The 40,814-nt window shown below is 30.6% G+C and carries 41 protein-coding genes; all 41 read right to left on the bottom strand.

The window, feature by feature from the left end; all coding sequences use genetic code 11:
- Positions 1-121: 121 nt before the first annotated feature.
- The gene (locus FEM21_RS14495) at positions 122-463 is read right to left on the bottom strand and encodes a GIY-YIG nuclease family protein (protein WP_035661859.1); all 342 of its coding nucleotides are present in this window, start codon (positions 461-463) and stop codon (positions 122-124) included.
- 103 nt (positions 464-566) lie between these two features.
- Positions 567-2,000, bottom strand: a complete 1,434-nt coding sequence (locus FEM21_RS14490; protein WP_035661857.1) for an MBOAT family O-acyltransferase — start codon at positions 1,998-2,000, stop codon at positions 567-569.
- A gap of 124 nt (positions 2,001-2,124) precedes the next feature.
- Positions 2,125-3,522 (bottom strand): glycosyltransferase family protein, encoded by a 1,398-nt coding sequence (locus FEM21_RS14485; protein ID WP_035661856.1) that lies wholly within the window; start codon positions 3,520-3,522, stop codon positions 2,125-2,127.
- Between the two features lie 378 nt (positions 3,523-3,900).
- Entirely contained in the window at positions 3,901-4,776 is an 876-nt protein-coding gene (locus tag FEM21_RS14480; protein WP_035661854.1) for an N-acetylneuraminate synthase family protein, read from the bottom strand.
- Positions 4,763-5,929 (bottom strand): acylneuraminate cytidylyltransferase, encoded by a 1,167-nt coding sequence (locus FEM21_RS14475; RefSeq protein WP_035661851.1) that lies wholly within the window; start codon positions 5,927-5,929, stop codon positions 4,763-4,765. The genes FEM21_RS14480 and FEM21_RS14475 overlap by 14 nt, the downstream gene beginning before the upstream one ends.
- A gap of 188 nt (positions 5,930-6,117) precedes the next feature.
- Positions 6,118-6,999, bottom strand: coding sequence for a glycosyltransferase family 2 protein (locus FEM21_RS14470; protein ID WP_035661849.1), 882 nt, complete (start codon positions 6,997-6,999; stop codon positions 6,118-6,120).
- Between the two features lie 19 nt (positions 7,000-7,018).
- Positions 7,019-7,849 carry an FkbM family methyltransferase gene (locus tag FEM21_RS14465; protein WP_035661846.1) on the bottom strand — a complete coding sequence of 277 codons (831 nt, stop codon included), beginning with the start codon at positions 7,847-7,849 and terminating at the stop codon, positions 7,019-7,021.
- A gap of 26 nt (positions 7,850-7,875) precedes the next feature.
- Positions 7,876-9,021 (bottom strand): glycosyltransferase, encoded by a 1,146-nt coding sequence (locus FEM21_RS14460; protein WP_035661844.1) that lies wholly within the window; start codon positions 9,019-9,021, stop codon positions 7,876-7,878.
- Positions 9,022-9,096: 75 nt separating this feature from the next.
- Complete coding sequence (locus tag FEM21_RS14455) at positions 9,097-10,281, bottom strand: glycosyltransferase family 4 protein (RefSeq protein ID WP_035661841.1); 1,185 nt, start codon at positions 10,279-10,281, stop codon at positions 9,097-9,099.
- A 23-nt stretch (positions 10,282-10,304) separates the two neighbouring features.
- Positions 10,305-11,087: a glycosyltransferase family 32 protein gene (locus tag FEM21_RS14450; protein WP_035661840.1), complete on the bottom strand. Its 783-nt coding sequence runs from the start codon at positions 11,085-11,087 to the stop codon at positions 10,305-10,307.
- On the bottom strand, positions 11,088-11,822 hold the full coding sequence (locus FEM21_RS14445) for an FkbM family methyltransferase (protein ID WP_051627622.1): 735 nt from the start codon (positions 11,820-11,822) through the stop codon (positions 11,088-11,090). It abuts the gene before it with no gap.
- A gap of 75 nt (positions 11,823-11,897) precedes the next feature.
- Positions 11,898-13,133, bottom strand: a complete 1,236-nt coding sequence (locus FEM21_RS14440) for a glycosyltransferase family protein (RefSeq protein ID WP_152547422.1) — start codon at positions 13,131-13,133, stop codon at positions 11,898-11,900.
- Between the two features lie 9 nt (positions 13,134-13,142).
- On the bottom strand, positions 13,143-14,252 hold the full coding sequence (wecB, locus tag FEM21_RS14435; RefSeq protein WP_035661836.1) for a non-hydrolyzing UDP-N-acetylglucosamine 2-epimerase: 1,110 nt from the start codon (positions 14,250-14,252) through the stop codon (positions 13,143-13,145).
- A gap of 155 nt (positions 14,253-14,407) precedes the next feature.
- Positions 14,408-15,343 (bottom strand): glycosyltransferase family 2 protein, encoded by a 936-nt coding sequence (locus FEM21_RS14430; RefSeq protein WP_035661834.1) that lies wholly within the window; start codon positions 15,341-15,343, stop codon positions 14,408-14,410.
- The gene (locus tag FEM21_RS14425; protein WP_035661832.1) at positions 15,340-16,191 is read right to left on the bottom strand and encodes a glycosyltransferase family 2 protein; all 852 of its coding nucleotides are present in this window, start codon (positions 16,189-16,191) and stop codon (positions 15,340-15,342) included. The genes FEM21_RS14430 and FEM21_RS14425 overlap by 4 nt, the downstream gene beginning before the upstream one ends.
- Entirely contained in the window at positions 16,173-17,129 is a 957-nt protein-coding gene (locus FEM21_RS16345) for a glycosyltransferase family 2 protein (RefSeq protein ID WP_051627621.1), read from the bottom strand. The genes FEM21_RS14425 and FEM21_RS16345 overlap by 19 nt, the downstream gene beginning before the upstream one ends.
- Positions 17,116-18,042 (bottom strand): glycosyltransferase family 2 protein, encoded by a 927-nt coding sequence (locus FEM21_RS14415; protein ID WP_035661830.1) that lies wholly within the window; start codon positions 18,040-18,042, stop codon positions 17,116-17,118. The genes FEM21_RS16345 and FEM21_RS14415 overlap by 14 nt, the downstream gene beginning before the upstream one ends.
- Before the next feature lie 5 nt (positions 18,043-18,047).
- Positions 18,048-18,923: a GT-D fold domain-containing glycosyltransferase gene (locus FEM21_RS14410; protein ID WP_035661828.1), complete on the bottom strand. Its 876-nt coding sequence runs from the start codon at positions 18,921-18,923 to the stop codon at positions 18,048-18,050.
- On the bottom strand, positions 18,914-20,212 hold the full coding sequence (locus FEM21_RS14405; protein ID WP_051627620.1) for an ABC transporter ATP-binding protein: 1,299 nt from the start codon (positions 20,210-20,212) through the stop codon (positions 18,914-18,916). Before FEM21_RS14405 ends, FEM21_RS14410 begins: the two co-directional genes overlap by 10 nt.
- A gap of 229 nt (positions 20,213-20,441) precedes the next feature.
- Complete coding sequence (locus tag FEM21_RS16745) at positions 20,442-20,660, bottom strand: four helix bundle protein (protein WP_236353665.1); 219 nt, start codon at positions 20,658-20,660, stop codon at positions 20,442-20,444.
- Between the two features lie 79 nt (positions 20,661-20,739).
- Positions 20,740-21,609, bottom strand: coding sequence for an ABC transporter permease (locus FEM21_RS14395; RefSeq protein WP_035661826.1), 870 nt, complete (start codon positions 21,607-21,609; stop codon positions 20,740-20,742).
- A 279-nt stretch (positions 21,610-21,888) separates the two neighbouring features.
- Positions 21,889-23,817 carry a polysaccharide biosynthesis protein gene (locus FEM21_RS14390; protein WP_051627619.1) on the bottom strand — a complete coding sequence of 643 codons (1,929 nt, stop codon included), beginning with the start codon at positions 23,815-23,817 and terminating at the stop codon, positions 21,889-21,891.
- A 197-nt stretch (positions 23,818-24,014) separates the two neighbouring features.
- Positions 24,015-25,157, bottom strand: a complete 1,143-nt coding sequence (locus FEM21_RS14385) for a DegT/DnrJ/EryC1/StrS family aminotransferase (protein ID WP_152547421.1) — start codon at positions 25,155-25,157, stop codon at positions 24,015-24,017.
- An 18-nt stretch (positions 25,158-25,175) separates the two neighbouring features.
- Positions 25,176-26,129, bottom strand: coding sequence for an MraY family glycosyltransferase (locus tag FEM21_RS14380; RefSeq protein WP_035661822.1), 954 nt, complete (start codon positions 26,127-26,129; stop codon positions 25,176-25,178).
- Between the two features lie 34 nt (positions 26,130-26,163).
- Positions 26,164-27,036 (bottom strand): glucose-1-phosphate thymidylyltransferase RfbA, encoded by an 873-nt coding sequence (gene rfbA / locus FEM21_RS14375; protein WP_035661819.1) that lies wholly within the window; start codon positions 27,034-27,036, stop codon positions 26,164-26,166.
- Between the two features lie 20 nt (positions 27,037-27,056).
- On the bottom strand, positions 27,057-27,455 hold the full coding sequence (locus FEM21_RS14370; protein ID WP_035661818.1) for a GxxExxY protein: 399 nt from the start codon (positions 27,453-27,455) through the stop codon (positions 27,057-27,059).
- Positions 27,456-27,509: 54 nt separating this feature from the next.
- On the bottom strand, positions 27,510-28,556 hold the full coding sequence (rfbB, locus tag FEM21_RS14365) for a dTDP-glucose 4,6-dehydratase (protein ID WP_035661815.1): 1,047 nt from the start codon (positions 28,554-28,556) through the stop codon (positions 27,510-27,512).
- A 24-nt stretch (positions 28,557-28,580) separates the two neighbouring features.
- On the bottom strand, positions 28,581-29,444 hold the full coding sequence (rfbD, locus tag FEM21_RS14360; RefSeq protein ID WP_035661813.1) for a dTDP-4-dehydrorhamnose reductase: 864 nt from the start codon (positions 29,442-29,444) through the stop codon (positions 28,581-28,583).
- Positions 29,445-29,762: 318 nt separating this feature from the next.
- Positions 29,763-30,311, bottom strand: coding sequence for a dTDP-4-dehydrorhamnose 3,5-epimerase (rfbC, locus tag FEM21_RS14355; RefSeq protein WP_035661810.1), 549 nt, complete (start codon positions 30,309-30,311; stop codon positions 29,763-29,765).
- Positions 30,312-30,319: 8 nt separating this feature from the next.
- On the bottom strand, positions 30,320-31,210 hold the full coding sequence (locus tag FEM21_RS14350) for an NAD-dependent epimerase/dehydratase family protein (RefSeq protein WP_035661807.1): 891 nt from the start codon (positions 31,208-31,210) through the stop codon (positions 30,320-30,322).
- On the bottom strand, positions 31,211-32,026 hold the full coding sequence (locus FEM21_RS14345) for a glycosyltransferase (RefSeq protein WP_035661804.1): 816 nt from the start codon (positions 32,024-32,026) through the stop codon (positions 31,211-31,213).
- Between the two features lie 16 nt (positions 32,027-32,042).
- A complete protein-coding gene (locus FEM21_RS14340) occupies positions 32,043-32,876 on the bottom strand; it encodes a 2OG-Fe(II) oxygenase (protein WP_236353663.1) in 834 nt (277 codons plus the stop codon).
- Positions 32,861-33,451 (bottom strand): DapH/DapD/GlmU-related protein, encoded by a 591-nt coding sequence (locus tag FEM21_RS14335; RefSeq protein WP_035661801.1) that lies wholly within the window; start codon positions 33,449-33,451, stop codon positions 32,861-32,863. The genes FEM21_RS14340 and FEM21_RS14335 overlap by 16 nt, the downstream gene beginning before the upstream one ends.
- A gap of 8 nt (positions 33,452-33,459) precedes the next feature.
- On the bottom strand, positions 33,460-34,254 hold the full coding sequence (locus FEM21_RS14330) for a glycosyltransferase family 2 protein (protein WP_035661798.1): 795 nt from the start codon (positions 34,252-34,254) through the stop codon (positions 33,460-33,462).
- Between the two features lie 10 nt (positions 34,255-34,264).
- Positions 34,265-35,461, bottom strand: coding sequence for a hypothetical protein (locus FEM21_RS14325; RefSeq protein WP_035661795.1), 1,197 nt, complete (start codon positions 35,459-35,461; stop codon positions 34,265-34,267).
- 37 nt (positions 35,462-35,498) lie between these two features.
- Positions 35,499-36,398: a glycosyltransferase family 2 protein gene (locus FEM21_RS14320; RefSeq protein ID WP_051627618.1), complete on the bottom strand. Its 900-nt coding sequence runs from the start codon at positions 36,396-36,398 to the stop codon at positions 35,499-35,501.
- Entirely contained in the window at positions 36,391-37,335 is a 945-nt protein-coding gene (locus tag FEM21_RS14315) for an NAD-dependent epimerase/dehydratase family protein (RefSeq protein WP_160171319.1), read from the bottom strand. Before FEM21_RS14315 ends, FEM21_RS14320 begins: the two co-directional genes overlap by 8 nt.
- Positions 37,335-37,778, bottom strand: coding sequence for a dTDP-4-dehydrorhamnose 3,5-epimerase (locus FEM21_RS14310; protein WP_035661789.1), 444 nt, complete (start codon positions 37,776-37,778; stop codon positions 37,335-37,337). Before FEM21_RS14310 ends, FEM21_RS14315 begins: the two co-directional genes overlap by 1 nt.
- Positions 37,766-38,890, bottom strand: a complete 1,125-nt coding sequence (gene rfbG / locus FEM21_RS14305; RefSeq protein WP_201448298.1) for a CDP-glucose 4,6-dehydratase — start codon at positions 38,888-38,890, stop codon at positions 37,766-37,768. The genes FEM21_RS14310 and rfbG overlap by 13 nt, the downstream gene beginning before the upstream one ends.
- The gene (gene rfbF / locus FEM21_RS14300; RefSeq protein ID WP_035661785.1) at positions 38,866-39,663 is read right to left on the bottom strand and encodes a glucose-1-phosphate cytidylyltransferase; all 798 of its coding nucleotides are present in this window, start codon (positions 39,661-39,663) and stop codon (positions 38,866-38,868) included. The genes rfbG and rfbF overlap by 25 nt, the downstream gene beginning before the upstream one ends.
- 224 nt (positions 39,664-39,887) lie before the next feature.
- The coding region (locus FEM21_RS14295; protein WP_035661782.1) for a glycosyltransferase family 4 protein at positions 39,888-40,814 on the bottom strand (927 nt) is incomplete at its 5' end.

Raw genomic sequence — 40,814 nt, 5'->3', positions numbered from 1 at the left:
TGTGTTATTTCTTTGTTGTATTCTTTGAACTGTTTTAATAATTATTGTCTTTGTTTTTTTTTTTTTTCAAGCCAAAGGCGGCAATACAAGTCCTAGTCCGTTTTCGTGGGTTCGAAATTGTTTATAGAGGAGGAATCACATCCCTACTTTTAAAACTATCATTCAAAAATTCAAATTCTGGATTAAATGAACGAATTAAAGTTATCTTTTTAGTTCTGTTCCATCCTTTTAATTCTTTTTCCCTGGCAATCGCCAACTGAACCCATGTAAACTTCTCATAATAAACTAAAAACTCTAAGCCATATTTAGCCGCAAATGTTTTATTATTTTCTACAATATTCTCATGATGCTGTTGCAATCTTATTCGCAAATTATTTGTCATACCAATATAAAAAGTCGAACGATATCGATTTGTTATGATATACACATAATAAGAATGATAACCTTCTTTATATTCAAACATAACTTTCCTTGTATTTTTTGAATTAGTGCTGCATTTCTTTATGTGATCTCTCCTTCGTCGAGATGACAAAAATGCGTATTTATTATACTTTTATGAAAAGATACTAAAACTGAAAATAAATAAATTCTTTATAATCTGAAAAAGTTCCGAAAGCCATGATAGCCGCAATAGCTAAAGCTAATTTCAACCCATTTCTTTTTCCGGAAAGTGGTTCTACTTTACTGCGTGAGTTCCATTCGATTAAAACAAACAAAGCTATCATCACTAGTAACTCATAATTATAGCGTTCGTTATCTAAATATTGAGAAGCAAACTTACCATTGGTAAAAATACCCTTTAAATAAGCAACTGCATCAGTAACAGTTTTAGCTCTAAAAAATACCCAAGCTACACAGGTTAATAAAAAAGTACAAAGAATACTCCATATTACTTTTACTGAGTCAAAATTCCACTTTAATTGAATGGTATCCATGTTATTTCGGTTGCTTTTCGACAAAAGCAATGGCAAAAAGTAAACAGCATTGAGAAATCCCCAAACTATATAGGTCCAATTAGCACCATGCCAAAAACCACTGACTACAAAAATGATGAAGGTATTACGGATTTTCATCCACAATCCGCCTTTGCTTCCTCCTAACGGAATGTACAAATAATCACGAAACCATGACGATAGCGAAATGTGCCAGCGACGCCAAAATTCGGCTATATCTCTTGAAAAATACGGGTAATTAAAATTGCGTAATAATTCTAATCCGAACAATTTTGACATTCCTAACGCCATATCGGAGTAGCCTGAAAAATCGCCATAAATTTGGAATGCAAAATAAATAGCTCCTAAAATAAGGGATGCAGCATTCATGGAAGGATAATGATCAAAAATGGCATTGGCATAAGTGGCACAAGTATCGGCAATCACTACTTTTTTAACTAATCCCCAAATCATTTGGCAAATTCCGTCTTTGGCCTGATTGTAATCAAAAGTTCGTTTGACTTTTAGTTCGGGTAACAAATGGGTTGCTCGTTCTATTGGTCCAGCCACGAGAAGCGGAAAATAGCTTACAAATAAAGAATAATCTACAAAGTTATATTCGGCTTTGATTCGTTTGTAATAAATATCAATGACATAAGATAAGCCATGAAAAGTGTAAAATGAAATCCCAACAGGCAATACCACCTCTAATAAAAGCGGACTTGCTTTAAAACCGACTCCTGTTACTAATTCAGCAAACGAACTGGCAAAGAAATTGTAATATTTAAAAACACCCAGAAAACCTAAATTAACTCCAATACTCAGCCAAAACCAAAATTTACGATCGCTTTCTTTTTCACTCTTTTCTATTCGAATACCTGTGTAATAATCTAAAAAAGTAGAGAAAACCAATAAAAACAGAAAACGCCAATCCCAACAGGAATAGAAATAATAACTCGCAACAATTAAAAGTGCATTTTGCGAGCTTTTGGTTTTATTAAAAACAAACCAATACAGAAAAAAAACAATTGGTAGAAAAACAGCAAAAGCCAGGGAGTTGAAAAACATCTGTAAGTTAGAAGTTATGAGTTAGAAGTTATAAGTGTTTCACCTTCTCTTATTATTTAAATGAGCTAAACACAAATAAACTTTTGAAGCAGCAAAGCTAGAACAAAATTTTCAAATTCTGATTTCATTTTACAATACTATCAACCGCATCCCATATTTTTTCAGAAGCTTTTGTAGGTGTTTTGCCCGCTACAATCTTATACCATTTTTTTCCTTCGGAAACATTGGAAAGCTTACCATCCAAAACTGCCTTAATTTGATTCGCTAACTGCTTTTTATCAGTACAAAAAATCGCTGCTTCCGGACTTGGCATACTTCTAAAATGAACGTATTTGTAATTTTGTCCTATATCCCGAATTCCTTTCTTTAATTGTGGCTGTTCGTAATTGTAATAAATACATGGCTTATTATGAGCAACAAAATCAAATACTGTAGAAGAACATACATTGGTTACCAATTCGGAATGCACACAAACATTATGTAACAATTGTAAGTCGGCTTTGGTTGGAAAAACTTCGTTCCATTGTTTACCCATCGCTTGCCATAAGGGATCAATCACTGCGATAATATCCTGATTTGCTTCAATTACTTTATTGTAACGTGATGTCGTATCCACAGGACATTTTCTATAAATAATTCCCAGATTGTAACCATCAACGTTTAATTTACGAACAGCATTTGCTAAATCTTCTAAATAATATTGATCTAACGGAGAAGTGGTTTCGTCATCACCCGAAAAGCAGATGTATTTTTTATTCAAATCTAAATTATATTGAGCGAAAAAATCTTCTCTAGTCTGCAATAAAGATTCATCGTAATGAGGTTCAAACTGAGGTGTTCCGGTAACTATTAATTGATTTTCTTTTATAAAAGGATAATATTGTAGCATTTCCTTTTTCATTAAATCACTCCAAACACAATAATAATCGGTTTCTACTAATTGCATTGCTTTGGGCACATTATCCCAGGAATATACAAAAGTCAATGTAGGAATTCCTAAATCTTTAGCCGCTAATAAAGCACTTATAGATTGTGAAGCACGCTGAGTGGTACAAAAAACCAAGTCTGGTTTGATTTCCTGTAATTGCTTCTTGCAATATTCGTATTTTGTAGTTGAGCGTTCTAATTGATTAATACGTTTTCGAATGCGAAGAACACCTTTTTCAGAAGAGTTCAAACCAATTTGTATCCTGATGAAAACAGTCATCAGTGTATTCTTGAATCCGTTATAATTAAAAGGAAATTTATAAGTAGCATATACTTTATCATTGAATTTCTTTTGCGAAACATTCAATTCGATGTGCTTTCTAATCCGACAATAAAAAGGAGTTAACGGATGGATCTTTTGCGTTTCAATTTTCACCTCATCGTATCCTAATTCTTCTTTTAAAGGAAATACCGTATTGTTCCAATAAATAATTTGATTTCCTCTTTGTTCACCAATTTCCTTAAACTTGGTAAAAGCAAAATTGCGAAGTCCTACACCATCAGGGAAAAAAACAAGTATTTTTTTGTTTGTCATTTACTTTAAAAGTATTTTTTTTAAACTGTGGCAAAAATAGGAGTATTGTAATATACATAATAGTTATTAATTAAAAATATGAGTAAATACATTCATTAAAAAAAGCAGACTTACCTATTTTCTTTTTTGCTTGATCAAAAAAGAAACAAAAAAATCAAGTCTGTACTTCCTCGTCGGTCAAATTAGTTTTCGAATACTAAAAGAAAATAACTCGTTACACTCAAACAAATTTTCTTTTTACGTATTCTTCAAACATTTGACACTCGACTGCAGAAGTTAAGGACAATTGAATATAAAAATCAGATTTTATATTTAAATTCAAAATAAATATCATTTTATACTCTCTTTTAAAATAAATCACTCTTCGATCTAAATAATTTATCCCTTTTGATTCTTTAACTTTTCTCTTTGGACTTGCTCGATAGGTAGAATATCAGTTGATTTGAATGCTAATGCTGAATACACGGCATTCAAATCACGACTTAATTTACGCAATCCCATAGGTTCTAATGAAGCGGCGTGATCAGTTCCTTTCCATGTTCTGTCCAGAGTATAGTGTCTTTCAATAATATTAGCTCCTAAAGTATAAGCCGCTATATCTACTGCAATACCTAAATGATGACCTGAAAAACCAATATGCTTTACTTTGTCTCCATATTGGGATTGCAACAAATTGATATCTAACAAACAAACATCTTCAAAAGGAACCGGATATCCCGAAGTACAGTTGTACAACACTAAATCCTGATTACGCCCTTTCTCAATAAAAAAGTTTACCAGATCTTCTGTTTCCTTTTTAGTAGTCATTCCTGTCGAAATATGAATTTCGCCTTGGTAATTTTCACACAACCAGGACAACATGGTATAATTATTATTACAAGCAGATGGAATTTTGATAAAATCCGGATTTAACGAGGTTATTTCTTTCGCCGAAGTGGTATCCCAGACCGAGGTTGAATATACTATCCCAATTGATTCACAATAACTTTTTAATTCAGCGTGTTGCTCAACGTTAAATTCTAAATATTCGCGATGGGCACCGTATGTTTCACCATAAGCATTCGAACTATTAGGATGTGGAGCGTTGTATTGAGCTTCGGTCAATAATTCTTTATTATTTCTTTTTTGAAATTTAACGGCATCAGCATTGCAAAATATTTTGGCAATTTTAATGAGCTCTTTAGCAATTTCCATTTCTCCCTTATGATTGCAACCTATTTCGGCAATTACATAAGGTTTTTTATAGTTGTTCATAACGCTCGTTGTATGCAATTATTTTTTCACATGTTTCTCTAATAGCTCCATCGGCAGATGCTTTTGTCAGCAAATAATCAGCATGGTGCTTTACTATTTCAGTAGTATTTGCCGGTGTAAAAGACCAGCCTACACTGCAAATATTAGCCAAGTCATTTACATCATCTCCAATATATGCCAAAGCAGCAAAATTGGTATTTCTGGTTTTTACGAAATGCTGTAAAAAAGCATATTTATCTTTTACTCCTAAAAATGTATTTTCAATTTGGAGTTTTTTCATTCGTTGGGCTACCAAGGGGGAATTTTCCGAGGTCAATACCACTACTTCTACTTGATGCTGACGCAAAATTTCTAATCCCATTCCATCACGCATATCAAAAGCCTTGGCTAATTCACCATCAGCCGAATAAAACACTTGACCATTGGTAAATACGCCATCAACATCCAAAACGAGATAATCAATGCGTTGGTGTTTTTTACTTTTTTTAAGACGTGCTGCCAGTAATTGTTCTACGATTTTCCAATCGGTCATTGAATCGATTTCGACTAAAGTCGTCTCAGCCATTTGAACTAAACCTATATTGGCACTCAATCGGCTTTTAGAATTAATAAAAGCCTCTTTAGTAGTCGCATACACTGCTCCGTTTTCAATCAATAAACCTTCGAAATCTTGTCTTCGAGGTCTGTTGAACATATCGTAATTTTGCGGTGTCCCATCTGTATTCCAGGTAAAACGATGCGTATTAACGACTGTAAGTGCCGAATCGTATTTTTCATTTTCTATTTTGTCTAAAACCGCATTGATATCAGCTGCCGTTGTCATAGGAGAAGTAGCCTGCAACAGACATAGAATATCAAAATCATATTCTATCTGCTCTGCAAATTCCAGCATTGCACTTTCGGTCGAAGCTGTATCTCCGGCATTTTCATCCGAACGCAATAGTGCTTTTACTTTAGTAGTCCAATGGTATTCCTTAGTAATAAAATCAATAATTTCGACATCATCGGTAAAAACATAAACGGCATCCAATTCAGAAAAAACAGCTTCCGCCAGCACCCATGAAAAGAGTGGACGCCCCAGTAATTTCTTTTTATTCTTAGCGGGTATTCCTTTGGAATCTTTACGTAATGGGATTATGGCTATTTTTTTCATTTATTTTTTCATTTAATAATAAAGCTAAATTATATTAGAGCTTGTTTAAATTTATAAAAAAAGAAATTTTCTTTTCCCCATTCTCTAAAGGGTGGAAAATTTCTTGAAAATTCATCAAAATTACATCTGCAGTTGTGAGATTGGGGAATTAATTTTGATGAATTTTAAGCAGATTCTTATATTAAAAATTAATATTTAGGACTAGGTAATTGTCGAATTCTTTTTAAAATTTTTGAATCAATTGGGTTTCGATACTTAAAAACCCTTGGCAAATTAATAATAATTGTAAAAATGGATGAAAAAAAAGTAACAAAATAATTCCAATCCTTAAAAGCATACTTTTTAAAATTATGCCATAGTAATCGACTAATTTTATATAATGGAAATGGATAATACACCAAATAATAAAAGGCTGAATTTTTTAATTGTTTTTCAAACCTAAAATAATTTCTGCCTATTTTAAAACGTTCTTCTTTATTTACTCTGTGATTGACCGAGATCCTGTTGGTATAAAGAATGTCGTATCCCTGAGCTAAAACCTCAATTGATACACAGGATTCTTCACCATAAATATCTATCCAAACCGGAAAACCATTAGTTGCTTCATAAACCTCTTTACGGATCGCAAAACCGCAACCTACAAATTCACTACATAAATATTCATTCAATCTTTCTTCCCCTTGAGCAAGAACTTCTTCATCCGAATTAAAAACCCCTTTTATTTCCTGAAAGGCTAATACGCCAACATTAGGATATTGCTTAAAAATTTGTTGCGAAAGGCTTATAAAATCAGTACTTAACGGATGTGCATCATCATCAAGGCCTATAAAAATTTCGCCTTTTGCCTGCTGATACAAAAAATTTCGTGCCGGAGAAGCTAAAATACTTTCATTAGACACATACCACTTTACCCAGGGAAACTGACTTTGTATTTTTTCAGTTAGCTGACAACCATCAATAAAAATTAAGACTTCGTGATTTTCTATATCGAAAAAGGTTTGCAATTGTTTAAGTGTAAACTGCAATTCTTCAGGTCTATTTTTAGTAACGATAAGGAATGATATTTGCATTATACTTTTGTCTTGAAGATTAAACCTTATAAAAACTTAAAAGTATATCCTGAAAAACACCTATCTTACTAAATGATGATTTTATATTATATTCATAAGTTGCCTCTTCAAAAAGCTTTATGAAATCTGACAAGGATGATTTTTGATTATTAATCCTATGATGATACTCAATAATATAATTTTTAGCATTCTCTATTTTATCAGTTAATACCAAATCACTTAAAACCTTATTTTCAGAACCTTCAATATCCATTTTCACTAAATCTACCTTAGTATTTAAATAGTTCGATAATTTATCAGACCCTATCTTAAATACGTCATGACCTCCTCTTTCAGCAATTGTAGAAGCTAACAAAATAGCTTCATTATTACCTACAAAAAAATCTATTTGTCCCTTTTCATCAGACAAAGCCAAATTATACAATTCGACATTTTGCAAATTATTTTGCTCCACATTTTTTTTCAATAAATAAAAAGCTTTAGGATTAGGTTCAAAAGCAATAATTGAACAGTTGGGGTAAATAAACTTAAAAAAAAGAATAGACATTCCAATATTAGCCCCACAATCTATTATGATAGGTCTAGTATTATCTGCTTGAAAAAAATAATCCCTGGAAATAAAAATTTCTTTAAACAAAAAACTCAGGGTAGTATAACTGTTAGCTGAAACTTTAAATTGAAAAATATTTTGAACAATTTCTGTTCTTTTTTTATAAAACAAAGACTTAAAATACAATTCATTAAGTATCTTAAAGACGGTTAATTTTTCTTTAAAATTATATTTAGCTGTTTTTGTAATTTGCCAGTTCTTCAAAACGGTTTTATAAACATTGTATAAACTCTTAATCATGAAGGTATTTTTCTTTATATTAATAATCAATTGTCTTGTAGCACGCTCAAATAGCTTTGAAGAACCTTCTTTTTAACTATATCGTAATCTAAATTTGGGATAATATTCAAAGAATTGTGTACTATTCCTTTTTTAATAAGTTCGCTATCATTAAGAGCTCTTAATATTATCTGGCTAATTCCTTCTACATCTTCTGTATCTTCAATTAAAAATCCGTTAAAACCATCCTTTATTAACTCCTGGGTAACTCCACCCGGATTAGACTGAATTGGAAAAACCTTCATACACATTGCTTCCAGCATAGTATTAGGCATACCATCAGAAACACTATTTCCTATTAATAAAAATGATTTTGCCATCAGATTAAAAACCTCATCTTGTGTAACCCTACATAAAACACTAAAATTCATCCATTTAGACAATTCTGAATTTTCGCAAAAACTGACAACTTTATTATCTGCTCCAAAGACTACAATAGTATAAAGATTTAGCTTATCTTTTATTCCTTCTAATGCTTTCAAAACATTTATTGCTCTTCCCCATTTCCCTTGAAAACCTTTGATAAGAATTGTGCTTCTAATTTCTTTTGCCTTTATCTTTGCTTCCATTTCACTCAAATGATAACCTCCTCCACCAGGCAAAACACCTAAAAAATCATTTTCAAAACCATGCTGCTGAGCAATTTTGTAATCCCTTATACAATCTGTAAATAAATAATCAACTCTTTTTAATACATTTTGTATATCAATCAAATATTTAGAATGATTTTGCAAATCGTATAAATCACTCCCCCATGAAGAATATATCCATTTAATATTCTGATTTTTATTCATTACCTGTAAAATAGGAGTACAGGAAATATATAAAGCAAAACTATGAACAACTTCTGGTTGAATTTCTAACAAATGCCTCTCAAAAATCTTTTTGATATCCCGCTCATTAAAACGCTGAATAAAATCATACAGTCTAGGAAAATTAATTTTTATAAAAGTTCTACCAGGATAATTCCATCTGAATTTCCAACCTACTATTTGATTTACCCAATGAATTCTTTTTACCTTTTTACCTCCATCGGTAACATCAAACCAATAGATTTCATGACCTGAATCCTGTAATTGCTCTGCCCATCTAAAAAAATGCAAACAAGGCATAGAAACCATTAAAATTTTCATAACTATATCAGGTTAATCATTCATAATAACTAAAAACCAACACATTAAATTTAAATCACAAACCTTTTGTCAATATTATTTCTTAAATAAGGCTTGCTTATAGCTATCATTAAATTTTTCTATCTGGAAATTGGTGTGTGCATATTGATAGGCATTTTGTGACAGAACAACCATTTGTTCTTTATCTGATATTAATTTCCCGACTGAATCCACAAAATCAGACACTATAATATCTTCATCACCATCGTTAATTAACACCCCATTCTTATTATTTATGATATGTTCACATAGACCTCCTACATCAGTTGCAATAGGAATCACTCCTTGAGCCATACTCTCCATAATTACCATTGGAAACCCCTCATACTTTGAAGGCAAAAGAACAAAATGAAGTTCATTGTATAGTTCTTTTAAAACTTTATCGTCAGTAATTTCTCCTAAGAACTCAACTCCAGATGCTACAATTTTATTCAAATTAGTTTTCATTCCTGTACCTGCCATGATGAAGCAAACTTTAGGAAACTTCTTTTTAATTTGACTTGCAATTTCTAAAAACAAATATGCTCTTTTCTCTGTTGACCATCTACCAATAAAACCTATTTTGAAATTAGTTTCGCTTTTTTTTTGAAAAAAAGAATCTTTGATTTCAACTCCATTTTGTATGATTTTAATTTTACTGTTGTATATTGAATCAATCTGGTGTCTTCCATAAAATTTCAAAATAGCTCGCTTTGCAACTTCATTAATAACAATCCTATTATCTATAATTGAAGCTGTTGAAACTACATCAATTTCTCTATCGTCATTTTCTTCAAAAGCATGAAACAAATCATTTTTTATAATTATATCTTTTAGCTTCGATACTATTTGATAATAATATGAGGTATTGCAGCCAAAAACAGATTTAACAGACACACTAGTATTTATTGTTTTTACTATTATCTCTTGTAATTTCTCATTGATCCAATTATCTTTTTTATTTAGAATAGAATTCAATTCTATAATATTTGCATATTGACTAAACTCTTTAAAAAAATTATTTGTTGCAGAACCATGAGTAAAAATGACCGTACATTTTGTTTCCTGAAGTGCTTTTAATATGGCAATATGTACACGCTCAGCTCCTCCAGTATGATAATATGGTAAAAAGAAAACAATATCTGCTTTCTTTATTTTTTGAGCTTCAAAATAGAGGAATCGCAATAAATAATATCTTGAGAGAAAAAAAAATATTATTTTTTTTAAATACTTTTTATACATTTTTTTTATTTACAAATTTATCTTTATCTCCTTTTAAACGAATAGATAAAATGACGTGAAATTTTTTTCATGTAAAAAAAACTCATTTTATTATCCAAAAAAATTGATTTACATAATTTTAAAAAAGCTTTTAAATATTGTTTATTTTTAAGATAATCGAACTCATCATATTCAACCCAAGACGCATTCCATAAATGAACTGCAAAAGTTAAGTGCTCAATATAATTTTTATAATTTTTTATATCATATTTTTTTTTATTGGGAAATGGATAAAAGTAAGAAACAGGATAAATCATTACATCAATATCCTTGAAATCCTCTAATAACCTACCCTCTAAAAACTCTTTATATGTCTGAGTTACAATTATTGGCATTGTTATTTTATTAAAATCAGTCTTATTGTTTATTAAAATATTTTCATATTTAAATAAACATCTTTTTATAAATTCATTATGTTTCACTGCCCCTATAATTCCTGCACTAATGAAATTATCATCTTCCTTTCCAAAAAAACAATTATTTAAAAGTAAATCATCAAATTTTTTTATGACCATCATATCAGTATCTAGATAAATCCCTCCATTTTCATATAACACTTTTAATCTGACAAAATCAGCTACAAAAGCCCATTTCTTTAATCTTAAAGCTTCTAGCACAAAAGGATTATTTAAATCTACATTTCTTTCGTTCCATTCTAAAATTTCATAACCAGTCAAATACTTTTTCCATGAACTTATACAAGCCTTAATTAACTTTGGCTTTTGTTTGTTACCAAACCAACAATAATGTATAGTTTTTGGAATCATTTATATTAATTTAATATTTTTTAAATTAATACCAATTGTGTCTCCAAATTCATTAAATAAGTAATATCCTTGTTTTTTCAACAAAAAACACACTCTGTTTTGGTCTTCTTTATTTAAATTAACATATTCATATTTTATAATTTTAGGTTTAATAAAACTAAAATCTATCATTTTTATAACTTCATAATCAAAACCCTCTGTATCAATCTGCAAATAGTCCAAAGATGTATTACTATAAAAATTTATTTTAATAATATTCATTAGAGTATCTGACTTTACTTTCTCTTGAATAATATCATTACTATCTATTCCTGTTTTTTTATGATGTTTCGAATCTAATGACGCTATACCTTTAACCCAATCTGGGTATTTTTGAATCACATGAGGATTAATTCTGTTTATAATAACCTCTGTATAAAATGGATGAACAGCTTGATTAATTTTAATTATTTTTTCATAATCTTTATAATTATATTCTAGTTCTTTAAAATATTCAATTACTGGTTCAATTACTACACCGCTAGAATCTCTTTTTATTACAAAATCATATAAAAAATCAAAGCTGATTCCATCATTAGCTCCAACTTGAATAAAATTAAATTTTTTTTTCTCTTTAAAATTTTTTTCTAAAATTCTCTTACTGGAAAACTTTACTTTACTTAAAAAGAAAAATCTTCCATACTTATTTATAACTTTAACAAAAATGATAAACAACCAATTCTTAAAATAAATCATATTTTAATTTTACAAAACTTACATTGAATTTAATTCTAATTCCAAAAAAAATAAAGACTATCATTCTTAGAAAGATTAAAACTTTAATTCCGTTATAACTTTTTTTAAATGCTCAGAAGAAAGATAATATTTTAAATCTGGTCTATCCATTATTTGATTTTTATTTTTTAGCCAGTTATCATATAAATCAGTTATAAGTAACTGTATTTTTTCAAAATCAGTTACTTCACTCCAGTAAGGATATTCTTCGCCTAACAAGCTTTTAGATTCACTATAGTATGGACCTAATAAGAGAATCGGCTTTTGAGACTGAATACAATGCGGAAATTTCCCTGGTAAAAAGGGACTTATTGGGCCTATTGCTTCCAAAATAACATTGACTGCTGCAGCTTGTTGCATTGCATTTACTTGTTGAAAAGACATGTAATCATCGCTTAAGTAAATCTGTGAAACATTCATTTGTTTTTCTTTAATAAATGCATCAAAAGAAGATGGCTTTCCGATAAACAGCAATTTTGCGTGATTTTTAGCTTCCGGATTTTTATTTAAGAAAAGTTCGAAAGCGTTTACCAGCGCTATAGGATTACGGGCATCCATCATACTTCCTGCATGTAAAATATTGAAATTATCGGGATTTAAAAAAACGGGCAATGAAATAGCAGCATTATTCCCATCTTTTTCAAAAATTTGATGTGGAATAACAATTTCCTTTCCTACTTGATTATAATAATAGCCTCGCATCCATTCCGCCAATAACTGACTTGGATAGACCACATATTTTGATTTCTCCGTAATTTCCCAAAAAAAATCTCTTTTATATTGATGTCCCGGTTCTACCCAATCATAAGGTCTGGGATAACTATGCATGGGATACGGATCGTGTACATAAGCCAACCATTTAGAATGCCATTGCGGTATCCCTAAAAGAGCCTTATGAGGTCTAAAACTAGATGCATAACTTAATGTAAGTATCCAATCTGGCTCAAAATCATCCCTATTTTCCAAAGCTTTTTTTATACTGTTCACATCATTAAAAAAAGTAAATGAAAAACCAAAAAGAGATTCTACTTGTTTATTAATATTAATTTTAAACAATTTAGACAGTTCTCTTTGTACACGACTCAAAAAATACATAAAAGAAAATTTAATTTCCTTTATAGATTTACAGTTAATCTCTTCTAAAAAAATTTCTTTTCTGGAATAATGATACACTAATACTTCAAAACCCGATTTCTTCAGATTTTGGATTAATGCTATATTGGCTTTAGAACCACTACTATTTTCAATGTCGATTGAATCAACAACTACCAATATCTTCATTTATATTTTACTTAGTAAAAAATCAACAATCTTTTGCGAAGCATTTCCTTCTCCATAAGGATTTTCAATATCCTTAAAGCCTGAAAATGTATCTAAAAGCTCTACAATACTTTTTTCAATCTTTTCTTGTTCAGCACCAATTATTTGAGAAAACCCCGCTTCTACTCCTTCCGGTCTTTCCGAAACTGTGCGGGTTACCAAAACAGGTTTACCTAACGAAGGAGCTTCTTCTTGAATGCCTCCTGAATCAGTAACAATCAAAAAAGATTGCTGCATCAACCAGACAAAGGCAGGATAAGATACTGGAGCAATCAGATAAATATTTTCCTGATCGGCTAATTTTTGATATACAACATCTTGCACGTTCGGATTCAGATGTACAGGATAGACAATACTTACATCATCCCGATTTGCAATTGACAATAAGGCGTTACATATATTTTTAAAGCCTTCACCATAATTCTCTCTGCGATGTCCTGTAACCAAGACTATTTTTTTATCCGCAGGAATGGTCTTTTTTAATATTTCAATTTCATGAAGCGAATACTCTTCTTTTGAAATTTTAGTCAAAGTCCACTGTAAAGTATCGATAACAGTATTTCCTGTTTGTATGATATTTTGAGAATGAATCCCCTCATTCAATAAATTTTGAGTAGCTACGGCTGTTGGACTAAAATGGATATCGGCTAACTTAGATGTCAATTGCCTGTTAATTTCTTCCGGAAAAGGAGTTTGCTTATTGAAACTACGTAATCCTGCTTCGATATGCCCTATTCTAATTCCTAAATGAAAAGCTGCCAGAGCAACCATAGATGAGGTCGTGGTATCGCCATGTACTAAAACCAAATCGGGTTTTACTTCTTTAAGTACTATATCAATATTAGACAAAATAAGAGCACTGAGGCTATTTAAGGTTTGATTTGGTTGCATTAAATCCAGATCATAATCGGGAACGATTTCAAAAAAATCCAATACCTGATCTAACATTTCCCTGTGTTGGGCTGTTACACATAGCTTTACCTCAACATTAACTTGTTTTTTTAATTGATGGTAAACAGGAGCCATTTTAATCGCTTCAGGACGCGTACCAAAACACAACAGTATTTTCATTAAGAATGCATTATTTTAACCCATTGGGCATCACTATTTTTTTTATAAACTGTCATATTGAGCTTGTCGAAATATATATCTTATAAGGTCTTCGATAGGCTCAGACTGACATCTGGAATATAATAGGCTTTAAGTTTTAATTTAAATCCACATTTTTAGTGCACCCAAAGTTTTTTAATTATTTTCCACTTACCGTAAGTAAATAACCGTAAAGGTAAACTAAAATAAAAAAATTGCCATTCTAGTTTTTTAAACTCTGACAATTGTGCGTTAATTAATAGTTGTTGAAACAATTTATACTCTTTAAAATTTAAAGAAAGCTGTATAAAATAATGCAAAAGCTTTTTTGTAAGCAATTCATGTTCTGCTAAATTATTAAAGACTAATAGAATTGCCTCAGCATAAGAAGCTCTTCTAATTGAATTATTTTTATAAAACTCAGCTGTATTGGATTTGGCATGTTTTCTATTGTAATATAAAATAGTATCAATTACAACTCCATTAAAGCCTTCAGTAACTATTTTACTATAACACTCCCATTCTTCGGCATATTGTAAATTTTCATTGAAACGTATTTTTTTAAAACACTTTTTTTTCCACAAAACAGTACAAGAGGCTAAACCGATCTCTTGTGTAATTATTTTAGCAATATCTTTTTGAGTCAACAATTGCACTTTATTTACTATTGCTTCTTTTAAAACAGGTTTAGCTATAGTATATGATTTTTTTTGATAATGACAAAAATCAACATCATTTTCATCAAAAATTTCAAAAGCTATTTTTAGATTATCCGGATGCACATAGTCATCATCATCAAAAAAAATAACACAATCACCTTTAGCTAAATCCAGTCCATAATTACGACATCCTGACAATCCTTTTTTATATTCTCCTGAACGTTGGTAAAACAGAAAACGATTATCCTTTTGTAGTAAGTCTGCAATTACTTCTTGGGTATTATCATTGCCACCATCATCAATAATCAAACATTCCCAACCCTCAAAAGTTTGATTTTGGATTGATTGTAGAGTTTCTACAATAAAATGTGCTCTATTGTAGGTTGCCATGATAATAGAGACTTTTGGTGTCATTTTATTTTCAAAATTAATTTAAGAAATCTTAATGGCTGTAGAATCGTGTTACCCAAACGGAAATCTATTGAATTAATTCTTTTTAATTCTTGCTTTCGATTCTTATCTGCAATAAATAACAAATTCTCTACAAGTCTTTCAAAATTTTCAACATACAAATCTTTGTGCTTAAAATAAATATATTTTTTTATTTCTAAATCAAAATTATTTTGAGCAATTATCCTCATGGATAATTTATGTTGTCTATAAAAAAACAAAGGCTCTTCTACAATTTTAGATTTCCAACCTTGTTTACTAATTCTTAAAAAAAACTCCCAATCTTCATACCCCTTATTCATATTTTCATCATAGCCTTCTACTTGACTCCAGCACTTTCTTCTAAACAAACATGAAGCTAATGCAGCTGAATTAAAAAGATAATCATGTAAATCTTTTCCATTGGGTTTAAATAAACCATAAATTTTACAATTATCAAACCTATATCCCCAGCAACTTACAATTCCAGTTTCACTATGCTGGTCAAATATTTCCACTCCTTTTTTAATAAATGTTTTTTCAAATTTATCATCGGCATCGAGTGTTAAAATGTATTCTCCTTTAGCATTTTTAATTCCATAATTTCTAGCTCTACTTAGGCCTCCATTTTCTTTTTTAAAATACTTAAATCTTTTATCTCTTAACAACCATTCTCGAGCAACCATTTCTGTATTGTCTGGACTTCCATCGTCGATAACAATACATTCCCAATTAGTATAAGTCTGTTCAAAAATTGATTGTAAAGCCTCAGATAAATACTGTGCATGATTATAACACGGAACAACAACAGATACTAATAATGAGGATTCCATAATTTGCCTACTATAGTTATAATTTTTTTTCTTATTCTAAAAAACATTTTTTTTTCTTCTAATTGTTTTTTAAAAAAATCTCTATGTTCTTCTATCAAAATGGGGAAACTGTTTTGAACGTTAATGTATAATCCTTTTTTCATATCTTCTACATAACTAATTTCATCACATTTAAATCTTATTCTTAAAGAGATATCAATTAATCTCCAGCTATAGATTGCATCACCTACTTTTTGATAATCATTAAAACTACTTACATTTTCTGAACTCGTCCATCTATAATAAACATTTGCTTTTTTAGCAAAGTATATTTTATCTGTATTACATAACAATCGTATTAAAAATTCCGAATCATCATTCAAACTTAAATACTCATTCCACAAACCTGACTTATCAATAATACTTTTCTTTATTAGATAAGAATGTATTGGAAAATATCCTTTTGAAGATGATAATGCCTTTAAAAAATCTGGTATATTATTAAAATCATTATAAGAATCTAATGATTCAAAATTTACGGAATCATTAGGAATCTTAGTAAATCTTGACCACTTACAGGTACAAATAATATTTTCATTAAAATCCGTAATCATCAAAATTTGTTGTTCTAACTTATTTTTAGAGATCAAATCATCTGAATCCAAAAATTGTATAAAATCTCCTTTTGAGTTCTCTATTCCAATATTTCTACAAGTACTTGCCCCTTTGTTTCTTTCCTGTGACCTAATAATAAGTTTAAATCTCACATCTTTTTCTACAAAAGAATTAATTACTTTCACAGAATCATCTATAGAACAATCATCAACTATAATACACTCCCAATTGGTATATGTTTGTTCTAAAATAGATTCTAGAGTTTGCTTAATATAATTATCCCGATTGAAAACAGGTACTATAATAGATACTAATATATTTTTTTTCTTTTCAAGTATACTCATTTATTTGTAAATAATTAGCTTTACTTTCTCTATTTAATTTAACACTACGCGAAATTTTATAAATATTTATTCTTTTAAATTTTTCAATGTAAATTTTCGATTTCATCCAATCAAAAGAGAGAAAACTCAGAATAGTTTTTTTAAGCAGATAAATTTTAAATTTTGATAACTGTTTATAGTCATCTGTATTAACATTTGCATATTTCACATATATAGTATTAATAAACTGCCTGAAATATTTCTCACTTCCTATCTTTCCTGATTGATAATTATCATTATTACTATCATGACATACTATAGAATTAGGAATTATTCCTATTTTAAAATCATGAAACAAAACCCTTTGGCAATAATTATCATCTTCTCCATATAGAAAAAAAACAGGATCAAACCCCCCAACTTTATAAAAAATTTTGCTAGGAATAAACCATGCAGCAGCATTTATAAATTTTGTAGAATATATTTCATTAAGAGATTTAGAAACTATTAAATCAGAAATCAAACTGGATGAACCTGCATAGGTAAAAGCTAAAAAACTCCTATCAACTTTACTACCATCTCCGTTTAGATGTATCGGCGATATAATAGCATAATCTTGATTGTTTTTATATGCAAAAACTAATTTTTCAATACAATTAGCTTCCACATACACATCTTGATTTAATAAAAAGACAGCATCAGCTCCATTTTGCACAGCATAATTTATTCCAATATTATTAGCAACCCCAAAACCATGATTTCTTGTTTGAGATAAAACCTTTACTGAGGAAAAATTAGTATTAATGTGTGTTACTGTTGCATCTAAAGAATTATTATCAACCACGATTACTTCACATTGATTGACAATACTATTAAGGCATTTATCAATCCACTTCATTCCATTATAAGTAACTATTATAGCAAATACTTTCATCCTTCTTAATCAAGTTCATTCAAAATATCTTTTAAATTTTCAGTACCACCTGCCAAATCAATCCATAATCGAGTATTGTCGCCATTAAAGGCGTCTAAAAGACTCCCAAAATCAAAAAGATATACATTATATCCTTTTTTCAAAATTCTTTTTTGTAAAATTCTCCCAGGGCATCCCATTGCAACCACAATAACTCTAAACATTTCTTTATCAATATTCAAAATATTTAATAAATCTTTTTCAATTCTATCTATTTCTAAATAAGAATCTGTTTCAGGTGTCTTTACATGAATCTTCCCAAATAATTTATTAACCAATTCTAATTTAATATTTTTATTACCTACAAAAACTGGATTTGTACTTTTTAAAAACCTCAAAAAATCAATGCAGAATTCTTTATTAAATGTTGCTAAATAATGTAAACTTACAGGAGAATTAATATTCTTGATATCTATAAACCTATAGGTCGCAGCGAGAAATTTCAGCGCATCACTATCAGACACTAAATGCATATTTTGAGCCATTCCATTTTCAAAACCGAATAAATTAGAATGTAGTGGATAACCTTTATGTAAAGTTCCTTCCTTAAGTTTCATGGCTTCATTCATTTCAGTTGCCATTTTTTTGCTAGCTTTTTGAAGCATTTCATCTTTACCTAGCATTAAAAAAATATCTCCATCACCAAAACGCATATAAGCACCTTTTTGTTTATTTTTTATAGAAGTCTGTATATCCGTTAATGTTTCAACTGATGTTTTTATGCTTATTTTTTGGATAAGAAATTGTTTTTTATTCTCGGAAAGCTTTGGCCACAATTCTTTAGTTTTATATATCCCAAAATAATTTAAAATTTTTTTTATTGTCTGTTTGATTACTCCCATTCTGATTTTAAAAAAGCTTTAGGTGACCAAATTGATGTATATTCAAATCCTGTTTTATTTATATCATGACTTATAATATTAAAATTAATAGCTGCTGTCCAATCATCAAAATTATTTTCCCCTGGAATATGCAAAACTAAACGTATTGAATAATCCCCTGGTAATAATCCCGAAGAATCTATATTACTCTTTATTAAAATTGTTTCCGAATCATAAAATTTATTATTCATTTTACCACTTGAACATACTGCAAATTCTTCCCCATACTTATCATGAATAAACCAAACCGCACAATAATGTTTTTTCACCTCTAAATCTGGTTGTATAATTAGATGCAAAGAAATAATATCTCCAGCAGAAAAAATACTTTTAATATCTCCCTCCAAATTCTTAAGCTCACATTGTAAAATTTTTGGACCGTTGATTTCAGAATTTATTTTTTTAAATACTGGATTAGGAAAGCTAAAATTGTTTTGCTTATTCATGTAGAAATTAATAACTTGATTAATTTCTCCCTCAAAAGCCACTTTCCCATGCTCTAAAACGATTCCCCTAGTACACAAACTCTTCACCGCTGCCATATTATGGCTCACAAAAAGTACGGTTCGGCCTTCACCCTTAGAAATATCCTGCATTTTACCAATGGCTTTTTTTTGGAATTCAGCATCGCCTACCGCCAAAACCTCATCAATCACTAAAATTTCTGGCTCTAAAAATGCCGCTACAGCAAAAGCCAGACGAACGGTCATACCTGAACTGTATCGCTTTACAGGCGTATCTATATAACGTTCACAACCTGAAAACTCAATAATTTCATCGAGCTTAGCCGTAATTTCTTTTTTAGTCATACCCAAAATAGCGCCATTGAGATATACATTTTCACGTCCTGTCAATTCGCCATTAAAACCAGTACCGACTTCTAATAAGGAAGCAATACGTCCACGAGACTTTATTGTTCCTGTAGTAGGTGCAGTAACCTTTGAAAGGATCTTTAAAAGTGTCGATTTTCCTGCTCCATTTTTTCCAATGATACCCAATACTTCTCCACGCTCTACTTCAAAATTGATATCCTGCAATGCCCAGACATAATCAGAAGTTCCTTTAGTAGAACGATCGTTTGCTTCACCTATTTTTAGATAAGGATTTTCTTTTCCTCTAATTCGATGCCACCAGCGGTTTAAATCATCTTTTAAGGTACCTGTGCCAACAGTTCCTAATCGGTATTGCTTAGAGATGTTTTCGGCTTTTAAGATTACGTTGTGAGTTGTAGGTTGTGGGTTGTGGGACATTGTTTGAGTTGTGGGTTGTGAATTGTGGGTTGTGACGCTTCTAAAACTCAAAACTCACAACTAATAACTGTTATTATTTCCAATTCTGTTCTACAGACTTTATAAAATTAAAAATCTTACCTCCTAAATATTCATAATCTTGTATAAAGGGTTCAAAGTTCATTTTCAAATCAGGATATAATATAGTTATTTTATTAATATGATTAATAGTCTCTAAAGAACTTGCATACTAAAAAACTAAAAACCGAATAAAATCAGCTTTATATTTTCTTCTGCCATAACCTTCAACAATATTAGAAACAACACTATCCGAAGAGCGTCTAAGCTGACTTCCTAATTCATACAATTCGTATTTTGGCAATTTTAAAGTCTGCGGATGTAATTTTAGAAACAAGTTCATACTATTTACATATATCTCTAAATCTTTATAGCTTTTAAAATCGCTCATTTTTTTTTGTTGTGTGTTATGGGTTGTTAGTTATCAGTTGGACTATCTCATAACTGAGAACTCACAACTCATAACTGCTCTACACCGTATCAATAAAACTTTTCTCTGTTCGATTAAACAGTAATACACCCATAATAAAAACACTAAACGTAATTGCTACTGTATACAGCATTCCCCATACGGGAAATTCGCCAACTCCTAAGAGCATGTAACGTGTGGTTTCTACAATGTAAGCTAATGGATTGTAACTAATGATCCATCCATAGTCCGGGATTTTTTCTTCAATCAAAGCCATTGGATAAATTACTGCCGAAACATACATAAGCAACTGTACTCCAAAACCAATGAGGTAATTTAAATCCCTGTATTTAGTTACCATAGATGAAATAATCATTCCGAATCCTAGTCCTAAAATCCCCATTAAAACTACTGCAGCAGGAAATAATATGGTTGACCAATTAAAACTTAGAAGCGCTCCCTTCCAATAAAAATAAGCATAGAAAACAAAAAAAATAACAAGTTGAATTACGAACTTAATCAAGTTAGAGATTACAACAGTTAAAGGAGCAATAATTCTAGGAAAATAGACTTTACCAAAAATACCAGCATTTGAAGCAAAGGTATTTGAGGTTCCTGTAAGACAAGCGGTAAAGTAATTCCAAACGGTAATACTTGCCAAATTAAATAAAAAAGAAGGCACTACACCTGTACTAATTCCTGCTAAATTATTAAATACAATCGTAAAAGTTATCGAGGTAAATAAGGGTTGAATTAAGTACCAAAGCGGTCCTAAAATCGTTTGCTTGTAAACTGTGACAATGTCTCTTTTAACAAAGAGCGTTAATAAATCACGGTATTGCCAGACTTCTTTAAGATTAAGCGAAAAGAATTTGTTTTTGGGAGTTATTTCAAACAGCCAATCCTTTTCGAGTATATCTTTATCTTTCATTTTTGCTTAAAAATCTTTGTCCTAAATGTATCAGTAAAGAAGCCTACTACTTCCTTTTTGTCAAATATAGCAGACTACTAACAAAAAATGGCTAAAAAAGTAGTGGTAATTCAATTACTGCTCTTCTTTAACCAATTTTATAAATATTTTCTGTTAATTACTATTCAATTTTCTCTAAATACTAATTACAATTACAAACTGCTTCTACATCTTATTCAAATCTAAATCTGTACTTAAAGATTTTATTGTGGATAACACATGATCTATCTTTCATTTATTCTATTTATCCAAAATTTCATAAGTGGAATTCATGCTTTTGAACTCAGGAACAATTTTTTTCATTTTGGCTACGATGGCATCTTTTTTATGAAAATTAGCAATGGTAATCAGCTCTTCGATTTCGTCATGTAGAATTTCGAATTCTTCCTGAATTTCTTCGGCAATCATAATTTTATGATGATGTGTCGGGATTGTTTTTGAAGTATCATTCAATAATTCTTCATATAATTTTTCACCAGGTCGCAAACCGACAATTTTTATTTTAATATCTTCCTCCGGAATAAAACCAGCCAGTTTAATCATTTTTCGGGCTAAATCAATAATTTTAACAGGCTTACCCATATCAAAAATGTAAATTTCACCTCCTTTTCCCATTGCTCCGGCTTCAAGAACTAACTGACAAGCTTCAGGAATGGTCATAAAATATCTAATAATATCAGGATGAGTGATTGTTATCGGACCACCAGCAGCAATTTGTTTGGTAAACAAAGGGACTACTGATCCATTAGAGCCTAAAACATTTCCGAATCGTGTAGTGATAAATTTAGTACTCTTTAAATCCTTATTAACATTCGATTTTAATTGTAAAGACTGAACGTACTTCTCAGCTATTCGCTTACTAGCTCCCATCACATTACTAGGATTCACTGCCTTGTCAGTAGAAACCATCACAAAATTCTTCACTCTGTAATTGCAGGATAAATCGGCTATAATTTTAGTTCCTTCCACATTGGTCAAAATTGCCTGTGAAGGATTTTCTTCCATCAATGGTACATGTTTATAGGCCGCTGCATGAAATACTACATCTGGCTTATACAGTTTGAATATAGCATTCATAGCGTCTTTATTTCTAATATCGGCTACTAATGTTAGAATTCTTTCTTTTGAGTCCAAAGTAGCCAGCTCTAAAGATAAATTATGTAATGGTGTTTCGGCCTGATCTACCGCTATAATCCTATCTGGCTTAAAAAGGATTACCTGACGAACAATTTCACTCCCTATTGATCCTGCTGCTCCGGTAATTAAGATTGTTTTCTCTTTCAATTGTTTTGAAATTGATTTACCATCCAAAACGATTGGTTTACGATCTAATAAATCTTCAATTTGTAAGCTTTTTACTTTTTGTGAAATTTCTTTTTGATTTTCCCAATCGGTAATTAAAGGCACAACATATACCTTATAATTAAACTCTAAACATTGATCTACGAGAATTAAACGCTCTTCTTTTGAAAGACTTTTATCAGCAATAATTACACTTTCTGCTCCTACAGAACGCATTAAAGTTGGTAATTTTTTCCTTTGAACTAAAATAGGTAAGTCCATCATTCTCTTAGAAGAGTTCTGACTGCTTCTGTCTACAAAACCAACAATTTTAAATCGGCTAGGTCTTTCCAGTTTTAAAGCATTAGCTACTGCAAGCGCATTAGCATCTGTCCCATAGATTAATGTTCGCGGTAATTTTAAATCATTTTTTTCAGTAAAGAAATGCTCAAAAACCTGTTTTACTACAACACGATACAAAAACAAGCCACAAAATGACAACACCATATTAATAAATAATGCTGTATTTAAATAAATTTTGCTGCCGTATAAAAATTGAAAGACGAAATTAAAAGTAACAAAAAAGACTAAAACTGAAATTTGTGAAAACAGCAATTTTATAGCATCTGTATAAGATGAGTGTCTTATAATACCGGCATAAGTTCTAAAAATCCAAAAAGATATAATGTTGATTAATAACAAAAAAGAAATAAAAGGCAATTTTTCATTTAGAGAAATATATTGTAAACCAACACCATTTATAACTAGTTTCGTAAATAAAAAACTAACTATTAAAACTACCAAATCTATTCCAACCACAATCCATCTAGGCAAATAGCTTAAATCACGAATAGTAAGCATCAAATTTTTTCTAGAAAAAATATTCATATATTTAAATTATTCTGTTCTTTATTTTTACTCCAATAATCCGTGTAATTTTCGAACTCCAAAAGTATAACATAAAGATGTTTTAAAAAAGTTTTTCTATTCATATTGGCAAATTAACTTACAAATAAAATTAACAATATTCTTAATAATACCAGTAAAAAGAGTAAACAATTATTTCACATTATTTATCTATGAAATTAAATTTCAAACACTGATTTTACTGTCTTACTTATTCTTTCCCTATCCACATCAGTCAAATTTGAACCTGAAGGCATGCATAAGCCTTTTTTAAATAAGTTTTCTGAAACATTTCCTCCATAGTAAGGGTAATTTATAAAAAGAGGCTGCAAATGCATTGGCTTCCATAATAAGCGGCTTTCAATATTTTCTGACTCTAAAGCTAAGCGTAAAACTTCATTAGTAATTCCTTTATTGTTATTAGAGTTAATTAATATTGTTGTCAACCAACAATTAGAAAAACCGGCTTTATCAGTACTTTCAAAAACAGTAACATCTGGAATATCTTTAAATAAATCTTTGTAAAAAACATTTATTTTTCTACGTAACTTAATCCGGCTATCTAGAACTTCCATCTGTCCCCTTCCAATAGCTGCACTTATGTTACTCATTCGATAATTATAACCTACTTCACTATGCTGATAATAAGGTCTATTATCTTTGGCTTGTGTGGCCAGAAATATCGCTTTCTCTTTAAATTGCTTTGTTTTTGTTACAATTGCTCCGCCTCCGGAAGTTGTTATAATTTTACTTCCATTAAATGAAAAAATTGCTATATCCCCAAATGTACCACAAGGTCTGTCATTATATTTACTTCCCAGAGCTTCTGCACTATCTTCTAAAATAGGAATATCATATTTGTCAGCAATAGCTCTAATTAATTCAATCTGACAGGGAACTCCGTATAGATGAACAACAATAATAGCTTTCGGTTTTTTCCCTTTTGTAATACGATCAGTTATGGCTTCTTCCAATGCAATAGGACAAATATTCCAGGTTTTTGTTTCACTATCAATAAAAACTGGTTTCGCTCCCAGATAAAGAATTGGATTTGCCGAAGCAGCAAAAGTCATACTTTGACAAATTACCTCATCACCAGCCCGAACTCCTAATAAAATCAAACCTAAATGAATCGCTGCGGTACCAGAATTTAAAGCCGCTACATATTTTTTATTTCCTAAATAGGTTTCTAATTCTTGTTCGAAAACATTAATATTTTCTCCAACAGGCGCAATCCAATTGGTATCAAAAGCCTCTTGAATGTAGTTCATTTCATTGCCTCCCATGTGAGGAGAAGAGAGCCATATTCTGTTTTTATTCACTTTTAAAATTAAAATGAATTAGGAATTACTTAAAGTCATTTTACGAATAATAAACTGACGAAGAAGCATATAAAAAGTTATCAAAACAAATAAAATCCCGCAAATAGATATAAAATTTAAATTCCCTTTAGTATCCATATTGATGAGCAGAATATTTAGTCCCAATTGTACTGTTGCATAAATACAGGAAACTAAAACATGAGACATTCCAATTTCATTTGCTAAATACTGATATAAATGAGATCGATGCGGTTGGAATATATTTTCTCTTTTTTTAACCCGGGTAAAAAGTGTAATTCCTGCGTCAATACCATAAATCGAAAAGAACAAAATAAACCCCCATTGCCCAGTCTCAATAATAGTTTTCATCATAAAGTACCCTAAAAACAATGCCATACTGATACTACCTACATCTCCTGCAAAAGTTTTGGCCTTTTTTCGAACATTAAAAATTCCGAAAACAATACAGGATAATCCCATCGAAATAAGCAATGGCAATTGCAACTGATTTAGAGGTAATAAAGAAAAACTTATTATAGCCGTTAAAGCATATAAAACTGTTATTCCATTTATTCCGTCCATAAAGTTAAAAGCATTTACCCAGCCTATAAGTAATAATAACAATACAGGAAGTAACCATAAAGATTCTGAGAATAAATTCAACTCATAAAAAATTAAAACAGCTGCTACAATATGGGATAAAAAACGTGGTAACTGCGACAAAGGCTTTATATCGTCTATAAAGCTAACAACAGCTACTAATAACACTGCTAACATTACTGCCCAGGAAACATATCCCATAAAACAAGCAATCATTAGAGCTATCGGAAAAATAATTCCGCCACCTCTTAAAGTGATCGAAGTATGAGAAGATCTTGAATTAGGTTTATCAATGATATTGTATTGATCTGCTACTTTAAAATAAAGTAATTCAATCGCTAAAAGTAACAGAAATAATATTAGGTATTGCATAATAAAATGATGAATAAATGCCGTCAACTGACAACTAATAACTTTTGTGCTTCAACAATCCCAAAAGATAATCTCCATAGCCTGATTTTTTTAATGGTTCCGCAAGGTCTTTTAATTGTTGATCGGTTATAAACTTTTGTCTCCAGGCAATTTCTTCGATACAACCTACTTTCAATCCCTGACGCTCTTCCAAAACCTGAACAAATTGACCGGCCTGCATTAAACTATTAAAAGTTCCGGTATCTAACCAAGCGGTTCCTCTGCTCAAAATACCTACTTTCAATTTTCCTTTTTCTAAATAGACTTTATTTACATCGGTAATTTCATATTCTCCACGGGCACTTGGCTGGATATTTTTAGCAATTTCGACTACTGAATTATCATAAAAATACAAACCTGGAACGGCATAATTCGACTTTGGTTCCAAAGGTTTTTCTTCTATCGAAAGTGCCTTTAGATCTTTATCGAAATCTACCACACCATAGCGTTCCGGATCTGAAACGTGGTAAGCAAAAACAACTCCTCCATCAGGGTTTGTATTCGATTGTAATAATTCGTGCATGTTAGCTCCGAAGAAAATATTATCTCCTAAAACTAATGCTACATTATCATCTCCAATAAATTCTTCTCCAATAACAAAAGCCTGAGCTAATCCATTAGGTATAGGCTGTTCAGCGTAAGAAAATTGACAGCCTACAGCAGAACCATCACCTAACAACTTTTTGAAATTAGGTAAATCATGAGGAGTAGAAATAATTAATATTTCATGAATCCCGGCCATCATCAAAGTGGATAATGGATAATAAATCATAGGTTTGTCGTAAACCGGCATCATTTGTTTACTCATGGCCAATGTCAATGGATGCAAACGGGTACCGGATCCTCCTGCTAAAATAATTCCTTTCATGGTTTTACTAATTATACGAATTAATCCGAACTTTTTGAATTAATAATTCTTTTATAAGTTAATGATGGCATGCCAAAATTAATTAACATTCCTAATTCCATATTTGTACATTTTAAATAATTTTTCAACTGTGCATAAAATGTATCCGGAATATGGCTTACCGCTTTTATTTCTAAAATAATACTATCATAACAAACAAAATCTGCCCGATAGTACTTATCCAATTTCTCATTTTCGTAATATAACTCTAATTTCAGCTGTCTTTTAAAAGGAATATTTTGGATTAGAAATTCTTTCTCCAAAGCCTCCTCATAAACCGCTTCCAAAAATCCCGCTCCTAATGAACGATGCACTTTCATACACGCCCCAATAATTTTATAACTTTCCTCTTTGTAAAGTATTTTATTATTGGATTCCATCCGTTCAATTAGTATTAATTAGCTTAAATTCGTTTCAATTCGCATTAATTCGTATTAAGAGTACTGTTTTTCATAATAGGAAGCATAAGCTCCTGAAGTTACATTGTTTAACCAATCTTCATTTTCTAAATACCAATTGATAGTTCTTTCTAATCCTTGTTCGAAAGTTACTGAAGGCTCCCAACCTAATTCTTTATTGATTTTACTAGCATCAATTGCATAACGCAAATCATGTCCCGGACGGTCTTTAACATAGGTAATTAATTCTACCGAAGTTCCTTCCGTTCTTCCTAATTTCTCATCCATGATTTTGCAAAGTAATTTTACTAAATCAATATTCTGCCACTCATTAAAACCTCCAATATTATATGTGTCATGGTTTTTACCTTTATGAAAAACCAAATCAATAGCAACGGCATGATCTTCGACAAATAACCAATCACGTGTGTATTTTCCATCTCCATAAACCGGTAAAGGTTTATTATTAATAATATTATTAATAAATAACGGAATCAATTTTTCAGGAAAATGAAATGGCCCGTAATTGTTAGAACAATTGGTCAACACATACGGAAAACCATAAGTTTCTCCATAAGCACGGACAAAATGATCAGAACTCGCTTTGGAAGCTGAATAAGGCGAATTAGGATCGTAAGCAGTAGTTTCTGTAAACAAGCCTTCTGCTCCTAAACTTCCATATACCTCATCAGTACTAATATGATAAAAACGTTTTCCTTCATAATTACCATGCCAGATTGCCTTAGCTGCATTTAATAAATTTACAGTTCCAATCACATTGGTTTTCACAAAAGCTAATGGATCAGTTATCGAACGATCCACATGTGATTCGGCTGCCAAATGCAATACACCATCAAATTGATGTTCCACAAATAATGCATCTAAAAAAGCAGCATCAACAATATCCCCTTTTATAAAAGTATAATTAGGCTTATTTTCAATATCGGAAATATTTTCTAAATTTCCAGCATAAGTTAAAGCATCCAGATTGAAAATTTGATATTCCGGATATTGATTTACAAATCGTCTTACTACGTGTGAACCTATGAATCCGGCACCTCCTGTAATTAATATTTTTTTCATGTTTTTCTTTTTAGTCCTTAGTAATTAGTCCTTAGTCTGAAGTAATTGCATACAAAGCCTCAGACTTTCTTTATAATGAGGTACGGCTACTCCAAAAGTGTTTTTGATTTTAGTCTTATCCAACAAAGAATATTGCGGACGTTTTGCTGGTGTAGGATATGCTGAAGAAGGAATTCCACTAACATTACATTCAAACTGACCAATTTCTTGTATTGCTAAGGCAAATTCGAACCAACTGATTTCTCCTTCATTAGAGAAATTATAAATCCCAGCTTGCCATTTTTCATGAATAAGAATAGTCATAATTGCCAGCGCTAAATCGGCAGCATAAGTAGGACTTCCTATTTGGTCATTTACCACATTTAAACTGTCTCGTTCCTGCATTAAGCGAGACATGGTTTTTACAAAATTATTCCCAAAACTGGAATATACCCAGGAAGTTCTAATGATAATCGCATTGGGATTTTCTCTTAAACAAGCTTGTTCTCCCGCTAATTTAGTAACGCCATAAACGTTGATTGGATTAGGCTGAGCCTTTTCATCCAAAGCCGTTGAAGCCGTTCCATCAAAAACATAATCTGTTGAAACATGAATCAATTGACAATTATTCTCCTTACTCCATTTTGCCATTACAGCAACAGACTTATGATTCAATATATCTGACAATTCCAGTTCCGATTCAGCTTTATCCACAGCGGTATGGGCTGCGCAATTGATAATAATTTGTGGATTAATCCGACCTAATTCTGTTTCTAGTTTCTCCAGATTACATAAATCTAATTCCTGATAATCAGTAAATATCCATTCAAATTGTGTGTATATTTTTGACAGAAGCCTTAATTCAGACCCCAACTGTCCATTTCCACCTGTGACGAGTATTTTTTTCATTTATTTCTTATCTAACGAATTTCTCGAATTAAAAACGAATTAATCCAAATTATAAATTTTCTTTAAAAATTCATCACTCATCCCGAAGTCCTGATAACTATCAGGATTGGAACGCACCACTTTTTGTCTCCTCAATTGTGCCTTTCTGAGCTCATCAAATGACTTTATAAACTTTGCGGTTAAAATCACTTCTCAAAAACTACCTAACTCATAACCCATAACCGAGGGTCAAAAACTCATATCTCATAAACCATTTTTTAATACTAATTCTTGATTTAGAGTAGGAAAATTCATGATAATTCGTATCAATTCGCATTTTTAAAACTCCCAATCAATATCTTTAAAACTTAGCAAAATAATATCCTTTTCAGATACAATTACCTCGTTTGGATCTAACTGCCAATCAATTGCTAAAGTAGGATCGTCATAACAAATCCCTCTTTCACTTTCTTTATGATACACCTGATCTACCTTATACAATACAGAAGCCGTTTCACTCAAAACCGAAAATCCATGTGCAAAACCATGCGGCACCATTAATTGTTTTTTATTTTCGGCACTCAACACTACACTTACATGCTGACCGTAAGTTGGTGAGTTTTTACGTAAATCCACTGCTACATCCAGAATTTCGCCTTCTAAAACACGTACTAATTTTGCCTGTGCAAAAGGATTAATTTGTAAATGCAAACCACGAATTACCCCTCTTTTAGAAAAAGACTGATTGTCCTGAATGAATTGGTAATTAATTCCATTCTCATTAAATTTAGCCTGATTGTAAGCCTCAAAAAAATAACCGCGAGAATCTTCGAATACGGTTGGGCTTATAATTACTAAATCTTCTATTGCTGTTTTTTCTATTTTCATTACTATATTTATTTAAAAGAGTCAAAAGTTGTTAATAATCCTTCTCTTGCCGAAATTGGTAATTCCTTTCCAATTGCTTTCTTTATCTTTTGATTTGAAACGACATAATTTTCCGTTAGCTTTTGAAGTCGTTCTGAATTTAACGGTAATTTTAATTTATCTCCAAGTCTGGCTATTTTTTGAATCAGTGAAGTTGAAACTCTCAAAATTTTATTTCGTTTTCCTAAACTTTGACCTAACAACGCTACAAGCTCATTTGTAGATAGAGATTCATCATCAGCAACATTATAAATTCCGGAGGGTATTTCTATACTTTCAATCAATTCTTTAATCACAAAACATAAATTTTCTATACTCAAAAACGATCTTTTATTTTCAAAAGCTCCAAGTGGCCATGGTAAACCTCTAGCAACTAATTGATATAATAAATTCAGATTCCCTTTATTTCCTAGACCATGAATCATACAGGGTCTTAGGATGTATACTCGTTTCCCTTCTGGCAATTCCTTAGATAAAATATATTGCTCTGCCTGATACTTAGCGATACCATAATGAGTTTTAGGATTTGGAATAATATCTTCTGTTAAAATTTCATCAACTTTATCAGCAACCGCTTTTACAGTACTCATAAAAATAAAAACCTTAGTATCTGACAACAAAAAAGCATCAAACAGTTGCCTGGTTAACTCAAAATTAGCTTCGTAATAATCATGCTGATGAGACACTTTCTTCAAATCGTGTGCTTTACCTGCCAGATGAATTACAGCATCTGCATTAATTTCAAATGTTTGGTCAGGTTGATAACGAACAATCAATGTCTTTAGCTCATGGGAAGATTTTAAATATTCTAAAAGATTGATTCCTACAAATCCTGAGGCTCCTGTTATAAAAATTTTCATTTACTTGAACTGAGATAAAGCTTCTTTATTTATTTTTTCTCTTTCACTATCAAAAAACCATCCCCATTTATTAAAATAAGTTATTGCAGATCTTACAAATATTTTAAATAATTTACTGCTCTTATTTGCTCCCGAATCATAGCCATGATAAACTGAAACTCTCGGAAAATAAATAGTTTTATATTTAAGGTGCATTCTTCTGGAAAGATCCCAATCTTCAAAATACATAAAAAATTGATCATCATACATCCCTACTTTTTTTACAGCATCCAAATTAAGTAAAGTAAAACATCCTGAAAGAACAGGCGCATTATAAATAAAATCTTTAGATACTTCTCTTAATTCATATTCATTGATGAATTTTTGATATGCCTTTGCAGGCTTTTTTATTTTTCTTTTTAATATACTAAACGGGCTAGGTAAAAGTTTCGGTAAATTCTGAATACTTCCATCTTCATTTAGAATCTGTGGCATCATCATCCCTATTGAGATATCCTTTTCCATATATTCTATCATTACTGAAACAACATCTTCTTCGAAATAAATATCGGGATTTACAATAAAATGAAACTTAGAATCCAATTGAATTGCTTCATTTATAGCGATATTATGAGCTCCACCAAAACCAGGATTTGATGGATTATGGATGTAAATAATTCTCGAATCTTTCTCTTGAAAAACTTTCAAATCATCCGATAACGAATTATCTATTAAATATAACTTTATAGCTATATCAGTTTTTAAAACACTATCAATTGCTTTTAGTAATTCAGCTGATACAGTATTATATAAAACAATGGAAGCAGTTATTATCATAAATAGAATACCTAAATTATTTTTTATAAATATGTTTAGTCTCTACAATTCTTTTCCCTGTAAACTTTCGTATTGCTTGCCTTAAAAATGCATCTGCCCTTAAAAAAATATTTTTCACATGTTCCTCAGGTCTTCCGTAGAATGATGTAACATGGAAATACTCAGATGCTTCCGCTGGTTTTTGTGAAAAATAATAATTCGAAACACAACATCTTTTGCCTATTGCAGTCACTTTACTTACAGAATGTATGGACGTTTTATTCGTAATCATAAGTGCCAAACGATTAAATTTTGAATGAATAACTCTTTGAGGTTTTTCCATACCATTATCCCAAAGCTCCAAATTACCTCCATTATTAATATCCCAATCAGGAGTAACATAATATAACAGATTTAGCACACGATAATTTTCTCTATCATTATCGTGTGAATTGTCTAAATGAGGATTCAAAAAATTACCTGTAGCCATCAAACTAATACCTCCTGCGTACAAGTGTTCATCAGGAATCATTTCTTTTAAGCCTGTAATTTCTTCTACAACTAGAACTATTCTTTCATCTTGAAAAGCATAAACTGCTTCTTCAAGAATAGGATTATACAAATCCATTTGAGCTGCAATTCTTTTATTCTCTCTTAATGATTTATGCAAAGCCATTTCTTCAGGAGAAGGATAAGCTTCATAAATTTCTTTAGCCACTTCTTCAGGTAAAAGATCATCAATTACGCATGAGTTTATTCTACCTGATTGATTAAATTCTTTTTTTAATTCTTCTTTATTAGCGATTAATTTATCCAAAATTAAGTCTGCCAAATACTTTCTATTTAATTTCATATTTAAACTTTTATCCATTTATTGATTTCAAAATCATATTTTTTAACAACCTTAGCAGGACTTCCAACTGCTATTGAATATGGAGGTATCGATTTAGTAACTACCGATAATGCTCCTACGACGCATCCTTCACCTATAGTCACTCCTGGCAATACACAAACCGATTCTCCCAACCAAACATTATCCCCAATTACTACTGGCTTACATATTGCTTTTCTATCCATGGGTATACTCATTGGGTGATCACTTATTAACTCATCGTAACTTCCATGGTTATGATCAGAAATGTAAATTTTACTCGCCATCAAGACATTATCACCAATTGTAATAGAGCCAACGGCTCCAATATGCACATAATCATTAATCTGAACATTCTCACCTATTACGATACAGATTTCATTATCTTCATTCAACGGAAAAACTTCGATTCTACACCCGAAACCCGCAGTAAAATTTTTACCAATTTTAATATTCCTTTTATTTCTTATATCAAATGGAAGTCTAATGAGTCTAGCTTGCCTGTAAAATATTTTTGTATAAATTAATGACACTAGTAATCGTATCAAACCAAAAATACTATATCTTTTAATCATAATTCCTTTTATCTTATTTTAACGATTATTATTCTCCTAAAATATTTTAAGATTGAAAACACAACCAAACATGAATATTCAATAGAATTAATTATTTTTAGCCTTAAAGCATCTTTTAGATTCTTCAATTCCCCTTTTTCCATCTCTTTTAAATTTCCAGAAAGTCCTGAATGTCCAAAATGTGCCTTACCGTCTCCAGTTATTACTAGACTTTCGTTCAAAAGAAAACAATTATATTTTTGAGCAATCCTAATAAAATAATTTCCTTCTTCAGCATATTTTTGAGTTTCATCAAAATATCCTACATCACTAATAATTTTTTTTCTAAAAATTACTGTTGGAACTACAAAAATGAATTTAACCATTAATAACTTTGGAGAAATTCTAGTTAAAATGTTCAGTTTTTTCCACAAAATATTATCAAAATATTCCCCATTACGATTAGTCCCTAAAAAATCAATTTTAGGATTTTCGGTTAGCACTTGAATTTGTCTTTCAAGTTTATTTGGTAGCCATACATCATCACTATCTAAAAGAGCAATCCAATCTCCTTTAGCCATTTTAATCCCTATATTCCTCGCAGTAGAAACCCCTTCATTAATCTTATTAAAAAGTTCAATCAAAACTTTAGTTTTATTATCTTGTATAATGCCTTCAACTATTGCTTGAGAATTATCTTTTGAACCGTCATTTACAACAATAATTTCGACTTCACCTACGTAGGTTTGATTCAATACCGAATTAATACAACTTGTTATGGTAGTTTCGGAATTATACATTGGAATTATTACAGAAATCAACATATATTTATATTTAGTTAAAAGATTCAGATGGATTAAAATATCTTAATTTAGACAAAATTTGTTTTATTAATTTATAAAAAGGAATAAAAATTTTAACAAAAATAACGGTTAATGAAGCAGAATAAAATTGTGAAAGTATCATAACCCAATCAAAAAAATAAATTAAATCATAAAAAACAGAAAGCAATATAATTATTACAAATGGTTTTTGTTTAAAAATAAGCAGTATCTTATAAAATCCAACAACATATAAAACCGTAAATAGAATTGCTGAATAACCATATTTCATGTATAAATAAATAGGTAAGGTAAAATTTACTGACATATAATTTTCAAATACAAAAGACTCCGAATATCCCATAAACATCGCTCTGTAATAATTATTTGGCATGACATCAAATTCAAATATTTGACCTGGTAACAATGTATCAATACATAACTTTAACTGATGCCAAAAATCATATTTTAAATAAAATAGATCCAAATCTAAATGATTACTATCATAATATAAAGGTAGCATCGATGTTTCTAATGTTGACATACGACCTATAATTTGATTTATAATAAAATCAAATCCTATTATATCAGCCACACCTCTGGTTATCGTTGCATATATAAATAAAGCAGGTGCTAGTAGTAATCCGTACTTCAAAAAAGTTTTTATTTTACCTCCATAATATTTATACCCTTCGAAAGCCATTCCAATAAAAAAAACAAAGAAAATCGAAATTATTCCGCTTCTACTACCTGACAACGTAACATACATTACATAAAACACTATAGCTCTAATCACACTTACACGCTCTTTTTGAACAAATAACAAAATCAGCAATAAAGTAAAGGGATTTAAAAAAAGTGATATATAGTTTGATAAGGAACCTGACGAACCTCCACTTATCAATGTCTCGAAACCACCTGATATATAAAAAGTAATTAATTTGAATAAAATTGAGAAATAATATAAAAAACTAATAGGTTTACCCTCTACAGTCGGCTTAATTATATATTCTTTTGTCTTACTGAAGTTTAAAACAATTATACTTAACACTAAGGAACTAATAATTAAAAAAGTCGATTTATATAATGCAGGATAATCTATTAATTCAGTGTACACTGGTGTAAATCCAATAAATAGATAATAAACACAAGGAATTAAAACATGTAAAATTAGCACATACAATATAATAGCTATTATTGCTTTTTTCATCTATCCTAACTTTATATTGATGTAAAAAAAATAGTTCTTATTTAATATTACTTAGTAGACTTTTTATAACAATTCTACCTGTTGCTAATTTTATAGAAAAAGACCCATAACACAATGAATACCAAAGGAAACTGAAACTCTTTCTGAATGATCCTTTGTTACAATTGATCCATCCTATATGATAATTCATTGTGGCTGAAATTTTCTTTTTGCCTTTCTCATTCTTTTCAGAATCTATATATTTTTGAAATAAAAATCTATATCTAGTGATTCGACTCTCGTCATTTAAAGAAAGATTTTCATTTCCTAGAAAATAATTCCCTAACGCCAACGGAATATATTTAAATCGTGTACCTACTTTAGCTAATTCAATCCATAAATGATAATCTTCTAAACCTATGAGTTCTTTCTGTTCTGCAAAACCAACTGATTCTAAAAATATCTTTTTACGAATACAAACTGACGATGTTGGTATACCATAGCTTCCGAATAATAAATCATAATAGGCCTCTTTTTCATTTAAACTCCTTGATTTCATTTTTTTTAACAATTTACCATTCTGAATAATATTTAAATCGTGATAAATAAAATCTACTTCTTCCAAATCTACTTTCGATACATATTCTAATTTGGTATCTAAATACCAATCATCAGAATCTAAAAAACATACCCAATCTCCATTTGCACTTGCTGCACCTACATTTCTTGGCTTAGCAGGACCTCCTGAATTCTCTGTTAAAAAAAGATACTTTAAATTCAAAAGTTTTTCGTATTCTTCAATTACTTCTTTCGTATTATCCGTAGAAGCATTATCACATACAATTACCTCAAAATCTTTAAAAGTTTGAGAAACTAATGAATTTAAACATCGTACTAAATCTGACGAACGATTATAAGTTGGAATGACAATCGAAAAAAGAGGGCTTATATTATTCATTGTTTTGTTCTAAAAAATTAAATAAATCATTTATCCCCTTTTCTAAACTCCATTTAGGTTCAAATCCTATACTACAGATTAAACTATTATCTATTATGTATTTAGGCGTTTGCATATTATTTTTACATTCGGCAGCAGTTATCGGCAATTCAATATTATAACGATATTTAAAGACATCCCTAATCTTTTTAGCAATTTCCATAATCGAAATAGTATTACCTGAACTCAGATTATAAGTCATATGTACCTCAGAAGTTTCAATTATATTCTGAATCCCTCTACATACATCCCAACCATGAATAAAATCGCGTAAAGGAGTTCCATCAGATTGTAAAACAATCTCTTTTTTAGTATAAGCCATTCTACATAAATCATTAATTACCAACCACCAACAATTGTTTTCCTCAAAAATGGGGGCACCATAGCTGTTTGACAGGCGAACAATTCGACAATCGATATTTGTCGTACGGTTATAATGTTCACAAAGTACTTCCCCTATATTATGTGTTAACCCATAAGCATTTTGAGTATTTGTTTTACGAAGTTCTGTTACTACCTCACTTTGTAGTGTTCCATAAACTTGCGCAGTAGAAAAATATAGAAATTTTTTGAGTCCTCCTTTTGAAAAAACATCAAGTAAAGACCAAACTGGAGTAATATTTACGGCACTGACATTGGCAGGAGATCCATTTGATTGATGATGATCTAGAGATACTAAATGGACTAATATATCATATTTATCGGCAGCTAATTCACAAAGTAATTTTTCATCTCTCACATCTCCTACAACAACCTTAAACATTTTAGAAACCCAATTTTTATCTTCTGGCATTTTAGAGTGGCAAAGTGCAGTTACAATATAACCTTGATTTGCTAAATGCAGACAAAGACGCGAACCTATATAGCCACTACTTCCAGTAATTAACGCTTTTTTCATTACCATTGATATGGTATTTCAGACAGCTCCTCTTTTCTTTCTACCTCGGCAGGGTTGTGTTCTAAATTAGCCAAATTTAATAACAAATTAAATCCAGAACCAACACCACTAAAAGCAACCCACACTCCAGGAGGAATCGTAATTCTCTGATAAGCATTACTTCCCAAAGTAACATCAAAAAAATTGTTTTTTGTTACACTTTCATCTCTGTCATCATAAATAACAAAACGAATTTCCCCTAATGGAACTACAAAATTTAAAGTCATTTCCAAATGCTTTTTCCAAGGCTTTACATCTTGAAAATGAATTGTTGAAAAATAGGCTTCTCCAAAACCATAATAACCTGCATCTGATTTTTTCATTCCATGAAAAACATCACCTTTAGGATGATGAATTTTTTTTAACGGAGTCAAAAGCACTCCTTCAATATTTATTTTGTCCATGCTATATTTCCAGTTATGGCTAAATTTTCATATCCTTCAATCTGTGATTTAGTATATTCAAACATATCACCCTTATTTTTATAAAACTCATAATACCAATCACTCGTATACTCTAACAAAGTTTTATAATCTAACGTAGCTTTCCATTGAAAATAGAACAAAGCCTTATCGCAGTTTAGTTTCAACAATCCAGCTTCATAAAACTTAATATCTCCAGTAACTTGATATGCCTCTTTTGAATTTTCAAAATGCCAACGTACACTCATATCCTCTAATATTTCTTGAACGGTATGGTTATATTCTGGCTTTGGTCCAAAATTAAAACTTTCACCATTCAACGAATGATTATTATATAATCTCTCCCCTAATTGTAAATAGCCACTAAGTGGTTCAAGAACATGTTGCCAAGGACGTGTTGCTTTAGGACTTCTAATTTCCACAACTTTTCCTTCACTCCATGAGCGCATACAATCTGGAATGATACGATCTAATGCCCAGTCACCACCACCTATAACATTTCCTGCACGGGCGGATGCAACTTGTACCATACCGCCTTCTTTTTTAAAGAAAGAATGATAATACGATTTAAAAATTAATTCCGCAGCTCCTTTACTACCACTGTAAATATCTTTACCGCCTACTGCATCAGTTTCTTTATAACCATATATCCATTCTACATTATCATAACATTTGTCACTTGTAATGACAATTGCTGTACATGGTTTAGTATAATTACGTAATACTTCAAGAACGTTTGCAGTTCCCATTACATTTGAAGAAATGGTATCAATAGGTTCTGTATAAGACAATGAAACAATAGGTTGAGCTGCTAAATGGAATACAAAATCAGGAGCTACATCGCTAATTATTTTTTTTATTGTATCCAAATCACGGACATCCGCAAAAAAATGTTTCATTTTATCAGCTAATCCCAACTCCACAAACATAGATGGTGCAGTAGGTATTTCATTTGAAATTCCATAGACATCAGCCCCTAAGGAAATGAGCCAAGTACAAAGCCAAGATCCTTTAAAACCCGTATTTCCAGTAACTAAAACTTTTTTGTTACGATATATATCGCCAAAAATTATTTTTTCTCCCATTTTACCCATGGTGCTTGATTATTATTATAAAGTTCATTTAATAAAGAATATTCCCTTGAAGTATCCATTGGTTGCCAAAAACCATCGTGTTCAAAAACTTTTAATTCTCCTAATTCTACCAATCTTTTCATTGGTTCTTGCTCTAAAACCAAATCTTCAGCATCACTTAATATATCTAAAAATTCACGATTGCACACAAAATACCCACCGTTTATACGTCCACCACTTGCTTGTGGTTTTTCATTAAAACCTGTAATTGTTGATCCATCATCTGCTATTCCAAGTTCTCCAAAACGGCCTGGGGGACGAACACCTGTCAAAGTCACCATTTTTCCATGTGACTTATGAAAAGTAACTAGTTCCTCAATATCAATATCTCCAACACCATCTCCATAGGTTAACATAAAATGAGTATCATCTCCAATGTATTTTTTAATTCGTCTAACACGAGCGCCAGTCATGGATTTAATTCCGGTTTCAGCGAGTGTTATTTCCCAACCATCCTCATCATGATTTGTTTCTGAAACTATTTGTTCCGATTTTTTGCCTAATTTTATGGTTACATCAGCGCTTCGAAGTTCATAGTTAATAAAAAAATCTTTTATTACTTCACTTTTGTAGCCCATACATAAAACAAAATTAGAGAAACCATAGTTCGCATAGGTTTTCATAATGTGCCAAATAATTGGCTTACCTCCAATTGGGATCATTGGTTTTGGTATATCATCCGCTACATCACGAATTCTTGTTCCATATCCTCCACATAATATTACTGTTTTCATAAAAATAAATGGTTTTATAATATTTTTTAATATAAATTTTAAGTTATTATGGTTGTAATTTTTAAAGCAAACAGTCTTTCTACTACCTTCTCAAAATTGCTTAATTTTAAAATTAATTAATGCTTTATCAAGAAATATCCAAATAGAAACATTTCTCATAGTAATTTTACAATCAATAAATTATTTTCTCTCCCGTAAAAATACTAAGTGACATAACATTAAAACTACTGGATCTCATTACGATACATTTCTGCCATTTTAGAAGCAGAAAACATATTTTTAACCCTATTATGTCCTTTAATTCCTTGCTCTAGACGCATACAATCGTCATTTAATAATTCAACAATTTTTTTAGCAAAAGCTAAATGATCCTTTTTATTAAAAACAAAACCACCTTCATTATTATTAATCACTTCTTTCAATCCACCAGTATCTGTTGAAACTACAGGTACATAATTTAACATAGCCTCTACTGCAGTTAACCCAAATGATTCAAATTCTTGCGATCCAATAAGCAGGACATCCGAAATAGCAAATAAATTATTTATTTCATCTACATAGTCAAGAAATATAACATTTTTATCTACTCCTATTTTTTTTGCATAATCTACAACTTTTTTTATTTCTAAAGGAGATCCATAACCTGCCATTATCAAAACAGTATTACTATTAGAAATCAAAACTTGTTCAAATGCGTTTAGAATAAACGTATGTCCTTTTCTTTCCTCATATGTCCCTAACATTAAACAAACTTTATATTCTTTATCTATAGATAATTTTCCCCTCATATCTACATAGATATAATTATCTTTTTTTACAACTCCATTATATATAAACTTTATTTTTTTTGTAATCTTAAAAGATTCCCTAATTCTTAAGGACTCTGCTGCGCAGTGTGAAACACTTATTAAAACTGATGAATATTTTTCTACCAATTTATCTATTAAGTTTTCAAATACATTAAATTTATTAACTGGTATAGCAAAATTATGAAAATTATGAATAGTTTTTTTTTCCCCACAATATAGTCCCCAACATATAGTAGCTGATCTGCATAGAAGCCCCCCTGGATAACCACCATTTATAACAATTAATCTATCTGGATTAAATTTTAAAAGTGTCTTCTTTAAAAAAAGAATATAATATATAAA

The organism is Flavobacterium seoulense (genome assembly GCF_000695795.1).
Lineage (GTDB): Bacteria > Bacteroidota > Bacteroidia > Flavobacteriales > Flavobacteriaceae > Flavobacterium > Flavobacterium seoulense.
The sequence above is the reverse complement of the archived record's forward strand: the minus strand, read 5'-3'. Positions and strand labels throughout refer to the sequence as shown.

What these genes read in the sequence shown, in the direction of transcription:
- FEM21_RS14495 (WP_035661859.1), bottom strand. Translation starts at nt 463, where the DNA reads ATGTTTGAATATAAAGAAGGTTATCATTCTTATTATGTGTATATCATA.
- FEM21_RS14490 (WP_035661857.1), bottom strand. Translation starts at nt 2,000, where the DNA reads ATGTTTTTCAACTCCCTGGCTTTTGCTGTTTTTCTACCAATTGTTTTT.
- FEM21_RS14485 (WP_035661856.1), bottom strand. Translation starts at nt 3,522, where the DNA reads ATGACAAACAAAAAAATACTTGTTTTTTTCCCTGATGGTGTAGGACTT.
- FEM21_RS14480 (WP_035661854.1), bottom strand. Translation starts at nt 4,776, where the DNA reads ATGAACAACTATAAAAAACCTTATGTAATTGCCGAAATAGGTTGCAAT.
- FEM21_RS14475 (WP_035661851.1), bottom strand. Translation starts at nt 5,929, where the DNA reads ATGAAAAAAATAGCCATAATCCCATTACGTAAAGATTCCAAAGGAATA.
- FEM21_RS14470 (WP_035661849.1), bottom strand. Translation starts at nt 6,999, where the DNA reads ATGCAAATATCATTCCTTATCGTTACTAAAAATAGACCTGAAGAATTG.
- FEM21_RS14465 (WP_035661846.1), bottom strand. Translation starts at nt 7,849, where the DNA reads ATGATTAAGAGTTTATACAATGTTTATAAAACCGTTTTGAAGAACTGG.
- FEM21_RS14460 (WP_035661844.1), bottom strand. Translation starts at nt 9,021, where the DNA reads ATGAAAATTTTAATGGTTTCTATGCCTTGTTTGCATTTTTTTAGATGG.
- FEM21_RS14455 (WP_035661841.1), bottom strand. Translation starts at nt 10,281, where the DNA reads ATGTATAAAAAGTATTTAAAAAAAATAATATTTTTTTTTCTCTCAAGA.
- FEM21_RS14450 (WP_035661840.1), bottom strand. Translation starts at nt 11,087, where the DNA reads ATGATTCCAAAAACTATACATTATTGTTGGTTTGGTAACAAACAAAAG.
- FEM21_RS14445 (WP_051627622.1), bottom strand. Translation starts at nt 11,822, where the DNA reads ATGATTTATTTTAAGAATTGGTTGTTTATCATTTTTGTTAAAGTTATA.
- wecB (WP_035661836.1), bottom strand. Translation starts at nt 14,252, where the DNA reads ATGAAAATACTGTTGTGTTTTGGTACGCGTCCTGAAGCGATTAAAATG.
- FEM21_RS14430 (WP_035661834.1), bottom strand. Translation starts at nt 15,343, where the DNA reads ATGACACCAAAAGTCTCTATTATCATGGCAACCTACAATAGAGCACAT.
- FEM21_RS14425 (WP_035661832.1), bottom strand. Translation starts at nt 16,191, where the DNA reads ATGGAATCCTCATTATTAGTATCTGTTGTTGTTCCGTGTTATAATCAT.
- FEM21_RS16345 (WP_051627621.1), bottom strand. Translation starts at nt 17,129, where the DNA reads ATGAGTATACTTGAAAAGAAAAAAAATATATTAGTATCTATTATAGTA.
- FEM21_RS14415 (WP_035661830.1), bottom strand. Translation starts at nt 18,042, where the DNA reads ATGAAAGTATTTGCTATAATAGTTACTTATAATGGAATGAAGTGGATT.
- FEM21_RS14410 (WP_035661828.1), bottom strand. Translation starts at nt 18,923, where the DNA reads ATGGGAGTAATCAAACAGACAATAAAAAAAATTTTAAATTATTTTGGG.
- FEM21_RS14405 (WP_051627620.1), bottom strand. Translation starts at nt 20,212, where the DNA reads ATGTCCCACAACCCACAACCTACAACTCACAACGTAATCTTAAAAGCC.
- FEM21_RS16745 (WP_236353665.1), bottom strand. Translation starts at nt 20,660, where the DNA reads ATGAGCGATTTTAAAAGCTATAAAGATTTAGAGATATATGTAAATAGT.
- FEM21_RS14395 (WP_035661826.1), bottom strand. Translation starts at nt 21,609, where the DNA reads ATGAAAGATAAAGATATACTCGAAAAGGATTGGCTGTTTGAAATAACT.
- FEM21_RS14390 (WP_051627619.1), bottom strand. Translation starts at nt 23,817, where the DNA reads ATGAATATTTTTTCTAGAAAAAATTTGATGCTTACTATTCGTGATTTA.
- FEM21_RS14380 (WP_035661822.1), bottom strand. Translation starts at nt 26,129, where the DNA reads ATGCAATACCTAATATTATTTCTGTTACTTTTAGCGATTGAATTACTT.
- rfbA (WP_035661819.1), bottom strand. Translation starts at nt 27,036, where the DNA reads ATGAAAGGAATTATTTTAGCAGGAGGATCCGGTACCCGTTTGCATCCA.
- FEM21_RS14370 (WP_035661818.1), bottom strand. Translation starts at nt 27,455, where the DNA reads ATGGAATCCAATAATAAAATACTTTACAAAGAGGAAAGTTATAAAATT.
- rfbB (WP_035661815.1), bottom strand. Translation starts at nt 28,556, where the DNA reads ATGAAAAAAATATTAATTACAGGAGGTGCCGGATTCATAGGTTCACAC.
- rfbD (WP_035661813.1), bottom strand. Translation starts at nt 29,444, where the DNA reads ATGAAAAAAATACTCGTCACAGGTGGAAATGGACAGTTGGGGTCTGAA.
- rfbC (WP_035661810.1), bottom strand. Translation starts at nt 30,311, where the DNA reads ATGAAAATAGAAAAAACAGCAATAGAAGATTTAGTAATTATAAGCCCA.
- FEM21_RS14350 (WP_035661807.1), bottom strand. Translation starts at nt 31,210, where the DNA reads ATGAAAATTTTTATAACAGGAGCCTCAGGATTTGTAGGAATCAATCTT.
- FEM21_RS14345 (WP_035661804.1), bottom strand. Translation starts at nt 32,026, where the DNA reads ATGATAATAACTGCTTCCATTGTTTTATATAATACTGTATCAGCTGAA.
- FEM21_RS14340 (WP_236353663.1), bottom strand. Translation starts at nt 32,876, where the DNA reads ATGGATAAAAGTTTAAATATGAAATTAAATAGAAAGTATTTGGCAGAC.
- FEM21_RS14335 (WP_035661801.1), bottom strand. Translation starts at nt 33,451, where the DNA reads ATGATTAAAAGATATAGTATTTTTGGTTTGATACGATTACTAGTGTCA.
- FEM21_RS14330 (WP_035661798.1), bottom strand. Translation starts at nt 34,254, where the DNA reads ATGTTGATTTCTGTAATAATTCCAATGTATAATTCCGAAACTACCATA.
- FEM21_RS14325 (WP_035661795.1), bottom strand. Translation starts at nt 35,461, where the DNA reads ATGAAAAAAGCAATAATAGCTATTATATTGTATGTGCTAATTTTACAT.
- FEM21_RS14320 (WP_051627618.1), bottom strand. Translation starts at nt 36,398, where the DNA reads ATGAATAATATAAGCCCTCTTTTTTCGATTGTCATTCCAACTTATAAT.
- FEM21_RS14315 (WP_160171319.1), bottom strand. Translation starts at nt 37,335, where the DNA reads ATGAAAAAAGCGTTAATTACTGGAAGTAGTGGCTATATAGGTTCGCGT.
- FEM21_RS14310 (WP_035661789.1), bottom strand. Translation starts at nt 37,778, where the DNA reads ATGGACAAAATAAATATTGAAGGAGTGCTTTTGACTCCGTTAAAAAAA.
- rfbG (WP_201448298.1), bottom strand. Translation starts at nt 38,890, where the DNA reads ATGGGTAAAATGGGAGAAAAAATAATTTTTGGCGATATATATCGTAAC.
- rfbF (WP_035661785.1), bottom strand. Translation starts at nt 39,663, where the DNA reads ATGAAAACAGTAATATTATGTGGAGGATATGGAACAAGAATTCGTGAT.